The sequence below is a fragment of the Limnohabitans sp. Hippo3 genome (assembly GCF_003063665.1).
GTDB lineage: Bacteria > Pseudomonadota > Gammaproteobacteria > Burkholderiales > Burkholderiaceae_C > Limnohabitans_A.
The window spans coordinates 1-54605 of the sequence record NZ_NESF01000008.1 but is presented as its reverse complement, the minus strand read 5'-3'; the positions used below and the strand labels follow the sequence as shown (position 1 = coordinate 54605).

The window sequence follows — 54605 nt, the reverse complement described above, 5'->3', positions numbered from 1 at the left end:
ACTTTTGTGCAGGCCAGCATCCGTTCCGGTGGCAAGGTGGTGCCCTTGGCGCAGCGTGAAGAAGACACGCGTTTTCAGTCCGTGTTCATTGCCAAAACCGATTCGGGCATCAAGACCCTGGCCGACATGAAGGGCAAGCAAGTCTCTTTCGGTTCGCAAAGCAGCACTTCGGGCCACCTGATGCCGCGCAGCTTTTTGCTGCAAGCCAAGATCGAACCTGAAAAAGACTTCAAGCGCATTGCCTACAGCGGCGCACACGACGCCACCATCGCCTCGGTGGTCAGCGGCAAGGTCGATGCCGCTGCGCTCGACATCACCGTCTGGAAAAAGTTCGTGGCCGACAACAAGGTCGACACCCAGGCGGTGAACGTGTTCTACACCACGCCGCCTTACTTCAACTACAACTGGTCGGTGCACGCCGATATGCCTGCCGACCTGCGCGAAAAAATCAAGGCCGCCTTGTTGGCCCTGAACCCCGCCAACCCCGAGCACGCCGAGATCCTGAAGCTCAACCGCGCCACCCGCTATGTGCCCACCACGCCCGACAACTACAAAGGCCTGGAGTCGGCTGCACGCAGCGCGGGCTTGCTGTAAAGCCTGGACGCCGTCACAGTGAACATTGACCTTCAGGCCCTTGAAGCGCGGCATCCGGCGGCGACGCCGGGTGTGCCAGCGGCCTTGCGTGCATTGAATTTGCAGCTGGCTGCGGGCCAGCAGGTGGCCATCATTGGCCCCTCGGGCGCGGGCAAGACGACGCTGTTGCAGGTGCTGGCCTGTGCCCAGCCGCCCACGCAAGGCACGCTGCAATTGGCGGGGGTGAACCCCTGGGCCCAGTCTGCAGGCGCTTTGCGCGCATTGCGTTGTCGGTTGTTTCTGGCCCCGCAGGTGCCGCCTCTGCCGCCGCGCCAACGTGTGGTGACTTCGGTGCTGGCCGGGCGTTTGCCCGCCATGGGTTTGTGGGCCAGTTTGCGTTCGCTGTTTTACCCGGCCGACATCCCGGCCGCTTACGAGGCGCTGGCGCACTTTGACCTGGGCGACAAATTGTTTGAGCGCGTGGACCGCCTGTCGGGTGGTGAGCGCCAGCGTGTGGGCCTGGCCCGCGCCCTGCTGGCTCCGGCCAGCCTGTGGCTGATCGACGAACCGCTGTCGGCGCTGGACCCGGTGCGCGCCCGCATGGCCATGACCGCACTGGTGGGCCTGGCCCGTGAACGCCAGGTCACGCTGGTGGCCACGCTGCACCAGGTGGACATGGCACTGGCGCACTTTCCGCGCATCATCGGCTTGCGCGATGGCCAGCAGGTGTTTGACCTGCCCCCGGATCAGGTCAGCCCCGAGCGCCTGGCGCATTTGTACGACCAGCACGAGCACGAGTTGCGCGGTGAGGCGTTGCCTGCGGCGCTGCAAGAGCTTGCACCGGCAGCGCCCGCCCCCGTGGTGATGCACTGCCGCTGAGGCGTTCGGGTTCCAGACGTTTCGCTCACCTCATGACCGCTTCCGTGTCCCATTTGCCTGTGGCCCAACCTCCCGGTTCACCACCCGAGCGGCCGTTTGCACCAGCACCCACGCGCGACCCGGCGTTTGCCGCACGCGTGTTCTGGTTGAGCCTGGCGCTGGTGCTCTTGTGGCCGCTGGGTGTGGCCACCGAGTTCCGACCCTGGGTGCTGTGGGAGCCCGAGAACCGCAAGGTCACCGCCGACTTTGTGCGCAGTTTTTGGCCGCTGGTGCACCACCCCGAATTTCTGCAGATGGTGCTGCGCGAGACCTGGCGCACCGTGGCCATGGCCACCGCGGGCGTCACGCTGGCGCTGGTGCTGGCTGTGCCGATGAGTTTGCTGGCCACGCGGGTTTTGTCGCTGTCGGCCTTGTCCGGCCGCATGGACCGCTGGCCAGCCGTGCTGCGTTGGTGCGTGCGTGCTGCCCTGATCGTGCTGCGTAGCATTCCCGAACTGATCTGGGCGCTGGTGTTTGTGCGCGTGGTGGGCCTGGGGCCCACGGCGGGTGTGCTGGCCATTGCGCTGACTTATGGCGGCATGCTGGGCAAGGTGTACGCCGAGATTCTGGAAAGCGGCGAAGCCCACGCCACCCAGACCCTGATGCGCAACGGCAGCGGCCGGCTGCAGGCCTTTGTGTACGCGCTGCTGCCCAGCCATGCTGCTGAGTTGGCGTCTTACACCGTATACCGCTGGGAATGCGCCATCCGCTCCTCGGTGGTGCTGGGCTTTGTGGGTGCGGGGGGCCTGGGTCAGCAACTGGACAACTCGATGAAGATGTTCAACGGCGGTGAAGTGGCCACCTTGCTGCTGGTCTTCATCGCGTTAGTGGCGCTGGCCGACCGCGTGAGCGCCTGGCTGAGAAAGGCGCTGGCATGAAGTCCTTTTCGCGTGAAGCGGCCAACCCGCCCTACAAATTGCCGCCGCCAATTTTTGATGCCCGCTGCAAGGCGTGTTGGTTCACCGTGGCTTTGGGGGCCTTGGTGATGGCCAGCTTTGTGTCGCTCGACTTGGATTGGGCGGCTTTTGCATCGATGGAGGCGGCGCGCAGCATGGGCCGCTTTGTGGCGGAGTTTTTTCCGCCCGACTTGTCGCCCGTGTTTGTGAACAAGGTGGCCTGGGCCGCTTGGGAAACTTTAGCCATGTCGGCGCTGGGCACCGCCATGGCGGCGGTTTTGGGCCTGGCGCTGGCGGTGCCGGCCAGCCGCTTGAGCACCCAAGACCCGGCTTGGCTGCGCAGCCCCACACGCTGGTTGCTCAATGCGTTGCGCGCCATTCCCGAACTGGTGTGGGCGGCTTTGCTCTTGATCTCGGCAGGTCTCGGGCCCATGGCGGGGACATTGGCGCTGGCCCTGCACACCAGTGGCGTGCTAGGCCGCCTGTTTGCCGAGGCCATGGAAAACGTGCCCACCGGGCCGGGTGATGCCTTGCGCACCCAAGGCGTGGGGCCGCTGCGCGTGTTCTTGTATGCCACCTTGCCGCATGTGCTGCCGCAGCTCATGAGCTACACGCTGTACCGCTGGGAAAACAACATCCGCGCCGCGGCCGTGCTGGGCGTGGTGGGTGCGGGCGGCCTGGGGCAGTTGCTGTCTTTCCACATGGGCCTGTTCCACATGAACAAGACCGCCACCATTTTGGCGGCCATGCTGCTGATGGTGGCTTGCGTGGACGCGCTGAGCTTTGCGGCGCGGCGCTGGTTGACGCGCTAAAGAGAGCAGTAGATGTGTAAAGGAGCAAGTACATGATTGATTTTTATTACTGGATTACGCCTAACGGTCACAAGGTCACCTTGTTTCTGGAAGAGTCAGGCATTCCCTACAACATCAAGCCGATCAACATCAGCAAGGGTGAGCAATTTGGGCCTGATTTTTTGCGCATTGCCCCGAACAATCGAATCCCCGCCATTGTTGATACGTTGCCTGCAGACGGCGGCGAGCCGATCAGCATTTTTGAGTCGGGCGCGATTCTTTTGTATTTGGCTGACAAAACAAAAAAATTCATTCCTCAGGACCTGCGTGGAAGAAATGAATGTCTGAAATGGTTGTTCTGGCAAATGGGTGGCCTGGGTCCGATGGCGGGTCAAAATCACCATTTTGTGCAGTACGCCCCTGAACAGATTCCCTACGCCATTGACCGCTACGTCAAGGAAACATCTCGCTTGTATGGCGTTTTGAACAAGCATTTGTCCGATGGACGGGATTACATCTGTGGCGACTACTCCATCGCAGACATGGCGGCCTATCCTTGGGTGGTACCGCATGAGCGTCAACGCCAGGACTTGACTCAATTTCCGGCACTCGCTCAATGGTTGGCGCGGATACAAAATCGCCCAGCGACGAAAAGATCGTATGAGCTGGCCAAGACCATCAACGTCGCACCCACCGTAGATGAAAAAGCGAAATCCATTCTGTTTGGACAGGATGCGAAAACTGTTTCTTGAAGATCGATCAGGAGTAGGCGGTGATGATCAAAGCGGTTGTTTTTTGATGCCTACGGCACGCTGTTTGATGTTTACTCGATCCGGGCATGGATGCAGACATTGCCGTGAAATGGCGCGACAAACAAATTGAATAGGCCCTGACCTTCGTTCAGTTTTGGTGTCACTCTCGACGGAAAGCTGTCATGGCCGTTGATTTGGTACTCAAGGTTTTTTGGCTGAACCTGCGGAAGTTGTCACAGCAACGATCAAACCTGTCATGACCAACAACAGCCCCATGGTTTCCATGGGTGCTGGCACATGTCCAAGGACTGGCCAAGCCATCAATGCGGCCAAGCCAGGCGCCAAAGCTGGAAACACAGCTGCGCGGGAGGGGCCGAGCAAGGACACCATTTTGGAATAGGAGTAAAGCGTGCCTGCCCCTGCAATCACGCCTTGTACCAGCACCTCTGTCCAAAAAACAAAGGGAGCGGCTAAAACCAGACTTTGTCCTCCGGTGAACCAAAAATAAGCAGGCACATAAGTGAACAATGCGCTGATCGAGATCACCGCGGTGGCGAGTAAGGGGTCGAGTCGGTGCTTGCGCAGCACGATGCCAAAGCCTGCCCATAAGGTCCCGGCCGCAAGGAACATGGCGTCACCGATCGATGCACGCAGTGTGAGGCTCGAAGCCTCAACCCCAGACACGAGGACCAAGCCTGTCAGCACCACAGCAATGCCCATGACTCGGCGCAGTGTCATGCGGTCACCCAGCAGCATCGCGCCTAAGACCATCCCCATCACGCTCATGGCGGTGAACGGGAACACAGCGGCATGACTGGGGGGCGCGAACTGCAAAGCACCGAACATCAGTAACCCAAATGGCGTGCCCGCCAACAATGCCACCAGCAGCCATACCCGCCAGCGGGTCGTGAACTGGGCCACATCACGTCGGCAGGCGACGACGATGACTGGCAGCATGAGGATGCCCGCTACGCCAAATCGCAGCACCGTGAGATCAGGTGAGGACAGCCCGTGAGCCATGCCCCAGCGAGCAAACACGGTGTAGAGCGCACCAATGCTGGCGGCGATCAGCCCCACCGCGATGCCTTTGGCGAATTGCTTGCGCTCTTGGTGACTTGTCTGTGCAGGCGTTATCGAGCTGGTGGTCATGCAAAAGGCCTCACGCATCTGTATATCAATGGAGTGGATGCAGTGTTGATGCTTTTGATCGATTGCACTAGGCGTGATATCGGACTAACATTCATTCCAAGTCGGAATGAATAAGGGCGTTTCATGGATAAATTGAGTGCAATGCATGCATTTGTTCGGGTGGTGGAAGCGGGCAGTTTCTCTGCAGTGGCGAGAGAGACCCAAACCACACAGAGCCGTGTGAGCAAACAAGTGGCTGCGCTTGAGCGCGAGCTGGGGGCACAGTTGCTCAGTCGCACCACACGGTCATTGGCTTTGACCGAGGCAGGCGAACGCTACTTTTCCCAGGCCAGGCGCTTGGTTGCTGAAATCGCAGAAGCCGAATCAGAAGTATTTCAAAGCGAACAAGAATTGAGTGGCTGGCTGCGGGTGGCCGCTTCAGTTGGCTATGGACGACTCAAACTGTTGCCATTGGTGAAGCGTTTTTTGGCGGCTCACCCCAAAGTCAAAATCGACCTGCGGTTGAGCGATGGGTTCATCGATCTGGTTGAAGAAGGCATTGACGTCGCTGTCAGAATTGGCGAACTGTCCGACAGCTCTTTGGTGGCCATCCGCATTGGCACCACCCAACGCATGGTGATCGCGAGTCGCCCATATTTGCATGCGTTAGCGGATGGCCTGAAGGTGCCACAGGTGCCGCAAGACCTTTTACAGCACAACTGCATTGTCTATTCGGAGCTTGCCACTCAGAACGCCTGGACGTTCACTGCAGGCCCAGGCGCACTCGCAGAAGAAGGCACCCAGGTCACCATCCGTGCCCAAGGCAATCTGCAAACCAATAGCAGCGAAGTGATACGAGCCTCCGTGCTGTCAGGCATGGGCATTGGCTATTCGCCGACTTGGCTGTTCGAGGACGAGGTGGCCAGTGGGGAGTTGCAGGTGCTGCTGCCGGACTGGCCCGCACCCTCTTTGCCGATTCACTTGGTCAGCCCACCGCAAAGACGCCAATCCGCGAAGGTACGGGCCTTTGCCATGCACATGGCATCTCAATAAAAAATATGCCTCTCAAGCCTCACGCGAAAGTGATGGCTTCACCCGATACATCTTCACTGAAATGGGTTACAAGTTGTTGCTGCTGTGTCAGCGCTGAATCGTCTCACTTCGCCATCGAACAATGCCCACCACTCGTGGCCTGGCCTGAGCCGGCCGCAATCAGCGGCGGCTCGTTGCGCAGGTCGACGGGATTGGACGACTTGAAGTCCCAGGCCAGAAAGGCGGCCAGGCTGAGCCAGAAGACCGCTTGCAGTTGCTGTGTTTTGTTCATGCGGCCTCCTTCAAAATTGGTAGTGGCGGCGCACGCGCACACCGATCAGCGTGCCCGCGAAGGCCAATGGCGCCCAGATCCAGCCGTGCAGGCTGCCGGTGGAGATGCCGCTGAGCATGGCGCCGATGTTGCAGCCAAAGGCCAGGCGCGAGCTGTAGCCCATCACAAAGCCGGCCACCAGGCCGATCACCCATTGCTGCGTTGTGAGGGGTTTGCTGTCGCCAGGCGCCTTGGCCGAGACCCACAGCGCGCCGCCCAGGATGCCGATGTTGGTGATGGTGGTCACGTCCATCAGCACGGTTTGCGTCAGGCGCTCTGCGTTACCCGCTTGGCCCCAGAAGGCGTTGACCGCCGGGTCGAACAGGCCCAGCGCCACCGCACCTTTGGCGGTCCACAGGCCAAAGCCATAGACCACGCCCCAGGGTTGGCCGGCCAGCAGCAGGTTGATGGTGGCCAGGATGGCCAGTGCCACGGCACCCCAGAGCCAGCGTTTGTTGAACCAGGTTTGGCCCGCGCCCACCCACAGGCGGGTGACCACCAGCACGGCGGCCAGCAGCGCCAGGGTCAGGCCCAAGGCCCCGGAGGTGCCCAGTTGCTCACTCAGGCTCACAGGTTCCATCTGGCCCAGTGACAACCAGCTGTCCAGGTGCACCGAGCCCAGAAAGCTGCCCAGGGCAAACAGAGGCAGGATGCCCATGTTGAGCGGCACACCCAGGCCCGCTTTGTAGAGCGTGCCCGAGCCGCAGCCGTCGGCAATTTGCATGGTCAGCCCAAACACGAAAGCGCCCACCAGCAGGCTCACGCTGGGTGGCCCGAGGGCGGCGTGCAGTTCAGAAAACTGGCCCAGCAGCGGCAGCGCTGCCAAGCTGGCCAAGGCCAGCAGCAGCACCTGGCCAGCCACGCCTTGCGGGTTGCGTTGTTCGATGAGCTGACGCCAGCCGGTGGTGAACCCAAAGCGTGCCCCGGCCAAAGCCGCGCCCATGCCCACGCCCACCAGCAGCAAGACCGACTGGCGCACCGAGACTTCGAGGATCAGGAAGATGAAAAAAGCGGCCAGGATGGCCGCTAAAGGGAGTCGTTTCATAAGCCTTATTGGACCATCATTTGCTGAAGGTTTTGGCGCCCCAGGCCTTGGCGTCTTGCAGCAGCTGGGTGGTGCGGCTGGGCACGTTGGCCATGGGCAGACCGTTCGGGTCTTGCGACCACTCGACCATGGAGCCCGCGTAGAGTTTCACGTTTTTCTGGCCCAACACTTCGGACATGGCAAACCAGTTGGTCGCTGCCCAGTGGCCGGTGTTGCAGAAAGACACGGTTTCTTTGGCGGGGTCGATCGGGCTGGCGGCGGCGATTTTCTTGGCCTGGTCAGCGGGCACAAAGGTCGAGCTGCCGGGGGCGAACCACTTGTCGTGTTGCAGGTTCACAGCGCCGTCCAGGGTGCCAGCCACTTTGGCGGCAGGGGCTTTGGTTTCGCCGTTGAAGAAGGCGGCAGGGCGGGCGTCGATCAGGGTGGCGTCACCGGCCTTCACGCGCTGGATCAGCTCTTCTTTGGTGGCGATCTGGCTTGGGTCCAGTTTAGGCTGGAAGTTGCTGGCGGCGACTTTGACGGCGTCGGTGTTTTGCGTCAGACCGGCTTCGCTCCAGGCTTTCAGGCCGCCGTTGAGCACGGACAGTTCTTTGAGGCCCAGCACCTTGAGCGTCCAGTACACGCGGGCGGAGGCACCGAAGTCGGTGGCGTCAGCGCCGCTCGACACCACCACCGCGTGGGTGGCGGGCGTCAGGCCCAGGCTTTGCACCAGCGCCGTCAGCTTGGGCAACTCGGGCAGTTCGCCGGGGTTGTGCGCGGGGCCGCGCCAGCTGCCGTAAGGCGCGTTCACCGCGCCGGCAATGTGCCCGGCGGCATAAGACTTGGCGTCGCGGATGTCGATCACGCGCACTTGGGGGTTGTTCAGTTTGGCCTGCAGCTCGGCGGGGCTGAGCAGGGGTTGGGCGGCCGAGGCGGCGGCCGACAGGGCCAGGCCCAGAACCAGGGTGGTGAGGTGTTTCATTTGGACAATCCCTTGAGGGTGGTTGAAAACAATGGTGCGATTGTGGCCAGCCGCCAAAGACATGGGAACGATTTTTTAGTTGGTTATATATGCCGTTGTGGATATAAGCAGGGACGCAGCTTCGGCTGTGGCGGTTTGCACACCCCTCAAGGTTGGGTATTCAGGGCATGTCTTTGAGCCACCCACATGGCGGCGGTGGCCAACAGGCTGGCCACCAGCAGCCACAGCAGGGCCAACTGGTAACCGCTTGCGGGTGACCACAGCAGGCCCACCGTCAAAGGGGCAGCGGCTCTGGCCACCGCGATCGGCAGGCCCAGCAAGCCATTGAGTTGGCCTACGTGGTCGCGGCTCACGTACTGGGCCAGCGCCGTCCCCTTGACGATGGTGATCATGCCGTTGCCCAGGCCGAACAACAGCACAAACAGCAGTGCCCCTGCCGGGTGAAAACCCCCGAGCAACAGCGCCAGCACCCCCATGGGAATAAAGCCAGGAATCCAGCGGTTGGCAGTGTGCACGTCCCAGCGGCGTTCAAAGAGAAACAACACCACGCGCCCCACCACCTGGATCACGCCAATGGCCGCCGGCACGGCAATCACCCATGTGGGCGACAAACCTGCCTCTTGCAGCAAAGCGATCATGTGGGCGGGCAGTGCAGAGGTCACCGACATCATGAACACCATGAACAGGGCCAGCAGCCAAAAGGGGGTGTGCCGCAGGTGTTCACGCACCGACACCGTGGACGGCAGTGTCGTTGGCCTGTTGTTTCCATTTTTTGACGGTGCATGGCGGGAGGAGCGCGGTGCGCCTTGCAGCAGCCAGCCGTGCAAAGGCATGCACACCAAAAATTGCAGCGCCGCCAGCGCCCACAGGGCTTGTCGCCAACCCCAAAGGTCCATCCACCAGGAAAACAAAGGGATGAACACGGTGCTGGCCAAGCCGCCTAGAAACGTGAGGGTGATGATGGCGCGGCGAAAGTCCTGCCCATAGCGCCTTGTGACCACCGCAAATGCCGGGGTGTAGAGGGTGGCGGCCATGCCCAGGCCCAGCCAGATCCAGGCGGCATAAAACCCGGTCACCGATGTCACTGCGCTGTGCCCCAGCAAACCCAGCCCCACCCATACCGACCCCAGCGTCATCACCACACGTTCGTGTCCGGCGTCGATCCAGCGGCCGACCGCATAAGCCATCAAGCCTTCGGCCAACAGCGCCAGGCTGAAGGCCAGCGAAGACTCGGCACGCCCCATGCCCAGCTCGGCCTCTAGGGGCGTCATGAGCAAGGAAAAGGTGTAGAAAACACTGCCCCAGGTGATGAGCTGGGGCAAAGACAGCCAGAAGCTGAAGGGAATCAGGCGCGGTGGGTGCACGGCAGAAAGTGCTTCAGGCCGCCACGCTGCGGTACAGAGGGTGCATGGGTCAGAGCATACCCTTGGCCCAGCCGGTGGCCGCCATGGCGCACTTCAGGATTCCTTGAGCACCCGGCGGTATTGCACCGCTTCGGCCACGTGTGCGGCAGCAATGGTGTCGCTGCCCGCCAGATCGGCGATGGTGCGGGCGACTTTCAGGCTGCGGTGGGTGCTGCGCCCGCTCCAGCCGAGCTTGGCGGCAGCCTTTTGCAGCAAGCTGGTGGCGCTCTCATCCAGACGTGAATGGGTGTCGATGGCCTGGCCTTGCAACGCCGCGTTGGCGCAGCCTTGCCGGGCCAGCGCTCGTTCACGGGCGGCTAAGCTGCGGGCCGCAATGGCCTTGGTGCTTTCGCCGGGCGGGGCGTTCAGCAGGTCTTGTGCACTCAGGCTGGGCACTTCGATGTGCAAATCGATCCGGTCGAGCAGTGGCCCGCTGAGCTTGCCCTGGTAGCGGCTGACCTGGTCGGGCGAGCAGCGGCAGGCCCGTGTGCTGCTGCCCAGGTAGCCGCAGGGGCAGGGGTTCATGGCTGCGACCAGCTGAAAACGTGCAGGAAACTCGGCCCGCCGCGCTGCCCGGGCGATGGTGATGGTGCCGCTCTCCAGTGGCTCGCGCAGGGCTTCCAAAGCGGCTCTTGGAAATTCCGGGAGTTCGTCCAGGAAGAGCACCCCATGGTGCGCCAGTGAAATTTCTCCAGGTCGGGGCGGCGAGCCGCCACCGACCAAAGCCACGGCACTGGCCGAATGGTGCGGCTGGCCGGTGGGGCGTTGCGCCCAGCGGGCCAAATCGAAGCGCCCGACCAAGCTGGCCACCGCCGCCGACTCCAGCGCATCTTCGATCGACATGGGCGGCAGCAAACCCGCAAAGCGCTGGGCCAGCATGGATTTGCCCGAGCCCGGTGGGCCGACCATGAGCAGCGAGTGGCCTCCTGCGGCGGCGATTTCCAGCACCCGTTTCACGCCGGCTTGGCCTTTCACATCGGCCAGGTCAGCGTAGCGTGGTGGTGCATGGGGCACAGAGGCCGCCATGCGCACCCAGCCCTCGCCCGGCTCCGGCGGGGGCTCGTTGGAGGGTGGCAGGAACTGTTGCACCACGTCGAGCAGATGCCGCGCCCGGAAGACTTCGGCGTCCGGTGCGAGGGCGGCCTCTTCGGCGCTGCCTGGGGGCAACACGAGCCGGGTGCGCACGTGTTGCTGGCGCAGCACCAGGCTCATGGCCAGGGCGCCGCGCACCGGGCGCAGTTCGCCCGACAGCGACAACTCGCCCGCGAATTCGTAGCCGTTCAGCTTGCTGGCGTCGATCTGCCCGCTGGCGGCCAATATGCCCAGCGCAATCGGCAAGTCCAGCCGCCCGGAGTCTTTGGGCAAGTCCGCCGGGGCCAGGTTGACGGTGATGCGTTTGTTGTGCGGAAAGTCCAGTCCGCTGTTTTGCAAGGCCGAGCGCACGCGCTCGCGCGCTTCTTTCACTTCCACATCGGCCAGCCCGACCAGCGTGAAGCTGGGCAGACCGTTGGCCAGATGCACCTCGACGGTGACGGCGGGCGCTTGCAGGCCGACCAATGCGCGGCTGTGCACCAAACTGAGACTCATATCCTCTCCCTGCCCCATGCTGGTGCATGGTGTGTGTCCGTGCACGCAGATCATGTGCACGGATCTTGTTGGAATGCCATTCAAGCACGCACAGAGCGGGCATGCACTGGTAAATGCCCTTGGTGATGGGGTCTGAAGTGAGTTGGCACGCTATCTGCATGAGGTGCTTGTCCTTTCTTCACTTTTTTGGAGTTCACCATGAAAAAAATCTTCGTTCCTTCCCTGATGGCTCTGGCTTTGGGTTCTGTGAGCGGTTTGGCACAAGCCCAGACGGCGACTCCCGAGAGCAGCCTGTCCTTCAATGTGGGCGTGACCAGCGACTACCGTTACCGTGGCATTTCCCAGTCCCGTCTGCAGCCCGCTTTGCAAGGTGGTGTGGATTACGCCGACAAGAGTGGTTTTTATGTGGGCGCTTGGGGTTCCAGCATCAAGTGGATCAAAGATGCAGGCGGTGATGCCTCTGCAGAGCTGGACTTGTACGCAGGCTACAAAGGTGCGGTGGGTGATGTGTCGTATGACCTGGGCTTCCTCCGTTACGAATACCCCAGCAACAAATTGGCGGTCAGCGCCAACACCAATGAAATCTACGGGGCGGCCACCTTCGGCCCTGCGACCCTGAAATATTCGCATGCTATTTCTAACCTGTTCGGTTTTGCAAACAGCAAAAACAGCTATTACGTGGACCTGAGCGGCACGTTTGACCTGGGCGGCGGCTTCAGCCTGGTCCCGCATGTGGGTTATCAGTCCGTGAAAAACAACGGGGCTTATTCCTACACCGATTACGCGCTGACTTTGGGCAAGGACCTGGGCAACGGTCTGTCGGCCACGGCCGCTTTGGTGGGCACCGACGCTGACAAGGCCCTGTATGTCACGCCCGCAGGCAAATTCACGGGCAAGACCGGCCTGGTCGTCGGCCTGAAATACGCCTTCTGATCCCCGCACACACACAAGGAGCCAACATGAAACTGGTGACCGCCATCATCAAACCCTTCAAGCTGGACGAGGTGCGTGAAGCACTTTCGGGCATCGGCGTGCAGGGCATCACCGTGACCGAAGTCAAAGGCTTTGGTCGTCAAAAAGGCCACACCGAGCTGTACCGCGGCGCGGAATACGTGGTCGACTTTTTGCCCAAAGTGAAGATCGAAGCCGCTGTCTCGGACGAACTGGTCGAGCGCGTGATCGAAGCCATCGAGTCCGGTGCCCGCACCGGCAAGATCGGCGACGGCAAGATCTTCGTGTACGACCTCGAGCAAGTGGTTCGCATCCGCACCGGTGAAACCGGCGCAGAAGCCCTTTGATGCATCAGAAAGAGAGTCGATAAATGAAAAAACTACTCGCTACCCTGGCCTTGGGCCTGAGTCTGGGTCTCGGTGTGTTCGGCACGGCGTCTGTCGCCACCGCACAAACCGCTGCCCCTGCTGCCGTGACGGCACCAGCGGCTGAAGCCAAACCGGACGCTGCACCCGCCCCTGCAGCACCTGCTGCTGCGGCCCCCGCTGCAGCCGAAACGGCACCCGCACCCGTGCCCAACAAGGGCGACATCGCCTGGATGATGGTCTCCACCATCCTCGTGATCCTGATGGTCATTCCGGGCCTGGCCCTGTTCTACGGTGGCCTGGTGCGCAGCAAGAACATGCTGTCGGTGCTGATGCAGGTGGTGGTCACCTTCTCGATGATCACCGTGCTGTGGTTCATCTATGGCTACAGCCTGGCCTTCACCGAGGGCAATGCCTTCATTGGCGGTTTTGACCGCCTGTTCATGAAGGGCATTTGGGACAACGTGGGTGGCACCTTCGCCAACGCGGCCACCTTCAGCAAGGGCGTGGTCATTCCCGAGATCTCGTTTGCCGCTTTCCAGGCCACGTTCGCGGGCATCACCTGTGCGCTGATCGTCGGCGCATTCGCCGAGCGCATCAAGTTCTCTGCCGTGCTCGCTTTCATGGTGCTGTGGTTCACCTTCAGCTACCTGCCTGTGGCGCACATGGTCTGGTTCTGGATGGGCCCTGACGCCTACACCGCCAAGGAAGTGGCCGACGAAATGACCAGCAAGGCCGGCTTGATCTGGCAGTGGGGCGCACTGGACTTTGCAGGCGGCACGGTGGTGCACATCAACGCCGCTGTCGCGGGTCTGGTGGGTGCCTTCATGGTCGGCAAGCGCATCGGTTATGGCCGTGAAGCCATGGCTCCGCACAGCCTGACTTTGACCATGGTGGGCGCGTCCTTGCTGTGGGTGGGCTGGTTCGGTTTCAACGCCGGCTCGGCGCTGGAAGCCAACGGTTTCGCAGCCCTGGCCTTCATCAACACCTTGGTCGCCACAGCCGGTGCCGTGCTGGCCTGGTGCGTGGGTGAAGCCCTGATGCGCGGCAAAGCCTCCATGCTGGGTGCCGCTTCGGGTGCGGTGGCCGGCCTGGTCGCCATCACGCCCGCTGCAGGCAACGTCGGCCTCGTCGGTGGTCTGGTGATCGGCATCGTGGCAGGTTTTGCTTGCCTGTGGGGTGTGAACGGCCTCAAGAAGATGCTGGGCGCAGACGACTCGCTGGACGTGTTCGGTGTGCACGGTGTGGGCGGTATCGTCGGTGCCTTGCTGACCGGTGTGTTCAACTCGCCCGCCTTGGGTGGCCCGAGCGCCGTGGGTGACTGGGTCACCGTGGCCATGGTCACGCCAGACGCTTACTCCATCGCCGCGCAGGTCTGGACCCAGGCCAAGGCTGTGCTGCTGACCATTGTCTGGTCGGGTGTGGTGTCGGTGGTCGCCTTCAAGATCGTGGACCTGACCATCGGTCTGCGTGTCACGGAAGAAGAAGAGCGCGAAGGTCTGGACATCTCTTCGCACGGTGAGTCGGCCTACCACGGCTAAAGCCCGTCAAGGCAAACCTCATGGCAAAGGGTGGCGCAAGCCACCCTTTGTTCATCTTGTCTTCAGCCCGCAGTGCTTCGGCCCTGCGGGCTGCTTCTTTGGAGCTGCGCTATTTGACCTTGGGCAGCATCTGCCGGAAGGCTTGCAAAACGGGGGACTGGTCGGATGACCGCCAGACGGCTTCGGTGGCCACCTGGGGTTTGTCACCACGCAGGGGTCGGTAGACCACACCTTGGCGTTGCAGCGCCTGCACACAGGCTGGCACCAGCGCCACGCCCAAGCCGCCGCTGACCATGCTGACGATGGTGTGCATCTGGCGGGCGCTGAAAATTTGCGGGCTGAAACCGTGCTTCATGCAGGTGGCCACGATGGCGTCGAACATCATCGGGCCGTTGTGCCGCTCAAAGCCCAAAAATTGCTCTTGCGCCAGCTTGCCCAAGGACACCGTGGCCTGTGCAGCGGCCGGGTGGTGTTCGGGCAAAGCCACCACCAGGGGCTCGAGCAGCACCAGTTGCGCATCCAGCGTGGGCGGCAGGTCCGAGGTCTGGAACACCAGGCCCAGGTCGATGCGCCCACTTTCCACGTCGTGGATCAGCTGGTCGGTGGTGCCTTCGAGCAAAGACACCTTGACCCGGGGGTAGTCCTGCGTGAAGCGCCGCAGCAGCGTCGGCAAAAACGAATAAGCGGGCAGGCTGATGAAGCCGATGGTCAGCGAGCCCATCAGGCCTTGGGCCGCTTCCTGGGCGCGGCGGCGCATCAGGTCGGCCGAGGCCAGCACCGCATAGGCGTCTTGCAGGGCCTCTGCTCCGGCCGGGGTCAGGGCGATGCGGCGCGAGGTGCGTTCGAGCAGGCGCACGCCCAATTCGTCTTCGAGCTCCTTGATGGCGAGGCTGACCGGGGGCTGGGTGAGGTGCAGGCGTTGGGCGGCACGGCCGAAGTGGAGTTCTTCGGCCACAGCGACAAAACACCGCAGGTGGCGCATGTCCATTGATATATTTTGCAAATAGATTAATCTGTAAAGTAAATTTAACAGAAACAAAGAGAGGCCCTGAATTGGTCTCAAAATACAAACCCAAAGCGACCCCACGAGGTCGAGCCAAGAACAGATGGCCAGCACAGGCCAGGAGACATGACATGGCAGCTCCCGCACCGGGACACCTCCCGGAGCCCGCCTCCGGGCGGCCACGCACATTGGTCCATCCCGGGCCACGCGCAGACCTGCGCCTGTCACACGTGGCGGCCCATGGCGGGCGGCAAATCCGTTTGTCCTTGACGGCGGGCACTTGTTTGCACGAGGGCTTGACGCGTGCGCTGGGCGCTGCAGGTGTCCAGGCCGCCGCCATGGCGCTCATGGGCGGTGACCTGGCCGAGGTGGCGTATTGCCTGCCTGTCCCTGATCCTGCAGGCCAGCTCATGGCCACCTATGGCCAACCCATCGTCTTGCAGGGCGCCAGCTTGCTGCGCGGCAGCGCCACCCTTGGCCAGGACGCGCAAGGTGCGCCTGTGATCCATTGCCACGCCAGTTTTGCCGATGCCCAAGGTCGTGTGCGCGGTGGGCATGTGCTGACCCCCCGCACCGTGGTGGGCCAGCGGCCCGTCACGGTGTTGGTGTCGGTGTTGGATGGCGTGGCGCTGCGCCTGGGTTTTGACGACGAAACCCGCCTGCACATGCTCAAACCCCATGCCATCCAGCCCCCGGCTGTGGCCACCGTTGCAGGCGCACACCATGGTTGAAGCTGTTCACACCACGCAGACCGAAGAGGGCCGTCTGGGCCGCATGGTGTACGGCCGCATGGCCCCCAACGAAGACTTGGTCCAGGGCCTGCAGGCCATTTGCCGTGCCCAGGGCCTGCGCCATGCGCTGGTGCGTGTGGGGCTGGGCAGTCTGGTCGATGCCTGTCTGCAGGTCCCTTCGGGCCAACAGATCTTTGTCGAAGGCCCCGCCGTGGAGGTGCTCAGCCTGTTTGGCGAGCTGCGCACCGACGCCCACGGCCAGACCACCGCCGACCTGAGCGGTGTGGTCGTCGATGCCGCAGGCCAGGTGGTCAGCGGTCGTTTTGTGCCTGGCCACAACCTGGTGTTTGCCACTTTGGAAGTCACTCTGGAAGAGTGGCTGCCCTCAGCCGAGTCCGGCGCTGTTTGATTTTTTTCACCCACCCCACCATTGACCCATCCACATGACCGCTTCCTCAACTTCCATGCCTGTCACCACGCCCGTTGCTGTGGTGACCGGCGGTGCCCGCGGCATTGGCCTGGCCATCGGCCAGTGGTTCCTGAACCACGGCTACAAGGTCGCCTTGCTCGACGTTGACCAGGCCACGCTGGCCGCCACCGAGCGCACACTGGCCCGCCCGGGCGATATGCTGGCGCTGCACTGTGACGTGTCGCAACCCGATCAGGTCGATGCCGCAGCGGCCGCCGTGGTGGCCCGCTTTGGCCGGGTCGATGCGCTGGTGAACAACGCGGGTGTGGCGGTGTTCAAGCCGGTGCTGGAGACCACGTTTGCCGAATGGCGGCAGGTGCTCAGCACCAACCTGGACGGCGCGTTTTTGTGCTCGCATGCCTTTGGCGCGATCATGACCGCCCAGCGCAGCGGCGCGATCGTCAACATCGCGTCCATCTCGGGCCTGCGTGCCAGCACGCTGCGCGTGGCCTACGGCACCAGCAAGGCCGCGCTGATCCACCTGACCAAGCAATTCGCGGTCGAGCTGGGCAACTATGGTGTGCGCACCAACGTGATTTGCCCCGGCCCGGTCGAGACCGAGATGGCCAAGCTGGTGCACAGCGTGGCGATCCGCTCCGACTATTACGACACCATCCCGCTGGGCCGCTACGGCAGCACCGAAGAGATGGCCAACACCGTGGGCTTTTTGTGCAGCAAAGAGGCCAGCTTCATCAATGGCCAGTTTCTGGCGGTGGATGGCGGTTTTGACGCCTCGGGTGTGGGTTTGCCCACCTTGCGTCGCACCACCCCCGAGCTGCAGAACGTGGGAGCCGCATCATGAGCAGCAGCTGCATCATTGGCTGGGGCCACACCCCGTTTGGCAAGCTCGACGCGGTCGATGCCGAGCAACTGATCCGCGATGCGGTGCAACCCGCGCTGGACAGCGCAGGCTTGCAGGCGCAAGACATCGATGGTGTGTTTGTGGGCCACTACAACGGCGGCTTCATGCCGCAGGACTTCACTGGGGCGCTGGTGGCCATGGCGGTGCCGGGCCTGCGCCATGTGCCCGCAGTGCGTCTTGAGAACGCCTGTGCCACCGGTTCGGCGGCCATCTGGGCGGCCATGGACGCGGTCGAATCCGGCCGTCTGCGCCACGCGCTGGTGGTGGGCTTCGAGATCATGAACGCCGTGCCCGGTGCCAAGATCGCCGAGACCTTGCTGCGCTGCTCTTATGTGAAAGAAGAAGCGGCCAACCCGGCCGGTTTTGCGGGCGTGTTTGGCACCATCGCGGCCACGTATTTCGAGCGCTTTGGCGACCAGAGCGACGCACTGGCCGCCATCGCCGCCAAGAACCACGCCAACGGGGTAAAGAACCCGTTCGCCCACATGCGCCGCGATCTGGGTTTTGACTTTTGCCGCTACCCGTCCGACAAAAACCCTTTTGTGGCCGGGCCGCTCAAGCGTTCGGACTGCTCTTTGGTGTCCGACGGCGCCGCTGCGCTGGTGATCTCCAAAGCGCCCGTGGCCGGTGCCCGTGTGCCCGCCGTGCGCTGGAAGTCGCGCACGCAGGTGAATGAATATTTACCCCTGTCGCGCCGCGACCCGACCCGTTTTGAAGGCGCGGCCATGGCCTGGCACAAGGGGCTCGATGCCGCCGGGGTGTCGCTGGGTGATCTGTCGTTTGTCGAAACGCACGACTGCTTCACCGTGGCCGAGCTGCTCGAATACGAAGCCATGGGGCTGGCCCCGCACGGACAGGGCGCACGCGTCATTCTGGATGGCGTGACCCGCATCGACGGGGCGCTGCCGGTCAACCCCTCGGGCGGTCTCAAGTCACGCGGGCACCCGATCGGGGCCACCGGGGTGTCGCAGCACGTCATGGCCGCCATGCAACTGACGGGCGAGGCGGGTGACATGCAGCTGCCCGATGCCCGGCTGGGCGCGGTGTTCAACATGGGCGGCGCGGCGGTGGCCAATTACCTGAGCGTGCTGGAGCGTGCGGCATGAGTGATGCACAGGTCATGAACCTGTCGGCCCTGCTGGCGCAGACAGCCGCGCTGTTTCCTGACCGGCCGGGGCTGATTCAGGGTGAACGCCAGTGGACCTGGCGCGAGATCAACGCGCGGGTGGACGCTTTGGTGCAGGGCCTGCGCGAGATGGGCATGCAGCCGGGCGACAAGCTGCTGGTGCAGTCGCGCAACAGCCTGGCCATGTTCGAGAGTTGCTGGGCTGCCTTTCGGCTGGGCGCGGTTTGGGTGCCGACCAATTTCCGGTTGACGCCGCCCGAAGTGGCGTATCTGGGCAGCTCCAGCGAAGCCACCTTCATGCTGGCCGAGGATGTGTTTGCCGCGCATGTGGACGCGGTGCGCGAAGCCAGCCCCCGCCTGCAACACGTCATCACCATCGGCGCGCCGCGTGCGGGCGAAACGGCTTACGAGGACCTGCTGGCCCGCCATGCGGGTGCGCCCACTGCCATGGCAACCGTCACGCCCGACCAGGTGCTGTGGTACTTCTACACCTCGGGCACCACCGGCCGCCCCAAGGCGGGCATGCTGACGCATGGACAGCTGGCGTTTGTGGTGACCAACCACCTGGCCGATCTGATCCCCGGGACGTGTGAGACCGATTGCTCGATCGCGGTGGCGCCCCTGTCGCACGGCGCGGGCATCCATGCCTTGCTGAATGTGGCGCGGGGCGCGGCTACGGTGCTGCTGCCGTCCGAGCGCATGGAACCGGCCGAAGTCTGGCGTCTGGTCGAAAAGCACCGCGTGACCAACCTGTTCACCGTGCCCACCATCGTCAAGCTGTTGGTGGAAGACCCGGCGGTGGACCAGTTCGACCACAGCAGCCTGCGCTATGTGATCTACGCGGGTGCTCCGATGTACCGGGCCGACCAGAAATTGGCTTTGCAAAAACTCGGCCCGGTGCTGGTGCAGTACTTCGGTCTGGGTGAGGTGACCGGCTGCATCACCGTGCTGCCGCCTTCCATGCACGCCATCGACGATGCCGACCCGAATGCGAACATCGGCTCTTGCGGGCGGCCACGCACGGGCATGGAAGTGGCGATTCTGGACGCGCAGATGAACCCGGTGCCCACCGGCACGGTGGGCGAAATCTGCTGCCGGGGCCCGGCCGTGTTCGCGGGTTACTTCAACAACGAAGACGCCACCGCCAAGGCGCTGCGCGGGGGCTGGTTCCACACCGGCGACCTGGGGCGGCTCGACGCGCGGGGTTTGCTCTACATTACAGGGCGCGAATCCGACATGTACATTTCGGGGGGCTCCAACGTCTACCCGCTTGAAGTGGAAGAAATTTTGCTGACGCACCCTGCCGTGGCCGAAGTGGCCGTGCTGGGCGTGCCCGATGCCAAATGGGGTGAGGTGGGCGTGGCCGTGGTGGTCAGCCGTGACCCGGCCCTGACGGCGCAGGCACTGTTGGCGCATCTGGAGGGGCGTTGTGCCAAGTACCGCTGGCCGCGCCATGTCTTTTTCTGGGATGCCTTGCCCAAGTCAGGTTACGGGAAAATCACCAAGAAAGACATCCGCCAGATGCTGGAAGAACGAGGCGACCTGCAGCTGCAGGCCGTGACTTGAGAAGAGAGAGAAGTGAAGTGGGGCCACCTGGCCCCGAGTTTGATCGATGACCCACCTTTAGGAGACTGAGATGACCCTTTCCCGCCGTTCCGTTTTGCGCACCGCCGCCGCCGCGTCCGTGGCCGCCTTGCCCATGAGCCAGGTGCTGGCGCAGCCCAAGGCCGAGTTCACCTACAAATATGCCAACAACTTGCCGGTGACCCACCCGATGAACCTGCGCGCCAAGGAAATGGCCGCCGCCATCCTGGCCGAGACCAAGGGCCGCGTGGACATCCAGATTTTCCCGGCCAGCCAGCTGGGCAACGACACCGACATGCTCAGCCAGCTGCGCGCTGGTGGCATCGAGTTCTTCACCCTGTCGGGCCTGATCCTGTCCACCCTGGTGCCGGGTGCAGCCATCACCGGCCTGGGCTTTGCCTTCCCCGACTACGACACCGTCTGGAAAGCGCTGGACGGCGATCTGGGCGCCCATGTGCGCAAGGAAATCAGCAAGGCCAACCTGGTGGCCATGGACAACATCTGGGACAACGGCTTCCGCCAGATCACCTCTTCCACCAAGCCGATCCAGACGGCCGACGACCTCAAGGGCTTCAAGATCCGCGTGCCCGTGTCGCCCATGTGGACGTCCATGTTCAAGGCCTTTGACTCGGCCCCGGCCTCGATCAACTTTGCCGAGGTGTATTCGGCCCTGCAAACCAAGGTGGTGGACGGTCAGGAAAACCCGCTGGCCATCATCGACACCGCCAAGCTCAACGAAGTGCAGAAATACTGCTCGGTGACCAACCACATGTGGGACGGCTTCTGGTTCCTGGCCAACCGCCGCGCCTGGGACCGTCTGCCCGCCGACCTGCGCACCATCGTGGCCAAGCACATCAACGCAGCCGGCCTCAAGCAACGCGCCGATGTGGCCGCCATGAACGCCACCTTGCAAAAGTCGCTGACCGAGAAAGGCATGGTGTTCAACAACGCCAAGGCCGACACTTTCCGCAACCGCCTGCGCCAAGCCGGTTTCTATACCGAGTGGAAAGCCAAGTTCGGTGACGAGGCCTGGGCCTTGCTGGAACGCTACAGCGGCAAATTGGGCTGATCGGCCACGGCGCAGACAAGACAAAAACGAGAAACAGCACACTTATGACGGACGTTCAGACCCAGCCGCTTTTGGGCGGCGAGCACTATTCCGCACCAGAGGCTGCCGGCCCGGGCGGTGGTCGAAAAGCGTCACGCTGGATGTTCCCCCTGGAGGCGGTTTCGGCCGCCCTGATGGTGGGCATTGTGGTGTTGCTTCTGGCGGCTGTCTTGTCGCGTTACGTGTTTGCCAATTCGATTGTCTGGATTGACGAGGTCGTGTCGACCTCGTTCATCTGGCTGACCATGATCGGTGCCGGGCTGGCCATGCACCGCAACGAGCATTTGCGCTTGTCGCTGGTGGTCGACAAGCTGCCAACGCGCGTGCAGCCGTATGTGCATGCCTTTGCACTCACGGTGGTGGTCGCGTTTCTGGTGGGCTTGCTGCCTTCGGCGGTGGAGTACGCCCAGGAAGAATGGTTCATCAAATCGCCCGCGCTGGACCTGCCCAACACCTACCGCGTGGCGTCTATCCCTTTTGGCTTGGGCGTGATGCTGCTGATCGTGCTGGCCTACGCTGCGCGCACCGTACCTGTGCGGGCGTTGCTCAGCGCGGCTGTGGCGGTTGGGGCTGTGGCCGCTGTTTGCCATGCATACAGCGCCACGCTGCCCAACTTGGGCAGCTGGAACATGCTCATCTTTTTGGTGGGCGTGGTGGCGGTGTGCCTGATGGCGGGCGTGCCGATCGCGTTTTGTTTTGGTTTGGGGGCGCTCAGCTATCTGGCGTTCACCACCCAGGTGCCGCTCTTGATCGTGGTGGGGCGCATGGACGAGGGCATGTCCAGCCTGATTCTGGTGTCGGTGCCGATTTTTGTGCTGCTCGGCTGCGTGCTCGACGCCACCGGCATGGGCAAAGCGATTGTGGATTTTCTGGCCTCGCTGATCGGCCACGTCAAGGCCGGCATGTCCTATGTGCTGCTGGGCTCGCTTTTCATTGTTTCGGGCATCTCGGGCTCCAAGGTGTCGGACATGGCCACCGTGGCCCCGGCGCTGTTTCCTGAGATGAAGCGACGCGGCAACAAGCCCAAGGAAATGGTGGCCTTGCTGGCCACGGGCGCGGCCATGGCCGACACGGTGCCGCCCAGCATTGTGCTGATCGTGCTGGGTTCGGTGGCCGGTGTGTCGATCGCCGGGCTGTTCCAGAGCGGCTTTGTGGTGGCGATGGTGCTGCTGCTGTCCTTGTTGGTGCTGGCCCGCTGGAAGGCGCGGCATGAGCAGGTCGAGGGTGTCAAGCGCCCACCGATTTCGGTCATCGGCCGCTTTTTGCTGGTGGCTGCACCCGCGCTGGTGCTGCCCTTCTTGATCCGCAGCGCCGTGGGCGGCGGCGTGGCCACGGCCACCGAGGTGTCCACCATCGCGGTGCTGTATGCGCTGGTGATTGGCCAGGTGATGTACGGCGGCATTGGCCTGCGCAAGTTCTACGACATGCTGGTCGAGACGGCCGCCTTGTCGGGTGCGATCTTGTTGATCCTGGGCGCGGCCTCGGCCATGGCCTGGACCATCACCCAAAGCGGCGTGGTGCAGCAATTGTCGAGTTTCCTGACCACTTTGCCGGGCGGCCCGATCGCTTTTCTGGCGGTCACCATCGTGGTGTTTCTGGTGCTGGGGTGCTTGCTGGAAGGTTTGCCTGCCGTGCTGCTGCTGGCCCCCATCATGTTCCCGATTGCCAAGAAGCTGGGCATCCACGACATCCACTACGCCATGGTGGTGGTGTGTGCCATGAACGTGGGCCTGATGATGCCGCCTATTGGGGTGGGCTTTTATGTGGCCTGCCGCATCGGTGACGCCAAGCCCGACGAGGTGATGGGTGCCATCTGGCCCTATTTGGTGGCTTTGCTGCTCGGGGTGGTGGTGGTGGCTGCTGTGCCCGCGATTTCCACCTTCGCCTTGTAGCGCCATGACTTTGGGGGATGCAAGCCGTTGGCAAGCCCTGACCGCCGAACCCGATGGCTTGAGCGAGTCGCCTTTCTGGCACCCGACTGAACAACGCCTGTACTGGGTGGACATTCCGGGCCGTCGCATCGCCCGCGTGGCGGTGCAGGGTCTGCAGGCCCAGGGCCCAGTCGACTACTGGCCCCTGACGCAAGAGCCCGGCTGCATCGCACCTGTGCAAGGCGGTGGCTTGGTCATGGCCTTGCGCGATGGCATTTACCTCGGGCGCGAATGGGGCGGTGACTTGCAGCTTTTGGCCGCTGCACCCTACGACACCACGCGCCTGCGCTTCAACGACGGCAAGTGCGACGCCCAAGGGCGCTTTTGGGCGGGCAGCCTGTACGAGCCCAAAGACCAGGCGCTCGGCGTGCTTTACATGCTGGACGGCCAAGGCCTTCACGCCATGATGGACGGTGTGGTGACGGCTAACGGCCTGGCCTGGTCACCCGATGGCCGCACGGCTTATTGGGCCGACACGGCTGCGCACCAGGTGCGGGCTTTTGACTCGGAGCCAGCCACGGGTCAACTGTCAGCCCCTCGTGTATTCCATCAAATGACACCCAAACCCGCAGGCTGGAGCTGGGGAGATCACAGCCCCTATGGCGGCCGTCCCGATGGCGCCACAGTGGACAGCGAAGGCTGCTATTGGTCTGCCCAATACGAAGGCCAGCGCCTGCTGCGCGTGTCGCCTGCGGGTGAGGTGCTGGCCGAAGTGAAAACCCCTGTGCCTTGCCCCACCATGCCCTGCTTTGGCGGGCCAGATCTGAAAACCTTGTTCATCACCACATCGCGCCAAGGCCGCAGCCCGCAAGAGCTGGCGCAGTATCCCGCTGCCGGGTGTGTGTTTGCCATGCGGGTGGCGGTGGCGGGCTTGCCGGTCAATGGGTTCGAGGCGTTTTGAAGCCCATGGAGGATGCCCCCTGTTGAAACAGGTGCACCAGGCATGATGGATGTTTGATGTGATAGCATCAAACATCAAGACATCAGGAGCTGAGATGCGAACCACCCTAGACATTGCGGACGACGTGCTTTTTGCGGCCAAAGAAATTGCCCAAAGAGAGAAAAAGTCGATTGGACAAGTCATGAGTGATTTGGCGCGAAAGGCATTTGCAGTGGGGGACTATCAGCCGCAAACGGCTCAAGCCGTGCCCCAGGTGTCTGAACGCTTGGCCCAATACGGCATTCAGCCCTTGCCTTCACGGGGTGCGGTCATCAGCAATGAGCTGATCGAACGATTGCGCGATGCCGAGGGTGTTTGATGCGTGCACTGTTCGATGTCAATGTGCTGATTGCCTTGCACGATCGCGATCATGTCCACCATGTCCGTGCCGCGCAATGGTTTGAAGGCCACATCCAACATGGCTGGGCCACCTGTGCATTGACCCAAAATGGGTGCCTTCGCATCATGGGTCAGCCTGGTTACAGCAGCCCTCAACCCATCCCCATGCTGGTCAGCATGTTGCAAAACTCCACAAGAACGGCGCACCATGCTTTTTGGTCCGATGAGATCAGCCTCTTGGATCCGCAGCAGTTTCAACATGGGCACATTCACAGCGCGAGGCAGTTGACGGATTTGTACCTCTTGGCCTTGGCCGTCAAGAACCAAGGCAGACTGGTGACGCTGGATCAACGAATTCCGATCAGTGCAGTGCGCGGCGCAACCCCAGCGCACTTGGTGGTACTTTGATACGCCCAATTTCCCACAATCCGTTCGTTCAAAAAATTCACGCGGTTCCCTGAGGCCGGGGGTTACCATCTTGGCCCATGGAAACTCAACTCAATATCCTCATCGACGCTGTGCGCCAGGCGGGTGCGGACGGCCGCGTGCTGCGTTTGCGCGGCAGCGGCAGCAAAGACTTTTGGGGCCAGAGCCTCACGGGCGATGTGCTCGACACCCGGGGCTACCGGGGCATTGTGAGTTACGAACCCAGCGAGCTGGTGGTCACGGTGCGCTGCGGCACGCCCTTAGCTGAGCTGGAAGCCGCCTTGGCCGAAAAAGGCCAATGCCTGGCGTTCGAGCCACCGCATTTTGGTGAGGGTGCCACCGTGGGCGGCATGGTCGCTGCTGGCCTAAGCGGCCCGGCCCGCGCCACCGCTGGGGCTGTGCGCGACTACGTGCTGGGCGCGCGCTTCATCAACGGTCTGGGCGAACACCTGACCTTTGGTGGCCAGGTCATGAAAAACGTGGCCGGCTACGACGTGAGCCGCCTGATGGCGGGCAGTTGGGGCACGCTGGGCCTGATCACCGAGGTCAGCCTGAAGGTCTTGCCCGTGGCCCCGGCCGAGGCCACCTTGATGATGGCGAGTCTGGCGCAAGGCCCAGCGCTGGATTTGCTGCACCGCTGGGGTGGCCAGCCCCTGCCCCTGAATGCCAGCGCCTGGGTGCGCGACCCCACGGCCCAGCCCGTGGCCGACTATTTGTTTGTGCGTCTGCGGGGCGCGGTGGCGGCCGTGCAGTCGGCCACGGCCAAAATGAGTGCCGATGCCGTCGCCCTGGGTGCGCAGGTGCAGGCCATGGACAACGCCGAAGCCGCGCAGGACTGGCGCGCCAGTGGTGAGCAGACCCTGCCGTTCTTTGACCCACCCAGCCCCGATGCCTGCCTGTGGCGCCTGTCGGTGCCGCAAACGGCGCCTTTGCTGGATTTGCCTTATGCCCAGTACATCGAATGGCAAGGTGCACAGCGCTGGCTGTGGGCACCCGCCTCGGCGGCGGTGGCTTTGCGTGAATTGGCGCAATCGGTCGGTGGCCACGCCACCCTGTTCCGCGCCAGCGTCGCCCATGCCGAAGTGGACAAGGTCGCCGGGGTGAATACCCCGCTCGAAGCCGTGCAGCAACGCATCCAGCAGCAATTGCAAAAGCAGTTCGATCCGAAAGGCGTGTTCGCCACCGGTCGCTTGCACCCCCTCTGAGGCGAATCGCCATGCAAACCCACCTCGCCCCCGAATACCAAAACACCCCCGAAGGCCTGGAGGCCGAAGCCATTTTGCGCAAGTGTGTGCACTGCGGTTTTTGTACCGCCACCTGCCCCACTTACCAGCTGCTGGGCGACGAGCTGGACGGCCCGCGTGGCCGCATCTACCTGATGAAGCAGGTGCTGGAGGGCGAAACGCCCACCCGCAAAACCCAGCTGCACCTGGACCGGTGCCTCACCTGCCGCAACTGCGAAAGCACTTGCCCGAGTGGCGTGCAATACGGCCACCTGGTGGACATCGGCCGCAAGTTGGTGGACGCCAAAGTCGAACGCCCCGCCAGCGAAAAGCTGGTGCGCTGGGCGCTCAAAGAAGGCCTGCCTTCACCCCTGTTTGCGCCGGCCATGAAGATGGGCCAGATGGTGCGCGGCCTGCTGCCCGAGAGCCTCAAAGCCAAAGTGCCCGCGCCGCAAAACGCGGGCGCCTGGCCCACCGCACAGCATGCCCGCAAAGTGCTGATGCTGGCCGGTTGCGTGCAGCCGAGCATGAGCCCCAACATCAACACCGCCACCGCCCGTGTGCTCGATACCGCAGGCATCCAGACCGTGACCGCACCCAAGGCCGGTTGCTGCGGCGCGCTCAAGTTTCACCTGAACGATCACGACGGCGGCAAAGACCACATGCGCGCCAACATCGACGCCTGGTGGCCACTGGTGGAGAGCGGCGAGGTCGAAGCCATCGTGATGAACGCATCGGGCTGCGGCGTCATGGTCAAGGACTACGGCCATGTGCTGAAAGACGACCCCGTGTACGCCGACAAAGCCGCCCGCATCGATGCCTTGACCCGTGACCTGAGCGAGCTGCTGCCCGAGCTGGTGCCGCTGCTCAAACCCAAGTTGAAGCCCGAAGCGCTGCAAGCCGCAGGCCTGCAGGCCTACCACCCGCCCTGCACGCTGCAACACGGCCAACAACTCAAAGGCGGCGTGGAAAAGCATCTGGGCGATCTGGGCTTTCAGATCAAGGTCACGGCCAATGAATCGCACCTGTGCTGCGGCTCGGCAGGCACCTACAGCGTGCTCAACCCCGAGCTGTCCAAGCAACTGCGCGACCGCAAGCTGGGTCACCTGAACGCGCTGCAACCGCAAGGCGTGATCAGCGCCAACATCGGCTGCATCACCCACCTGCAAAGCGGCAGTGGCCTGCCGGTCCGGCATTGGGTGGAGTTGTTGGACGAGGCGATCAGCGGCTGAGCATCAAAGAACACAAAGAAGCACAAAATTTAATTTCTGTTAAAGTTTGTGTTATGCCAAAGCCCTCTCTTGCTGCCGACCACCTGCCCGCTTCAGCCGCCAAAGCGCTGCGGGATTTGGGCGAAAACTTGGCGCTGGCCCGTCAGCGCCGCAAGGGAAGCCTGCGCGTTTGGGCCAGCCGCATGGCCGTGTCGGTGCCCACGCTCATCCGCATGGAAAAGGGCGATCCTTCGGTGGGTATGGGTGTCTATGCCACTGCGCTATGGCTCATGGGGCGTCATGCTGCATTGCCCGAAGTGGCGGCACCTGCACAAGACCTGAATGCGCTGGAGCAAGACATTGAAGCCGTGCGCCAGCGTGCGCGGCGTCTGTCGCGAAAGTCAGTGGACGTGACTTGAGTTAAGGGGGCGACACTTTGATTAGCTGTTCATGGATGGCGTGTTGATCGACACCCACCGCTGCCACACCCTTCTGAAATCTCGCGCCGAGCCAAAGCCGCAGGCCTCGGCCAATTGTTCCTGGGTCAGCGCCGGTTGTTGTGTCAGCAGTTCGCGTGCCCGCGTCATACGCAGTTGCTGTTGGTAGTCCACTACGCTGATGCCGGTGTGCAGCATGAACAAGCGCGACAGATGCCGTGGGCTCACGCAGGCCATATCTGCCAGCTCGGGCAGCGACCAGCGGTGGGCGGGGTCTTGGCTCAGGCTTTGCGCGATGGCATCTTGCGCCCTGTGTACCGCCGGGTGCATGTGATTGCGGTGCGCCAGCCAGGGCGACAGCTGCGGGTCATTCGGGCCACGGCGGGTGTACATGACCAAGCGTCGCGCCACTTGCGCCGCCAACGCGGCACCGGCCACTTGTTCAACGATATAAAGCGCCAGATCGATGCCGGTGGTGATGCCTGCGCTGGTCAGCACTCGCCCGGCGTCCACAAAAATCCGGTCGGCTTGCACTTGTGCCGTGGGGGCCAAGGCTTGCAAATCATCAAGGAGCATGTGGTGTGTGGTGCAGCGCAGGCCGTTGAGTTGGCCCGCCATAGCCAGCAGCAACGCGCCCGAGCAGATGCTGCCCAATCGCGTGTCCGGCCGCATGGCGGTTTGCAGCCAGCGCACCACTTGCTGGGCTGCGGGCGTTGCATAGTCTTCGCGCTCGTGGCTGTTGCCGGTGATCAGCACCAGGCTGTTGGGCGACAGCGGCTGGGGCAAGGGGTCAAGCCCGGTCAGCTGAGTGCCCAGCGAAGTGTTCACGTCAGGGCGTGGCCCACAGGTGTGCAGCACCAGCGATGCACCCAGGTCGTGCGCCATGCGCAGCGCTTCGGCAGGGCCCGCGTAGTCGAGCAACAACACGCCGGGGGTGACAACGAGGTAAATGGTGAGCGGGGTGGTCATTGCCTTGATCAAGCCAGTGGTGGACAGCCTTGTGGTTTGACCACCCGTTCTGTGGATGCGGGGTTGTTCAGCAGTTTGGCTGCAGGCCGCACCGGGCGGCGCACCAGCTCGCCACCGCAATTGGGGCAGATGCCTTGCAAGCGCGAGTCGGCGCAATCGGCGCAAAAGGTGCATTCAAACGAACAGATCCGCGCTTCCAGCGCCTGAGGCGGCAGGTCGCGGTTACAGCATTCGCAGTTGGAGCGCAGTTGGAGCATGGGGTTTCCTGGTGGGCGGTTCAAAGGCTGGACAGGCAAGTATCCACGTTCACGATGCGTGCAAAGCGATCAGCCAAGACCAGCTCGGTGCGGGTGGTGATGTCCTGTGCACTGAAGGTCTGGCCGGTGCCTTTATGCGTCATCGGAAAAGTCAGTGTCGCTTCGGACACAAAGTCCACCGTATAACCCAGGTCCGAGCCCACGCGGGCCGTGGTCTCACAGCACTGCTCGGTGCGGATGCCACTGATGATGAGGCGCTGCACGCCGCGCCTGCGCAGCCACACATCGAGACCCGTGTCGGTGAAGGCGTTGTGCACATGCTTGTCAAAGCTTGCAGCGGGATGGCCCGGCAGCCAGTCCATGGGCTGGATCAGGCCCGAGTCGGCGCGAAAAGGGCCATCGTTGTCAATGTGAAAAATATGCACTACCGGTATATCGGCCTGACGGCAACTCGCTTCCAGTTTCAGGAGCGCTTGCTGAAATGGCGAGGGATGACCCGAAGGCCAATACGGCATGTGCTCAAAGGATTGCTGCACATCGATGATGAGCAGTGCGGATTTTTGGGATGTAGCTTGGCAGGTCATGGTGCGCTGGTGCAGGTGTTGAACATGTGGCCATTGTGCGAATCAGACCTGGCGTTGCACAGGGCTAGGCGAGACCAGAAGGGGACAAAAAAGGACAGATTGAAATAACCCCACTCCGATCGGATCTGGCGCGCAGGTCGGCAGAAATTTCGTTAGAGCAAGGCTTGATGAAGCCTGTAAGCAATGGGAAGCCCCATGAAATCCCGCGCAGAAGCGATACCGCACGCTAGGGCCAATGGTGTGGGTAGAAACAAGCTCATTGCCAGTGCTTGGTGTTGGCGTTCAGACAATCAGGAATGCTGTGGATGATCTCTCATCCTTGAAATTGAACGTGTGACGTTCAGATTTCAAGGATGAATCGAAAAATCCTGGCTCCTTGAGCGTATTCAACCGAAGTTCAAAATCCTTGTCCCCGATCCGGCAAGGCCCTCGCCCGAGCACGCCCAAATGCCCAGCCGGGTAGGATCAGCACTGGACGGCAGATCGCGCTTGCAAAGCGCAAACAAAGGACAAGACGATGGCGATACCTTGGTTAATGGCGCTCAAAGTGATTCCTTGGGGTGATGTGATCGAACACGCCCCCACGGTGCTCAAAGCCGCACGCAGGCTGATGGACCGCCAACCGCCTCAGCCACCCGGCCAGGCAGGCACCCCTGCCACGACAACCCCCGTGAGTGATGTGCCCAGCCTGGGAGAACTCAAAAACGCCTTGATCGCTGCGCAAGGCCAGATTGACGGGCAAGCCCAAACCCAACGCGAGCTGACCGAAACCCTGGCCGAGTTGGCCGAACAAAATGCGCGACTGGTCAGCGCCGTGGAAATGCTGCGCCTGCGCACGCGGGTGTTGGTGTGGGGGGGCTCGGCGGTGTTGGTGTGGTTGGCTGTGCTGACTTGGTGGGCTTGAACTCAGGAACCTGAGCAGGCTGGAGGCCCATCAGGCAGAGCCATCGGTCAAGCCTTGCAGGTCAACGCGCCGGGTACGGAACCCTATGACTTGACATCAATTCACCATCGATTTGATATCAAAACAACATCAAAACAACATCAAGCCGCCAGCGCCGCCTCAATGTCTTTGGCGATCTTCTCCGGCGAGTCCTGCGGCGCATAGCGCTTGATCACCCGACCATCGCGCCCCACCAAAAACTTGGTGAAGTTCCATTTGATGGCCTTGCTGCCCAGAATGCCGGGCGCTTCGGCGGTCAGCCATTGGTACAGCGGGTGCGCCTCGTCGCCGTTCACTTTGACCTTGCTCATCATCTGAAAGCTCACGCCATAGTTCTTCTTGCAGAAGTTGGCGATTTGTGCATCGTCGCCCGGGTCCTGGCTGGCGAACTGGTTGCAGGGAAAGCCGAGCACGGCGAGGCCTTGTGCGCTGTACTTCTGGTGCAGCTTTTCAAGCCCGGTGAACTGGGGCGTGAAGCCGCAGGCGCTGGCGGTGTTGACGATCAGCATCACCTGGCCTTTGTAGCGCGACAGCGGCACAGTTTGGTGGTCGATGCTTTGGGCTTCAAAGTCATGAATGCTCATGGGGTACTTTCCGTGTGAGGTCGCGGCAGGCTCAAATCGAGCCAGGCCGTCTGTTGGTTTAAAAGGGCCATGTGCAAGCTTGCCTGCAAGCGAATGTCCACAGAAAGGTCGGGGCTGATGGTCGGCGTGGGTGGCGCTTATTCAGAAAAGTCACTTCCGGGCTTTGCCGGGGGCCACCGCCAGCATCGCCGCCAACAAGATCAAAGCCCCGCCGATCAGGGTGCGGCTGTCCCAGGAAGAGGCCCCGAGCAAGACCGAAGACACGCTGGCAAACAGCACTTCGGACAACATGACCAGCGCCGTGGTGTGGGCGGCCAGGCGGGCCGCGCCGTATTGCAGGGCCAAGTTGCCAAAAAGGAAGGAAACGCCGAGCAGTGCCACCAGCGGCAACCAACTCCAGGCAGGGGCCGTGCCCAGCGCCACAACGCCCGTGGCCAAACCCACCCAGGCGGCCAGCGTGGCCATGACCGCGCCGCCACCAAACATGGCCAGGGTGCGCGATGAGCTGGGCGTGTCTTTGAGCTTGAGCAGCAAGGCGTTGGTGATGGCAAAAGTCAGGCCGCCCATCAGCGCCAGCCCATCGGCCAGGCTCTCGGGCACAGGCCAGGGCGTCTCGGGAGTTTTGAGCACGATGAATAAACCGGCCAGCGCCAGCAGCAAGCGCAGCAAGGCCATGGGGGTGGGCTTTTCACCCAGCAGCCACCAGGCCACCAGCACCGACCAGGCGGGCATCAAATAAAACAGCAGTACCACGCGCACCACGTCGCCGACCGTGACGGCCCAGTTGAAGCCCACATTGGTGAGGCCCGAGGCCAGCAACAAAAGCCACAGCCCGGTGTGCTTTCGCCAGCTCAACAGCTGCCCGCTGCGCCACAGCCACAGAGCGATGGACACGAACACAAAGGCGTAGACCAGCGCGGTGGCCCACAGCGGGTGAAGGCCCTGGGCTTCGAGTTGTTTGAAGGGCCACCAGCACACGCCCCAGACAAATGCGTTGAGCAGGAGCCCGGCCACGGCCAGGCTTTTGGGAGCGGCTGGGCCCATGTCCGGGCTTGTCAAGACGGGTCGTTGGGGGTGTCGGCGGCTGCAGTGGTCTGGCGTTTGCGCCACCAGCGCCAGCCCAGCCACACCACACCGATACCCAGCAGGGCAAAAATGCCATGCTGGAACTGGCGCAGCACACCAAACATCCAATCCCAGTTCTGTGCGCCAAAGTAACCCAGATAAACCCAGATTGGCACGCTGATCAGAGCGGCAAAGCCGTCCATCAGGAACCAGGTGGCGAAGCTCACACGGTGGCTCATGCCTGCCGAGAAGAACACCGGGGTGCGCAGACCGGGCAGAAAGCGGGCCACGAACATGACCCATTTGCCGTATTTGTGGAAAGCGTCTTGCGCGCTGGCAAAGCGCTCGGGGGTCAGGATCTTGCGAAACCCGGGCAAACGGGAAATGCGCTGGCCATACAGACGTCCCAGCGTGAACATCAGCCCGTCGCCAATCATCACGCCCGCCATGCCCACGGCAAACATGGTGTGCACGTCGGCATGGCCCAAGCCTGCAATGACACCACCCGTCACCAAGGTCACGTCTTCAGGAACGGGAACGCCGAAACCGCAGATCAACAGCATCACAAACACAGCCAAATAGCCGTATTCGGTGAAGATGGGCATCAGAAACTGAAAAACTTCCATGGATTACAAGGGTCAGCCAGCGCCTGAACAGCTCAGGCGGAATGCGCGGGCTTAACAGGCAGCGGGCCAGTGTAAATCATTTGTAAGCCCCTTCCCGCGCGGGGAAAGGGTGTGTTTACCCGATGATTTGAGGTCGATTGGGCGCTCGCTCAAGCTGGCATACTTGACCCGCACTTTTCGCCCTCAGACCCCATGCCCCGCCCGATACAAGCCACCATCCACACCGCTGCGCTGCGCCACAACCTGGACGTGGCCCGTCAGGCCGCGCCCGACGCCCAGGCCTGGGCCGTGGTCAAGGCCAATGCCTACGGGCATGGCATCGAGCGGGTGTTTGACGGTTTGCGCGGGGCCGATGGTTTTGCGCTCTTGGACCTGGCTGAGGCCGAACGGGTGCGGGCTTTGGGCTGGCGCGGCCCGATTTTGCTGCTCGAAGGTGCTTTCGAGGCGCGAGACCTGGAGCTGTGCTCTCGCCTGCACCTGTGGCACACGGTGCATTGCGACGAGCAGATCGACATGCTGGCGCTGCACAAGACCCACGAACCGCACCGGGTCTTCCTGAAGATGAACTCGGGCATGAACCGCTTGGGTTTTAGCCCACAGCGCTTTCGCTCGGCCTGGACACGGCTGAACGCCTTGCCTCAGGTGGACGAAATCTCGCTCATGACCCATTTCAGCGATGCCGATGGCCCCAAAGGCATTGCCGAACAAATGGCCCGCTTTGAAGAGGCCACCCGCGACCTGCCGGGCGAGCGCAGTGTGAGCAACAGCGCCGCCACCTTGCGCCATGCGCAAGATGCCGCTGTCAAGGCCGACTGGATTCGCCCGGGCATCGCCGTGTATGGCAGCGCGCCCGATTTCCCGGAACACAGCGCCGCGCATTGGGGATTGCGGCCCGCCATGAGCTTGAATGCCCGCATCATCGCCGTGCAGGATTTGCAGGCTGGCGACAGCGTGGGTTATGGCTCCAGCTTTGTGGCCGATGGCCCCATGCGTATTGGCGTGGTGGCCTGCGGTTATGCCGATGGTTACCCGCGCATTTGCCCCACGGGCACACCTGTGCTGGTGGACGGCGCACGCGGCCGCACCGTGGGCCGCGTGAGCATGGACATGCTGACGGTGGACCTGAGCAGTTTCCCCCAAGCCGGGGTGGGCAGCACCGTCACGCTGTGGGGGCAGTCGGCCCAGGGCACGGTGCTCGGCATCGACGAGGTGGCCCAAGCGGCTGGCACGGTGGGTTATGAGTTGATGTGCGCCCTGGCGCCGCGTGTGCCGGTGGTGCTGGAGGATTGACAGCTTGGCGGTCTGCCAGAGGTGTGGCGGCAGCTTGCTGCCAGCGTGACAAGCCGGGCTGACTGTTGGGCCCACAATCGCGGCATGCCCCACCGCACCCCTGTCCACCGCCACGACCAACGCGCTTTGCTCGTGGCCTTGGTGCTGATCGTCATCTGGGGCGGCAATTTCACACTCCAGAAATACCTGTTTGGGCTGATTTCTCCGGGTGGTTTCCTGTGGGCGCGTTACCTGATCATGCCCCTGTGTGCCCTGGTCCTGATGCGCTGGCGTTTTGGGGTCTGGCTGCCGCCTTTGCCCCGCAAGGACTGGCAACACATGGCCTGGCTGGGCTTCATTGGGCACTCCCTGCATGTGGGCCTGGTGACTTATGGCATCCACTGGTCCACGGCGTTTTCCAGCTCGGTCATTCTGGCCTGTGGGCCGATTTTCACCCTGTTGATCCTGCGCATGCAGGGCCTGGAGCGCTTGAGCCTGCCCCAGATGGCCGGGGTGTCCTTGGCTTTTGGTGGGGTCTTGATGTTCCTGTCCGACAAACTGTTGGGCGGCAACTGGCGGGCTGGAGGGGGTGACCTGGTGCTGCTGGTGGCCGCGGGCCTCTTTTCTTATTACACCGTGGCGGTCAAGCCCGTGATGCAACGCCACGGTCCGGTGCTGACCATGGGTTACGCCACCTTGCTCGGCGGTCTGCCGGTGATGCTGCTGTCGGTTCCGGCAGGCGTGGATGCGCCTTGGTCTGTGCTGGATTTTTGGGCTTGGGTCGGCCTGCTCTGGTCGATCATGGTGTCGGCCTTTGCCGGTTGGCTGGCCTGGGGTTGGATCAACAATGTGCGCGGCGTGGCGCGCACGGCCCCTCTGATGTACCTGATGCCCCCGATGGCGGGCCTGTTTGCCTGGGCGTTGTCGGGTGAGAATTACACCTGGATCAAGATCGCCGGGGCGGGCGTGACCTTGCTGGGTGTGGCACTGGCGCAGTACACCGGACAGATCAAGTGGCGTTTGCGCTGACGCCGTCGATTCAGGCTTTGAGCCAGGTGTCGTAGGCGGTTTTGCAGATCAGGGCCAGCACCACAAAAATGAACACATGGCGCACAAAGCCCGCGCCGTGCTTGAGGGCCAGCCGGGTGCCAATGAGGCTGCCCACCATGTTGGCCGCACCCATGGCCAGGGCCAGATGCCACCACACATGGCCTTTGAATGTGAACAGCGTGAGTGCCGACAAATTGGTCGCCACGTTGATCATCTTGGCTGCAGCCGAGGCGTTCAGAAAATCGTAGCCCAGCACCCGCACATAGGCAAACACCAGAAAGCTGCCAGTGCCCGGCCCAAAAAAACCGTCATAAAACCCGATCACCAGGCCGATGCCTGCTGCGATCCAGGCCTCTTGTGCCCCGGCAAAGCGTGGCGCATGGCTGCGGCCCAGGTCTTTCTTGATCAGGGTGTACAGCAACAGCGCCGCCAGCAGTACGGGCAATATTTTGCGAAACAGGCTCGGGTCCACCTGGGTGACCACCCAGGCCCCGGCCAAAGAGCCCAGCAGGCCCGCAGCCGCAGCAGGCAGCAGGGACCGCCAGGGCATGACCACCTTGCGGCTGTATTGCACGGTGGCGAAGGCAGTGCCCCAAATGGAGGCGCTTTTGTTGGTGCCAAACAAGGTGGCGGGCGCTGCTCCGGGGAAGGTGGCAAACAGGGCGGGCAGCAAGATCAGCCCGCCGCCGCCCACAATGGCGTCGACCAGGCCAGCCAGCAAAGAGGCCAGCGAAACAATCAGTAATTCCATGGCCTTGATTGTGGCATTGCGTTGCCAGTGGGCAGTGTCAGGCTAGGTGGGGTGTTTTGTTGTGGGCCTCCCACAAAGGGGAAGATGAGCAGCCCAACGAACAGGCAAAAAAAAGCGCCGCTTGCGCGACGCTTGGAAAGTACACCTCGTTGGGATGTTGGTTCATGTTCGAGTTCTTGGGCTTGTTTGTCTCCTCGGCCCTCGGGATGCAAGTACAGCTTTGCATCGAGTGGGTGAAATGTAAGTGACCCAGAGCGCCTCTGAACTCAGGGATTTCCCCATTTTGGGGAAATCCCTGCCTAGAACTGACCTTGAACTGACGAAAAAGAGTCGTTTGGCATGCTTTTAAGGCTCAGGCAGCGGCCTGGCGGGCGGCGTCTTCGGCGATCCATTGCGCCGCTTTTTCGGCAATCATGAGCGTCGGGCTGTTGGTGTTGCCGCTGGTGATGGTGGGCATCACGCCCGCATCGACCACGCGCAAGCCCGCCACACCGCGCACCTGCAGGCGTGGGTTGACTACGGCCATCGGGTCGTCTTCGCGGCCCATGCGGGTGGTGCCCACCGGGTGGAAGATGGTGCTGGCGATGTCACCGGCCAGCTTGGCCAGTTCTTCGTCGGTTTGGTATTCCACGCCGGGTTTGAACTCTTCGGGTGCGAAAGGTGCCATGGCGGGCTGGGCCATGATGCGCCGCGTCACCCGCAGGCTGTCGGCGGCCACCTTCCGGTCCTCCTCGGTGGCCAGGTAATTGGGGGCGATGGCGGGTGCGTCGTCAAATTGGTTGCTCTTGATCTGCACTGTGCCACGGCTGGTCGGGTTGAGGTTGCACACGCTGGCGGTGATCGCCGGGAAGCTGTGCAGGGGCTCGCCAAACGCGTCCAGACTCAGCGGCTGCACGTGGTACTGGATGTTGGCGTGCGGCTGCGACGGGTCGCTTTTGGTGAACGCACCCAGCTGGCTGGGCGCCATGCTCATGGGGCCGGTGCGTTTGAAGGCGTATTCCAGCCCAATCATGGCCTTGCCCACCAGGCTGTTGGCCAAGGTGTTGAGGGTTTTGGCGTTCTTGACCTTGTACACCGAGCGGATCTGCAAATGGTCTTGCAGGTTGGCGCCCACGCCGGGCAGCTCGTGCTTGACCTCGACGCCTTTGTCTTGAAGCAAAGCGCCGGGGCCGATGCCCGACAGCTGCAGGATCTGCGCCGAGCCGATGCTGCCCGCGCTCAGGATCACCTCGCGGGTGGCTTTGACCTCGACCATCTCCACACCCGACCACACCTGCACCCCGGTGCAACGCTGGCTGCCGTCGGGCTGGGTTTGCAGGATCAGCTTGGCCACTTGCGCCTTGTTCCACAACTCGAAGTTAGAACGTGCATAGCAAGTGGGGCGCAAAAAAGCCTTGGCCGTGTTCCAGCGCCAGCCGGACTTCTGGTTCACCTCGAAATAGCTCACGCCCTCGTTGTTGCCCCGGTTGAAGTCGTCCGTGGCGGGAATGCCCGCTTGCTGGGCCGCTTGCGCAAACGCGTCGAGCACGTCCCAGCGCAGGCGCTGCTTTTCGATGCGCCATTCGCCGCCCGTGTTGCGCCCGCGCAGGGTGTGCAGGTAACTGCCCTTGGGCAAATCGGCAGGGGCCAGCAACTCGGACTTGGCCCCTTTGGCGCCGTGAAATTCGTTGGCCCCGTTATAGTGGTCTTCGTGCAGCTTGAAGTAGGGCAGGGCCTGGTCCCAGCGCCATTCGTCGTTGCCGGTGATCTGCGCCCATTGATCGTAATCACGCGACTGGCCGCGCATGTAAATCATGCCGTTGATGCTCGAGCACCCGCCCAGTACCTTGCCACGCGGGTAACGCAGGCTGCGACCATTGAGACCCTGAGCCGGCTCGGTCTGGTACAGCCAGTCGGTGCGGGGGTTGCCAATGCAATACAGGTAGCCGACCGGGATGTGAATCCAGTGGTAATCGTCTTTCTTGCCCGCCTCGATCAGCAGCACGCGCTTGCTGGCGTCGGCGCTCAAGCGGTTGGCCAGCAGGCAGCCTGCCGTGCCGCCGCCCACGATGATGTAGTCGAAGGTGTTGTCGTTCATGTTGTACCTGGTCTCCTCAGCAGGCGATTGTGCACGGCAATCGACCGTTTAAAGCCAGCCAAAGCAGCGAGGGTGACTGGCCGGGGCCGCTGGGCCGATTTGCTGGCGCGAAGCAACGGATGAGGCTCGGTGGCCCCGGCCAGTCGCGTTCGCGGAAAACACCAGAAAGCCGATGGAGTTTTGGCTTATTTGGCCGTCGGCATCACAAACTCAGCCCCCTTGCCAATCGACTCAGGCCAGCGCTGCATGATGGACTTTTGCTTGGTGTAGAAACGCACACCCTCTTCGCCGTAAGCGTGCATGTCGCCAAACAGCGAGCGCTTCCAGCCGCCAAAGCCGTGCCAGGCCATGGGCACCGGGATTGGCACGTTGATGCCGACCATGCCCACCTGGATGCGACGCGAGAACTCGCGGGCCACATTGCCGTCGCGGGTGAAGCAGCTCACGCCGTTGCCGAACTCGTGGTCGTTGATGATTTGCACGGCGGTGGCGAAGTCGGGCACGCGCACGCAGCTCAAGACCGGGCCAAAAATCTCTTCCTTGTAGATCTTCATGTCGGTGGTGACGTGGTCAAACAGCGTACCGCCGAGCCAGAAGCCCTTGTCGCAACCGGCACCGGCCTTCGCGCCGTCAAATTCGCGGCCATCGACCAAGAGCTTGGCGCCTTCGGCCACGCCCGCGTCGATGTAACCCTTGATGCGCTGACGGGCCGCGTCGGTCACGATGGGGCCCATTTCGGCGGCCAGATTTTCGCCGTTGAGCACTTGCAGCGCTTTGGTGCGCTCGACCAGCTTGGGGATGATTTTGTCGGCCACATCGCCCACCAGCACGGCCACCGAAATCGCCATGCAGCGCTCGCCTGCCGAGCCGTAGCCTGCGCCGATCAGCGCGTCCACGGTCTGGTCGATGTCGGCGTCGGGCATGACCACCAGGTGGTTCTTTGCGCCGCCCAGGGCCTGCACGCGCTTGCCGTGGTGGGCGCCGGTCTCGTAGATGTAGTTGGCGATCGGTGTGGAGCCGACGAAGCTGATGGCTTTCACGTCGGGGTTCTCCAGCAGCGCGTCCACGGCTTCCTTGTCGCCTTGCACCACGTTGAACACGCCGTCGGGCAGACCGGCTTTTTTCAGCAGCTCGGCGATGAACAGCGAAGGCGTTGGGTCGGTGGGGCTGGGTTTCAAGATGAAGGTGTTGCCCGCCGCAATCGCGACCGGGAACATCCACATGGGCACCATGACGGGGAAGTTGAAGGGCGTGATGCCCGCGACCACGCCCAGCGGCTGGCGCATTGTCCAGTTGTCGATACCGGTCGACACTTGCTCGGTGAAGTCGCCCTTGAGCAGCTGCGGAATGCCGCTGGCGAATTCGACGATGTCGATGCCGCGGCTGACTTCGCCTTGTGCGTCGGTGAACACCTTGCCGTGCTCGGCGGTGATCATGTGGGCCAGTTCGTCCTTGTGGGTGTTCAGCAGTTCGAGGAACTTGAACATCACGCGGGCGCGGCGCAGCGGCGGTGTGTCGGCCCAGGCCGGGAAAGCGGCTTGCGCTGCGGCCACCGCTTTGGCGACTTCAGCGTTGTTGGCCAGGGCCACGTTGCCGGTCACGGCACCTGTAGCGGGGTTGGTCACAGGTTGGCTGCGGCCCGAAGTGCCTGCGGCGACCTGACCGTTGATGTAATGGCCGATGGGGGAAATGCTCATGTGGAACTTTCGTTGGGAATGTGGGAGCGCGCCACTGGGCGTGCATGATTGTGTGCAACGGGTCCAGTTTAGGCACCCCCGCCACCCGCCGCAATGCCGTAAAGTTGAATTGATTGTTCAAAATAGTGAACAATACAACGATGGAAAACCAAAAAATCACCACCCTCTGGACGCACCTGCACTGGCTGAGCGTGTTGGCCCAGCAAGGCAGTTACACCGCCGCTGCGGTTCGGTTGGGGGTGAGCAAGGCGGCCATGAGCCAGCGCATCGCCGAATTGGAGCGCGCCGCCAAAGTCACCCTGGTGCAGCGCACCACCCGCAGCTTGCGCCTGACCGAGGCGGGCCAAAGGCTGGTGGATGACACCCGCGCCGCGTTCGAGCAAATCGAGCAAAGCTTTGCCCAGGTGCGTGACCTGGCCGAGCAGCCTGGCGGCCTGGTTCGGGTCACCGCCCCGGTGGCGCTGGCGCGCCAACAGCTGGTGCCGCTGCTGGCCGAATTTCTCAAAGACTTTCCGGATGTGCGGATTGAGCTGGACCTGTCCGACCGCCTGAGCACCTTGGCCACCGAAGGCTACGACCTGGCCATCCGCCACACCGCCCGCCCGCCCGACACCCATGTGGCCTGGGCGCTGTGCGCCACCGAATCGGTGCTGGTGGCCACCCGCGCCTACTTGCGCAAACACGGCGAGCCGCAGACTCCTGCCGAGCTGCAGGCCCACAACTGCCTGCACTACCCCCGCTCGCAAGACACCCCGGCCTGGACGTTTGAACCACGCCAGCCGTCCATCGCTGGCGAGCGCATCACCGTGCCCGTGTCGGGCAACTTCGCCGCCAACAACAGCGAAGCCCTGCGCGAAGCCGCCCTGACTGGCGCAGGCATCGCCCTCATGCCCGATTTCAGCGCGCAGACTGCCCTGCGCCAGGGCAAGCTGGTGCGGGTGCTGCCCGGCTGGAAACCTGTGGGGGCCTTTGCCGAAACCATTTACGCCATTCGCCCGTATGCACCGCATGTGCCTCGGGCGGTGGCGGCGTTGGTGGCGCATTTGCGCCAAGGGCTGGCGCAGGGCTTTGCAGAGGTTTGACATGCCATCACTGAAGAACACCTTCTCCGCTGTCCGGACCTGGGCACGCCGCATCCAGCGCGATGGCCTGATGCTGTGGTTTGCCTGCCGTGACCCGCGCACGCCGTGGTGGCTCAAAGGCCTGGCTTTTTTCGTGGTGGCTTATGCGCTCAGCCCGATCGATCTGGTGCCCGATTTCATCCCGGTGCTGGGTTATCTGGACGATGTGATTTTGTTGCCCGTACTGATCTGGCTGGTGGTGCGGTATTTGCCGGAGCACATTGCGCAGGATTGTCGTCAGCAGGCCGACGACTGGATGGCCGAGCGCCAAGCCAAGCCCGTCAGCTGGGCAGGCCTGGTGCTGGTCTTGTCGGTATGGTCTGCGGTGGCTTGGGCTGTGTGGCGCTATGTCACGCTGCCTTGACCGGTCAAAGGCCGCGCGCCAGTACCGGAAACAGCTTGTGCAGCCCGTCGGCCATCACCTCCACCGCCAGGGCGGCCAGGATCAGACCCATGAGGCGGGTCATGACGTTGATGCCGGTTTTGCCCAGGATGCGGGCAATCGGGGTGGCCAGTGAAAAGCACAGCGCCGTGGCCAGAGCAATGACCACGCCATAGCCGACCAGGGTGCCCAACTGGGCGAAGTTTTTGGCTTTTTCGGCGTAAATCACGACGGTGGACATGGTGGCCGGGCCCGTCAGTAGCGGGATGGTCAGGGGCACCACGGCAATGCTGGCGCCCACAGCGGCTTTGGCTTCGGCGTCGTGCACTTCGTCGGCATTGGCGCGGGATTCGGCCGGTTGCGCGTTCAGCATCGACAAGGCCGCAGTGAGCAGCAACATGCCGCCGCCGACCTGGAAGCTGGCCAGCGAAATGCCGAAGAACTCCAAAATCTGCAGACCCAGCAAGGCGCTGGCGGCGATCACCACAAAGGCAGAAAAGGACGACACCCAAATCGTTCTTTTGCGTTGGGCGCGGCTGAAGCCCTGGGTGTAGTGGATGAAAAACGGGACGATGGCCAAGGGGTTGACGATGGCCAGCAGGGTGATGAGCGGTTTGAAATCCATCGCCCCATTGTGCCTTGGCGCAACTGGCTAAACCATGGAGGTTGCGGTGGCACGTTTCTGTGGGAGGTCGCCCCTGCGGCCGAATGCGCGTCGTGCCATTGCACACATTCGCGAGCAGGGGCTCGCTCCCAAAGGGGTCGTGACCGCTTCAGTCGGCAGCAGCTGGCGAGCGGCGGCGGAACATGCCCCAGCCTTCCATGTGCAGCACCTTGTCTCCGTTCTGGTTGAACATTTCCCAGAGGTTGCGCGTCATGCCCACGTCCGGGCGTTTGCCCATGGGCTTGGTCTCCAGCACGGTGCTTTGCAGGCGCAGGCTGTCGCCCGGGTAGACCGGTTTGAGCCACTTGATGCCTTCGAGACCTGGCGAGCCGAGGCTGGAGGTTTCGTGCAAAAAGTTGGTCACCATGAGCCGCATGGCCATGGCGCAGGTGTGCCAGCCGCTGGCCGAGAGGGCACCGAACACCGAGGCCTTGGCCGCTTCGTCGTCCAGGTGAAAGGGCTGCGGGTCAAACTGGGTGGCGAAGGCGATGATCTCTTCGCGGGTGGGCGTGATGGTGCCCAGATCGCGCACCTGGCCCACGGCCATGTCTTCCCAGAAGTATTTGATCTGCGCCATCAACGGCCTCCCGAGATGTCCAGAAAGCTCATGGTGGTGTAACTGGCCTTGTCCGACAGCAGCCAGACAATGCCCTCGGCCACTTCTTCGGCAGTGCCGCCGCGCTGGGCGGGCACCAGGTGCTGCAGGTCTTTCACGCGGTTGGGCAGACCGCCCGAGGCGTGGATTTCGGTCTCGATCAGGCCCGGGCGCACCGCGTTGACGCGGATGCCCTCGGCGGCCACTTCCTTGGACAACCCGATGGTGAAAGCGTCGATCGCACCTTTGGCGGCGGCGTAGTCCACGTACTGGCCGGGAGCGCCCAAGCGGGCGGCGGCGCTCGACACGTTGACGATGCTGCCGCCTTCGCCGCCGTGCTTGGTGCTCATGCGGCGCACGGCTTCGCGGGCGCAGATCAGGCTGCCGATCACGTTGATGTCGAACATGCGCTTCCAACGGGCCACGCTCATCTGGTCCACACGGGCGGCCAAATCGACCACACCTGCGTTGTTGACCAGGCCGTGCAGGCGGCCGAGTTTGGCGTCAATGTGCTCGAACATGCGCAGCACTTGCGCTTCGTCGGCCACGTCGGCCTGGACCGCCATGGCTTGCCCCCCCGAGGCGCGGATTTGGCGCACCACTTCGTCCGCCGCCAGCGAGTTGGCGGTGTAATTCACAGCCACCGACCAGCCGTTTTGGGCCGCCAACAGGGCCGTGGCCGCCCCGATACCGCGGCTGCCGCCCGTCACCAACAAGACCTTGTTCATCGCGTATCTCCTGCAAAAATTCATGGATGCGGTTAAAACCGCTGCTTCGCTTGACGATTACACAACACACAAGGAGACCATATGGGTCGCACAGTGGACTATTACTTCGCCCCGCAAAGCCCCTGGGCTTATTTGGGCCACCAGCGCCTGGCCGAGATCGTGCAGCGTACCGGGGCCTCCGTGCGGGTGATGCCGATCGACCTGGGCGGCAAGGTCTTCCCGATCTCGGGCGGTTTGCCGCTGGGCCAGCGTGCACCGCAAAGGCAGGCTTACCGCCTGGTGGAGTTGCAGCGCTTCAGCCAGCACCTGAATGTGCCTCTCAATCCGAAGCCCCGGTATTTCCCGGTCGGTGGGGACGATGCTGCGCGCCTGATCATTGCGGCCGATGTGGCCCAAGGTCCGCAAGCCGCCATGAAGATCGCGGGCGCGATTTTGGCCGCTTGCTGGGCGCAAGAGCGCAACATGGCCGACGACAAAGTGTTGGCCGAGCTGCTGGCTGAGCAGGGCTTGCCGGGCCAGCTGATGGACGCCTCCCGCAGCCAGGCGGTGCAGGAGCGCTATGAAAGCTACACCCAGGCGGCCATCGATGCAGGGGTGTTTGGTGCGCCCAGTTATGTGGTGGATGGCGAGATTTTCTGGGGCCAGGACCGGCTCGATTTTGTCGAGCGTGCGCTGGCCCGTTGAACTGACCTCTGTCTTGAAAGGAAAACACATGGGATCGATGATCGAACTGAAGTCGGCTGACGGTACCGCCGTGCCCGCGTATGAGGCCCGACCCGCAGGCACACCCAAGGGTGCCGTGGTCGTGATTCAGGAAATTTTTGGCGTCAACAGCCACATCCGCGCTGTGGCCGATGGCTATGCCGCCGAGGGTTATCTGGCGGTGGCTCCGGCGGCCTTTCACCGCGTCAAGCCGGGGGTGGAATTGGGTTACACCGAAGCCGATATGGGCGAAGGCTTTGGCTACAAAACGGCGGCCGAGGCCTTGCCTGCGCCCGGCGTGATGCAGGACATCCAGGTGGCGATTGACCATGCCGTGCAGGCGTCGGGTGGCAAGGTGGGCATCGTGGGTTACTGCTGGGGCGGCTTGTTGACCTGGCGTGCGGCCTGCACCTTGTCAGGCCTGAGCGCAGCGGTGCCGTATTACGGCGGTGGGGTGACCACTGAAGCCGAAACCGCCCGCCAACCCAAGGTGCCGGTGCTGGCGCATTTTGCCGAAGAAGACCATTGGATTCCGATGGACACCGTGGCGGCTTTCCGCAAGGCGCACCCCGAAGTGACGGTCCACACCTATGCAGCCCACCACGGCTTCAACTGCGACCAGCGCGCTTCCTGGCACGCCCCTTCGGCCCAATTGGCCCGGGAACGCACGCTGGCGTTTTTCAAGCAGCATCTGGGTTGAACGACTGGAGATGCCCGCGCATGCGGGTATCCAAGGTGGACGAAGGCATGGACCCCCGATCAAGTCGGGGGTGACGAACTCGGGTTGTCATGCCCGCGCACGCGGGTATCCAGGGTAGGCGAAGTCATGGACCCCCGATCAAGTCGGAGGTGACGAACTCGGGGTGTCATACCCGCGCCTGCGGGTATCCAGGGTGGGCGAAGGCATGGGCCCCCGATTGAGTCGAGGGTGACGAGAAGGACTGGTGGTGTTTGGCGCTTATTCGCCCGTGCGCGCCAGATACCGTTTGCGCCAGAACACCAAGCCCATGGTGGTGGCAATCGCCCCCATTCCGCCCAGCGTCCACCAAAAAGCGCTGGCGGTGTGCAGCCAGGGCATGAACTCGAAGTTCATGCCGAACACCGCTGCGATCAGGTTCAGTGGCAAGAAGATCGCGGTCAGTGCCGTCAAGGTCCGCATGATGTCGTTGGTGCGGTTGCCCTGGGCATTGAAGTGCATTTGCACCGCGGTTTCGGTGTTGTGCTCCAGACGGCGCACATGATGGACCACCCGGTCAATGTGCTCCAGCACATCCCGGCAGCGCACCTTCAGCAATTCGTGTTCGCGCAGGGCGGCCGGGTCTTCGTTGACCACCCAGTCGTCCAGGGTTTCGTTCCAATTGAGCATGGCCGTGTGCTGGTCATCGCATAGGTCTTCGAGCTGGTGCAGGGCCAGCCGTGCTTGCAGCAAGGCGTCCCAGCGGCGAAAACGCGCACCGGGGTGGAGCAGTTCGGCCTGCCAGTGGTCCAGCTGGCGGCTCAGTTCGCGTCTTAAATCCAGGTACGCGTCCACCATCTGGCTGACGATGCGCAGCATCATGTCGGCTGGGCTCATTGGGATGCCTCGAGCGCCTGCAGACCGGGGGTCGTGCGCCAGGGCCTTGTCGCTTGTCGCATTCAAAAGACGGCTGGCGTAGGCTTCGCGCACGGCGCAGTCGTCGGGGTGCACGCTCAGCAGCACCTTGTCGAACACCGCAAAGCCCACCGGGCTGGTGTCGATGCGCTGCAGGATGGGTGGACCGGGCCGCTTGATTGGTGAATGTTTGGCCTGGGCTTCGCTGTGCCGGGGAGCGGTGCCCGATTGCTGTGCCAGTCGGCGAAACACCAGCAGGTCGTAATGCGAAGTGAAGTCGTAGCGCGAGGGCAGTTGGCCGTTGAGCAAGTCCGACACATGCAGGTCCACCAGGCTTTGCCCCGTCAACTGCTGCAGGCAGGTCTGGATGGCGGGCACATGGCGCTCGAAGTGTTCGCGTGAAAAGGCCAGCCAGAGAAAGCCTTGTTCGGGCAAAGCCTCGGGCAGCGGGGTGTCAGGGCTGTGCGAAGGCCAGGCCTGCACCCGATTGCCAGCGATGCTGAACACCCGCAAACCGGGTGCGCCAGCGTGGAGGGGGGTCTCTTTCAATGGGCGGCGATCCAGCGTGCGGCGTCGCGGGCAAAGTAGGTCAACACGCCGTCTGCGCCCGCGCGCTTGAAGGCCAGCAGGCTCTCCATCATGACCAGGTCGTGGTCCAGCCAGCCGTTTTGCGCAGCGGCCTTGAGCATGGCGTATTCGCCCGACACCTGGTAGGCGAAGGTGGGCACCTTGAACTCGTCTTTGACGCGGCGCACGATGTCCAGGTACGGCATGCCGGGCTTGACCATCACCATGTCGGCTCCTTCGGCCAGGTCCATGGCGACTTCGCGCAGGGCTTCGTCGGTGTTGCCGGGGTCCATCTGGTAGACCTTCTTGTTGCTTTTGCCCAGGTTGCCGGCCGAACCCACCGCGTCGCGGAAGGGGCCATAGAAGGCGCTGGCGTATTTGGCGCTGTAGGCCATGATGCGGGTGTGGATCAGGCCGCGGGCTTCGAGCGCCTGGCGGATCGCGCCGATGCGTCCGTCCATCATGTCGCTGGGCGCGACCATGTCCACGCCCGCTTCGGCTTGCGTCAGGGCTTGCTGCACCAGCACGGCGGTGGTTTCGTCGTTCAGGATGTAGCCAGTCTCATCGAGCAAGCCGTCCTGGCCATGGCTGGTGAAGGGGTCGAGCGCCACATCGGTCATCACGCCCAGCTCGGGGAAGCGTTTTTTGAGTTCGCGCACCACACGGGGCACCAGGCCGTCTGGATTCTTGGCTTCGCTGCCCGTGGGGTCCTTCAGGCTGGCGTCGATGACCGGGAACAGCGCCATGACCGGGATGCCGAGCTTGACGCAGTCTTCGGCCACGGGCAGCAGCAGGTCGAGCGACAAGCGTTCCACGCCGGGCATGGAGCCCACGGCCTGGCGCTGGTTTTGGCCGTCCAGCACAAACACCGGGTAGATCAGGTCGTGCGCTGTGACCCGGTGCTCACGCACCAGATTGCGGGTGAATTCATCACGGCGCAAGCGGCGTGGGCGGTTGGCGGGGAAGGGAGCGACAGGGTTCATGTCGAAAATTGTGCCTGAAGTCGCGCTCAAGCCAAAGCGGCCTTGGCCCCCAGGGGTCTGGTCATGGCGCGCAGGCGACAACCAACAAAACCACCATAAAAACCAAAATTCAACTTGTTAATGGTTTTGTTATTTGATAAATTCGCCCTGGGCAGCTTGCTGCCTCCCGCTTTTCCTCCCTGAGCGGGGCCCTGACGCGGTAACGCCAAAGGGCTTCCCACCCTCGGCCCCTGGCCGGGGGTTTTTTTTGCCTGCGCGAGCCCCCAGGTCGTGATGGGCCATCACTGACTACACTTGAGCCATGCTCTGGATCAAAGCCCTTCACATCGTTTTCATCGCCAGCTGGTTTGCCGGCCTGTTCTACCTGCCGAGGATTTTTGTCAATCTGGCCATGGTGGAGCCAGGCTCCGTGGCAGAGCGCGCGCGTTTGCTGTTGATGTCGCGCAAGCTCTACCGCTTCATGACCATTTTGGCCATCCCCGCCTTGGCGCTGGGCTTGTGGCTTTGGCTGTATTACGGCATTGGCCTGGGTTCGGGGCAGGGCTGGATGCATGCCAAGCTGCTGATCGTGTTGGCCTTGCTCGGTTACCACCACAGTTGCGGCGTCTTGCTGCGCAAGTTCGAGAGCGGCCAGATGCAGCGCAGCCATGTCTGGTTTCGCTGGTTCAATGAGGCGCCAGTTCTGATGATGCTGGCGGCCGTCATTTTGGTGGTGGTCAAGCCGTTTTAAGAGCCGGGCATGCGCACCACGCCTTCGCGCAGAACGGCCGCCTGGCCCCTGGTCTGGATCTATGCGGTCCTGATCGTTTATGCCAGTCTTTATCCTTTTGACGGCTGGCGCATCCAGGGCATCGCCCCCTGGGCCTTTTTGACGGCCCCTTTGCCGCGCTATTGGACAGGCTTTGATGTCTTGTCCAATGTGGCCGGCTATGCGCCTTTCGGGTTTTTGATGGCGCTGGCGGTGCACCGAACCCGCGACCGCTGGCCCGCCATTGCCATGAGCACGCTCGCGGCAGCGCTGCTGTCCTTGACGATGGAGTCCATGCAGATGTTCTTGCCTGTGCGGGTCCCGTCCAATGTGGACGCTGCCTTGAACATCTCCGGTGCATTTCTGGGGGCCGCCATGGCCAGCGCTTTGGAGCGGGTGGGCTTGCTGGACCGCTGGAGCCGCTTTCGTGACCGTTGGTTTGTCTCCGACGCCAGTGGTGCCATGGCTTTGTTGGCCGTGTGGCCTGTGGCCTTGTTGTTCCCGGCACCTGTGACTTTTGGTTTGGGGCAGGTGCTCGAGCGTGTGGAGACCGCACTGGCCCATGTGCTGCAAGACACCCCTTGGCTGGAGTGGCTGCCCCTGCGCGAGGTGGAGCTGCAGCCCTTGTTGCCCGTGAGCGAAATCCTGTGCGTGGCCATTGGCTTGCTGCTGCCCTGCCTGTTGGCTTTCGGGGTGTTGCGCCTTTGGGGGCAGCGCATGATGGTGGCGGCGTTGTTGGTGGGTGTGGGCTTTGGGGCCAGTGCTTTGTCTGCGGCGCTCACCTATGGCCCTGCCCACGCGTGGGGCTGGGTCAGCACCGAGGTGCTGGCAGGCCTGGTGCTGGCGATTGTCGCCATGGTGGCGCTGTCGTTTTGTGCGGTGCGGGTGTGTTGGGTGCTGGCGCTGGCGGCCTTGGTGTGGCAGTTGAGCCTGCTCAACAACGCCTCGGCCGACGCCTACTTTGCCTTGACCTTGCAAACCTGGGAGCAGGGCCAGTTCATCCGTTTTCATGGCCTGAGCCAGTGGCTGGGTTGGTTGTGGCCTTATGCCCTGCTGGTGTACCTGATTCAGCGCTTGTCGTCGCCCGGCCTTACGAGAGATACGTGATCAGGTCCGGACCTAGAATTCGGACATGACCATTGAAAATTCCAGTCCTTATTTCAAGCGCCACATCTTTTTTTGCCTCAACGAGCGCAAAAACAACGAGGCCTGCTGTGCCCAGCAGGGCGCGCAAGCCGCTTTTGACCATTGCAAACAACGCGTCAAGGCGCTGGGCTTGGCGGGGCCCGGGCAGGTGCGGGTCAACAAGGCCGGTTGCATGGACCGCTGCGCTGGCGGCCCGGTCGCTGTGGTCTATCCCGAAGGCGTCTGGTACTCCTATGTGGACCAGGCCGACATCGACGAAATCGTCGAGTCGCATCTGCAGAACGGCCAGGTCGTGACGCGGTTGGTCACGCCCGAGCACCTGGGGCGCTGATGAATTCGGCCACCCAATCCCTGACGCTGCAAGGGCCTGCCGGCGCCATCGAGGCGTTGCGTGACGCCCCTGCGCCAGACGCGATCCGGGGGACTGCCGTCATCGCACACCCGCACCCCTTGTTTGGCGGCACCATGCAAAACAAGGTGGTGCAGACGCTGGCCCGTGCGTTTGTGCAGTGTGGCTGGCAGGCGGTGCGCTTCAACTTCCGGGGGGTGGGGACCAGTGCGGGCACTTACGACGAGGGGCGCGGCGAAGCCGCAGACATGCTCGCGGTGATCGAACAGGTGGCACCCTCGGGGCCTTTGGCACTGGCGGGTTTTTCCTTTGGGGCCTTTGTGACCAGCCATGTGGCCCGGACACTGAGCCCCGCACGCAGTCCGGGCAAGCTGGTGCTGGTGGGCACAGCCGCTTCGCGTTTTGAGGTGGCACCGGTCGCGCCCGAGTTGCACGAGGCGACCCTGGTGCTCCATGGCGAACAAGACGATACGGTGCCTCTGGCCAGTGTGATGGACTGGGCCAGGCCGCAGTCCTTGCCGGTCACAGTCATTCCCGGGGTGGCGCATTTCTTTCATGGACAGCTGCCCCTGCTCAAAAATTTGGTGGCCAGGCACCTTCGCGCCTGATGCCCGGTGTACCGCAACAGGGTGCGCCCAGACGATCAAGATCCGCATGACAACTTCATTGAAAACCCTGGCCCTGGCTTTCCTGGCAGCCCTGACTTGGAGCGTTCAGGCGCAAATGCCCCAGCCTCCCGAGGTGGCGGCCAAAGCTTATTTGCTGATCGATGTCACCGCCAACCAGGTGCTGGCGGCCAAAGACCCGGACATGGCGGTGGAGCCCGCCTCGCTGACCAAATTGATGACGGCTTACCTGGTGTTCGATGCCCTGAAGTCACGCAAGATCGACCTCAAGCAAACCCTGCCCGTGTCGGAGCGGGCCTGGAAGATGCCGGGTTCGCGCATGTTCATTGACCCCAAGATGCGGGTGCCCGTCGAAGACCTGATCAAGGGCATGGTGGTCCAGTCGGGCAACGATGCCACCGTGGCCCTGGCCGAAGGGGTGGGCGGCAGCGTGGAGCGTTTTGTGCAACTGATGAACGACCAGGCCAAAGTGCTGGGCATGAAGAACACCCGTTACCGCAATCCGGAGGGGCTGACGGAGGCGGGCCACACCACCACGGCGCGTGACCTGGGCCTTCTGGCCAGCCGCTTGATGCGGGATTTTCCCGAATTCGTGCCTTATTACGCCATCAAGAAGTACCGCTACGAAGGCACCCCCGCAGCCAACGACAGCAACCGTAATTTGCTGCTGTTCCGTGACCCCACCGTGGACGGCCTGAAAACAGGGCACACCAACGCAGCCGGTTATGGCTTGGTGGCCTCGGCCAAGCGGGAGTTCGCCAACATTGGACAACGGCGCCTGTTGTCGGTCGTTTTGGGGGCTGACAGTGAGAACGCACGGGCCAACGAAAGCCAGAAGCTCCTCAACTGGGGTTACACCGCCTTCGATGCGGTCAAACTCTTCGAGGCCGGTCAGGCCATCGTCAGCCCGACTTTGTGGAAAGGCAAGTCGCCGGTCTTGAAACTGGGGTCTTTGCAGCCGCTGGTGGTGGCCGTGCCCGCAGGTTCTGCCGCCCAGATCAAAACCCAGGTGTCCCGCCCGGACCCGCTGGTGGCACCTTTCAGCAAGGGCCAGACCGTGGGCGGATTGAAGGTGTTGCGCGGGGACCAGGCCTTGTTGGAGGTTCCCTTGGTGGCGCTGGAGGCGGTCGAGGAAGCTGGCGTTCTGGGCCGCGCCTGGGACGCGGTGCGTCTGTGGATCAAGTGAGCGCTGGCCGTCTCTTTGGGTCAAATTGTGGATAACTTGCCACCCGAGCGCCAGGCGGTTATACTGGCGGGCTTTTCCGCTTTTGGGGCGGAGAAGTTTCTTTTGTCCAATTCCAACGTTTAGGGACGTTACAAACAATGCCAACCATCAATCAATTGGTGCGTCAGGGGCGCGAGGTCGAAACGATCAAGTCCAAAAGCCCTGCGATGCAAAACTCTCCACAGCGTCGTGGTGTCTGCACCCGTGTGTACACCACAACGCCTAAAAAGCCTAACTCCGCTTTGCGTAAAGTGGCTAAAGTGCGCTTGACCAACGGTTTTGAGGTCATCTCCTACATCGGCGGTGAAGGCCACAACCTGCAGGAACACTCGGTGGTTCTGGTGCGCGGTGGTCGTGTCAAGGACTTGCCAGGTGTGCGTTACCACATCGTGCGCGGTTCGCTCGACTTGCAAGGCGTGAAAGACCGCAAGCAGTCGCGCTCCAAGTACGGTGCGAAGAAGCCAAAGGCCAAGTAAGCCCTTTGGGGTTGAAATTTTTCGGTGCTGTTTCCCGCGTGGCGCGGTGATACAGCGAAGTGACCCGAAGCCCGGAATCGTCCAGGTGGGTCGAGTAAGTGAGCTGTTTTGAATAACGCTCGCGGTGTCTGAAAAGATGCCAACTGAAGCAATATGAGGTGAAATATGCCACGTCGTCGCGAAGTCCCTAAACGTGAAATCCTGCCGGATCCCAAGTTCGGCAATGTCGAGCTCTCCAAGTTCATGAACGTGATCATGGAAGGCGGCAAGAAAGCTGTCGCAGAACGCATCATTTATGGTGCTCTGGACACCATGGAAAAGAAAACAGGAAAAGACCCTGTGGAACTCTTCTCCATCGCCATCAACAACGTCAAGCCCATGGTGGAAGTGAAATCCCGCCGCGTGGGTGGTGCGAACTACCAGGTGCCTGTTGAAGTGCGCCCTGTTCGTCGCCTGGCCCTGTCGATGCGCTGGATCAAGGAAGCCGCTCGCAAGCGCGGTGAAAAGTCGATGGCCCTGCGTTTGGCCAACGAATTGCTTGAGGCCAACGAAGGCCGTGGTGGCGCCATGAAAAAGCGTGACGAAGTTCACCGCATGGCCGAAGCCAACAAGGCGTTCTCGCACTTCCGCTTCTGATGCACAAGGGCTTCTCACAGAAGCCCGACACGTTCAGAAGCCAGCCCGCTGGCCCCATTTGGGGTGGCGGGCTTTGGTACTTAATCTTTGGAGAAATAAATGGCTCGCACTACCCCCATCGAGCGCTATCGCAACATTGGTATCTCGGCTCACATTGACGCCGGCAAGACCACGACGACTGAGCGTATCCTTTTTTATACCGGCGTGAACCACAAGATTGGTGAAGTGCACGACGGCGCTGCCACCATGGACTGGATGGAGCAAGAGCAAGAGCGTGGCATCACGATCACCTCGGCGGCCACCACCTGCTTCTGGAAGGGCATGGACAGCTCTTTCGACGAGCACCGCTTCAACATCATCGACACCCCCGGCCACGTGGACTTCACCATTGAAGTCGAGCGTTCTATGCGCGTGCTGGACGGCGCTTGCATGGTGTATTGCGCTGTGGGCGGCGTGCAGCCCCAGTCCGAAACCGTGTGGCGTCAGGCCAACAAGTACAAGGTGCCACGTCTGGCCTTTGTGAACAAGATGGACCGCACCGGTGCCAACTTCTTCAAAGTTGTCGAACAGATGAAGCTGCGCCTCAAAGCCAGCCCTGTGCCGATCGTGATCCCGATTGGCGCGGAAGACAACTTCACCGGCGTGGTCGACCTGATCAAGATGAAGGCCATCATCTGGGACGAAGCTTCCCAGGGCATGAAGTTCACCTTCGAAGACATCCCAGCCAACTTGCTCGAGACCGCCAAAGAGTGGCGCGAGAAAATGGTCGAAGCTGCGGCTGAGGCTTCCGAGGACATGATGAACAAGTACCTGGAAGAAGGTGACTTGACGGAAGAAGAAATCAAGCGCGGTATCCGTATCCGCACCTTGGCTTCCGAAATCCAGCCCATGTTCTGCGGTACCGCTTTCAAGAACAAAGGCGTGCAGCGCATGCTAGACGGCGTGATCGACTTCCTGCCGTCGCCCTTGGACGTGAAAGCCATCAAGGGTTTTGACGAAGAAGAAAAAGAAGTCACCCGCAAGGCCGACGACGAAGAGAAGTTCTCTGCGTTGGCGTTCAAGCTGATGACCGACCCGTTTGTGGGTCAGCTGACTTTCGTGCGCGTGTATTCCGGCGTCCTGAAAAAAGGCGATACCGTGTACAACGCGGTGCGCGGCAAGAAAGAGCGTATCGGCCGTATTGTGCAAATGCACGCCAACAACCGTGAAGAAGTCGACGAGATCCGTGCGGGCGACATCGCCGCTTGCGTAGGCTTGAAAGACGTCACCACCGGCGAAACCTTGTGCGATCCCAACTCTGTGATCACGCTCGAGCGCATGGTGTTCCCTGACTCCGTGATTCGCCAGGCGGTGGAGCCCAAGTCCAAAGCCGACCAGGAAAAGATGGGCATCGCCCTGTCGCGTCTGGCCGCTGAAGATCCATCTTTCCGCGTGCAAACCGACGAAGAATCCGGTCAGACCATCATTGGCGGCCAGGGCGAATTGCATCTGGAAATCATCGTGGACCGCATGAAGCGTGAATTCGGTGTTGAAGCCAACGTGGGCAAGCCTCAAGTGGCTTACCGCGAAACCATCCGCAAGACCGTCGAAGAAGCCGAAGGCAAGTTCGTGCGTCAGTCCGGTGGTAAGGGTCAATATGGCCACGTGGTTCTGAAGGTCGAGCCTCAGGAGCCAGGCAAGGGCTTTGAGTTCGTTGACGCCATCAAGGGCGGTGTGGTTCCTCGCGAATACATCCCTGCCGTGGAAAAAGGTGTGATCGAAGCTTTGGGTCAAGGCGTTTTGGCTGGCTACCCTGTGGTGGACGTCAAGGTCACCCTGCACTTCGGTTCGTACCACGACGTGGACTCGAACGAAATGGCCTTCAAGATGGCCGCCATCTTTGGTTTCAAAGAAGGTTGCCGCAAAGCCAACCCCGTGATTCTGGAGCCCATGATGGCTGTGGAAGTCGAGACCCCAGAAGACTACGCCGGTAACGTGATGGGCGACTTGTCCTCACGCCGCGGCATGGTCCAGGGCATGGACGACATGGTCGGTGGCGGCAAGGCCATCAAGGCCGAGGTGCCACTGTCCGAGATGTTCGGATACTCGACCACCCTGCGCTCCATGTCGCAAGGTCGCGCCACCTACACGATGGAATTCAAGCACTACGCTGAAGCACCACGCAACGTGGCGGAAGCCATTGTTGCCGCTCGCGCAAAGTAAAGACAAGCGTGCCGGATCAAATTCGCCCCAGCGAATTTGCTCGGGCACCTCTGATCAGAAATGGTCAGCTCTGAAAGTTCAGAAACTGTCTGCGATCAAGTGCCACTCTGTGCCCGTGCGGAGTGATCCAGCAACCTGATGCAAACATTAAACCAACACACGGGCATTGCTCTTTTTAAGGATTGAAAAATGGCTAAAGAAAAATTCGAACGGACCAAACCCCACGTGAACGTGGGCACCATCGGTCACGTTGACCACGGCAAAACCACACTGACTGCCGCCATCACCACCGTGCTGGCTGCCAAGTTCGGCGGTGCTGCCAAAGCGT

Annotated in this window: 59 protein-coding genes and 1 pseudogene (1 of these 60 running past the window's edge); 39 read left to right on the top strand and 21 right to left on the bottom strand. The window is 62.3% G+C overall.

The genetic code is table 11. From position 1 onward, the window contains the following. The 5 genes in view from B9Z34_RS09945 to B9Z34_RS09925 are tightly spaced (at most 32 nt apart) and all read left to right on the top strand, a layout consistent with a single transcriptional unit that may run on beyond the window. Window positions 1-594, top strand: the 3' portion of a protein-coding gene (locus B9Z34_RS09945) for a putative selenate ABC transporter substrate-binding protein (protein WP_199220103.1). The gene continues 276 nt to the left of window position 1, outside the view; only the last 594 of its 870 coding nucleotides appear in the window; the start codon falls outside the window, past its left edge; its stop codon occupies window positions 592-594. Between the two features lie 18 nt (window positions 595-612). Beyond that, window positions 613-1452 carry a phosphonate ABC transporter ATP-binding protein gene (locus tag B9Z34_RS09940; RefSeq protein WP_108427962.1) on the top strand — a complete coding sequence of 280 codons (840 nt, stop codon included), beginning with the start codon at window positions 613-615 and terminating at the stop codon, window positions 1450-1452. Window positions 1453-1484: 32 nt separating this feature from the next. Next, complete coding sequence (locus tag B9Z34_RS09935; RefSeq protein ID WP_369907631.1) at window positions 1485-2369, top strand: PhnE/PtxC family ABC transporter permease; 885 nt, start codon at window positions 1485-1487, stop codon at window positions 2367-2369. Further along, complete coding sequence (gene phnE, locus B9Z34_RS09930) at window positions 2366-3199, top strand: phosphonate ABC transporter, permease protein PhnE (RefSeq protein WP_108427961.1); 834 nt, start codon at window positions 2366-2368, stop codon at window positions 3197-3199. The genes B9Z34_RS09935 and phnE overlap by 4 nt, the downstream gene beginning before the upstream one ends. Before the next feature lie 32 nt (window positions 3200-3231). Further along, entirely contained in the window at window positions 3232-3930 is a 699-nt protein-coding gene (locus tag B9Z34_RS09925) for a glutathione S-transferase N-terminal domain-containing protein (protein ID WP_108427960.1), read from the top strand. A 201-nt stretch (window positions 3931-4131) separates the two neighbouring features. On the opposite strand, the gene B9Z34_RS09920 is transcribed toward B9Z34_RS09925, so the two are convergent. After that, window positions 4132-5079 carry a DMT family transporter gene (locus B9Z34_RS09920; RefSeq protein ID WP_158268712.1) on the bottom strand — a complete coding sequence of 316 codons (948 nt, stop codon included), beginning with the start codon at window positions 5077-5079 and terminating at the stop codon, window positions 4132-4134. A gap of 123 nt (window positions 5080-5202) precedes the next feature. On the opposite strand from B9Z34_RS09920, the pseudogene B9Z34_RS14740 reads away from it, so the two are divergent. Next, window positions 5203-5379, top strand: a pseudogene (locus B9Z34_RS14740) (LysR family transcriptional regulator); the annotation flags it as partial. A 36-nt stretch (window positions 5380-5415) separates the two neighbouring features. After that, window positions 5416-6111, top strand: a complete 696-nt coding sequence (locus B9Z34_RS09915) for a substrate binding domain-containing protein (RefSeq protein WP_233249540.1) — start codon at window positions 5416-5418, stop codon at window positions 6109-6111. Window positions 6112-6214: 103 nt separating this feature from the next. On the opposite strand, the gene B9Z34_RS14630 is transcribed toward B9Z34_RS09915, so the two are convergent. The 5 genes from B9Z34_RS14630 to B9Z34_RS09895 all read right to left on the bottom strand — a co-directional run bounded on the left by B9Z34_RS14630 (window position 6215) and on the right by B9Z34_RS09895 (window position 11417). Further along, window positions 6215-6382 (bottom strand): hypothetical protein, encoded by a 168-nt coding sequence (locus B9Z34_RS14630; RefSeq protein WP_199220102.1) that lies wholly within the window; start codon window positions 6380-6382, stop codon window positions 6215-6217. Window positions 6383-6392: 10 nt separating this feature from the next. Further along, window positions 6393-7466 carry a YeeE/YedE thiosulfate transporter family protein gene (locus tag B9Z34_RS09910; protein WP_108427957.1) on the bottom strand — a complete coding sequence of 358 codons (1074 nt, stop codon included), beginning with the start codon at window positions 7464-7466 and terminating at the stop codon, window positions 6393-6395. A gap of 16 nt (window positions 7467-7482) precedes the next feature. Continuing rightward, entirely contained in the window at window positions 7483-8427 is a 945-nt protein-coding gene (locus B9Z34_RS09905) for a sulfurtransferase (RefSeq protein ID WP_108427956.1), read from the bottom strand. A gap of 146 nt (window positions 8428-8573) precedes the next feature. Beyond that, window positions 8574-9791, bottom strand: coding sequence for an MFS transporter (locus B9Z34_RS09900; RefSeq protein ID WP_108427955.1), 1218 nt, complete (start codon window positions 9789-9791; stop codon window positions 8574-8576). 93 nt (window positions 9792-9884) lie between these two features. Further along, entirely contained in the window at window positions 9885-11417 is a 1533-nt protein-coding gene (locus B9Z34_RS09895; RefSeq protein ID WP_108427954.1) for a YifB family Mg chelatase-like AAA ATPase, read from the bottom strand. Between the two features lie 198 nt (window positions 11418-11615). Here B9Z34_RS09895 and B9Z34_RS09890 point away from each other — a divergent pair, with 198 nt between their 5' ends. The 3 genes from B9Z34_RS09890 to B9Z34_RS09880 are packed head-to-tail and all read left to right on the top strand — an operon-like array spanning window position 11616 to window position 14274. After that, entirely contained in the window at window positions 11616-12350 is a 735-nt protein-coding gene (locus B9Z34_RS09890; RefSeq protein ID WP_108427953.1) for a TorF family putative porin, read from the top strand. Window positions 12351-12376: 26 nt separating this feature from the next. Next, window positions 12377-12715: a P-II family nitrogen regulator gene (gene glnK / locus B9Z34_RS09885; protein ID WP_108427952.1), complete on the top strand. Its 339-nt coding sequence runs from the start codon at window positions 12377-12379 to the stop codon at window positions 12713-12715. Between the two features lie 23 nt (window positions 12716-12738). Next, complete coding sequence (locus B9Z34_RS09880; RefSeq protein WP_108427951.1) at window positions 12739-14274, top strand: ammonium transporter; 1536 nt, start codon at window positions 12739-12741, stop codon at window positions 14272-14274. A 109-nt stretch (window positions 14275-14383) separates the two neighbouring features. Here B9Z34_RS09880 and B9Z34_RS09875 read toward each other — a convergent pair whose 3' ends face one another. Continuing rightward, window positions 14384-15262 (bottom strand): LysR family transcriptional regulator, encoded by an 879-nt coding sequence (locus B9Z34_RS09875; protein WP_108427950.1) that lies wholly within the window; start codon window positions 15260-15262, stop codon window positions 14384-14386. Window positions 15263-15408: 146 nt separating this feature from the next. On the opposite strand from B9Z34_RS09875, the gene B9Z34_RS09870 reads away from it, so the two are divergent. The 13 genes from B9Z34_RS09870 (at window position 15409) to B9Z34_RS09810 (ending at window position 27646) form a co-directional block, all read left to right on the top strand. After that, window positions 15409-16008: a PCC domain-containing protein gene (locus B9Z34_RS09870; protein ID WP_108427949.1), complete on the top strand. Its 600-nt coding sequence runs from the start codon at window positions 15409-15411 to the stop codon at window positions 16006-16008. Then, window positions 16001-16417: a PPC domain-containing DNA-binding protein gene (locus tag B9Z34_RS09865; protein ID WP_108427948.1), complete on the top strand. Its 417-nt coding sequence runs from the start codon at window positions 16001-16003 to the stop codon at window positions 16415-16417. Before B9Z34_RS09870 ends, B9Z34_RS09865 begins: the two co-directional genes overlap by 8 nt. Before the next feature lie 34 nt (window positions 16418-16451). Further along, the gene (locus B9Z34_RS09860) at window positions 16452-17279 is read left to right on the top strand and encodes an SDR family NAD(P)-dependent oxidoreductase (RefSeq protein WP_108427947.1); all 828 of its coding nucleotides are present in this window, start codon (window positions 16452-16454) and stop codon (window positions 17277-17279) included. Further along, a complete protein-coding gene (locus B9Z34_RS09855; protein ID WP_108427946.1) occupies window positions 17276-18445 on the top strand; it encodes an acetyl-CoA acetyltransferase in 1170 nt (389 codons plus the stop codon). Before B9Z34_RS09860 ends, B9Z34_RS09855 begins: the two co-directional genes overlap by 4 nt. Then, on the top strand, window positions 18442-20031 hold the full coding sequence (locus B9Z34_RS09850) for an acyl-CoA synthetase (protein ID WP_108427945.1): 1590 nt from the start codon (window positions 18442-18444) through the stop codon (window positions 20029-20031). The genes B9Z34_RS09855 and B9Z34_RS09850 overlap by 4 nt, the downstream gene beginning before the upstream one ends. A gap of 70 nt (window positions 20032-20101) precedes the next feature. Further along, on the top strand, window positions 20102-21118 hold the full coding sequence (locus B9Z34_RS09845) for a TRAP transporter substrate-binding protein (RefSeq protein WP_108427944.1): 1017 nt from the start codon (window positions 20102-20104) through the stop codon (window positions 21116-21118). 44 nt (window positions 21119-21162) lie between these two features. Beyond that, entirely contained in the window at window positions 21163-23049 is a 1887-nt protein-coding gene (locus B9Z34_RS09840) for a TRAP transporter large permease subunit (RefSeq protein ID WP_108427943.1), read from the top strand. Between the two features lie 4 nt (window positions 23050-23053). Further along, entirely contained in the window at window positions 23054-23989 is a 936-nt protein-coding gene (locus tag B9Z34_RS09835; protein WP_108427942.1) for an SMP-30/gluconolactonase/LRE family protein, read from the top strand. Between the two features lie 49 nt (window positions 23990-24038). Then, the gene (locus B9Z34_RS09830) at window positions 24039-24347 is read left to right on the top strand and encodes an antitoxin (RefSeq protein WP_158268711.1); all 309 of its coding nucleotides are present in this window, start codon (window positions 24039-24041) and stop codon (window positions 24345-24347) included. Beyond that, complete coding sequence (locus tag B9Z34_RS09825; protein WP_108427941.1) at window positions 24347-24775, top strand: TA system VapC family ribonuclease toxin; 429 nt, start codon at window positions 24347-24349, stop codon at window positions 24773-24775. The genes B9Z34_RS09830 and B9Z34_RS09825 overlap by 1 nt, the downstream gene beginning before the upstream one ends. 77 nt (window positions 24776-24852) lie before the next feature. Next, window positions 24853-25998 (top strand): glycolate oxidase subunit GlcE, encoded by a 1146-nt coding sequence (gene glcE, locus B9Z34_RS09820; RefSeq protein ID WP_108427940.1) that lies wholly within the window; start codon window positions 24853-24855, stop codon window positions 25996-25998. Window positions 25999-26009: 11 nt separating this feature from the next. Beyond that, the gene (gene glcF, locus B9Z34_RS09815; protein ID WP_108427939.1) at window positions 26010-27248 is read left to right on the top strand and encodes a glycolate oxidase subunit GlcF; all 1239 of its coding nucleotides are present in this window, start codon (window positions 26010-26012) and stop codon (window positions 27246-27248) included. A 53-nt stretch (window positions 27249-27301) separates the two neighbouring features. Continuing rightward, entirely contained in the window at window positions 27302-27646 is a 345-nt protein-coding gene (locus B9Z34_RS09810) for an XRE family transcriptional regulator (protein WP_108427938.1), read from the top strand. 21 nt (window positions 27647-27667) lie between these two features. On the opposite strand, the gene B9Z34_RS09805 is transcribed toward B9Z34_RS09810, so the two are convergent. The 3 genes from B9Z34_RS09805 to B9Z34_RS09795 are packed head-to-tail and all read right to left on the bottom strand — an operon-like array spanning window position 27668 to window position 29474. Beyond that, window positions 27668-28633, bottom strand: a complete 966-nt coding sequence (locus B9Z34_RS09805) for a GlxA family transcriptional regulator (protein WP_108427937.1) — start codon at window positions 28631-28633, stop codon at window positions 27668-27670. An 8-nt stretch (window positions 28634-28641) separates the two neighbouring features. Continuing rightward, a complete protein-coding gene (locus B9Z34_RS09800; protein ID WP_108427936.1) occupies window positions 28642-28890 on the bottom strand; it encodes a DUF1272 domain-containing protein in 249 nt (82 codons plus the stop codon). 20 nt (window positions 28891-28910) lie between these two features. Continuing rightward, the gene (locus B9Z34_RS09795; RefSeq protein ID WP_108427935.1) at window positions 28911-29474 is read right to left on the bottom strand and encodes an isochorismatase family protein; all 564 of its coding nucleotides are present in this window, start codon (window positions 29472-29474) and stop codon (window positions 28911-28913) included. 517 nt (window positions 29475-29991) lie between these two features. On the opposite strand from B9Z34_RS09795, the gene B9Z34_RS09790 reads away from it, so the two are divergent. Beyond that, window positions 29992-30378 carry a hypothetical protein gene (locus B9Z34_RS09790; protein WP_108427934.1) on the top strand — a complete coding sequence of 129 codons (387 nt, stop codon included), beginning with the start codon at window positions 29992-29994 and terminating at the stop codon, window positions 30376-30378. Between the two features lie 140 nt (window positions 30379-30518). Here the strand turns inward: B9Z34_RS09790 and B9Z34_RS09785 are convergent, their stop codons facing one another. The 3 genes from B9Z34_RS09785 to B9Z34_RS09775 all read right to left on the bottom strand — a co-directional run bounded on the left by B9Z34_RS09785 (window position 30519) and on the right by B9Z34_RS09775 (window position 32692). Then, window positions 30519-31001: a glutathione peroxidase gene (locus B9Z34_RS09785; RefSeq protein WP_108427933.1), complete on the bottom strand. Its 483-nt coding sequence runs from the start codon at window positions 30999-31001 to the stop codon at window positions 30519-30521. A gap of 150 nt (window positions 31002-31151) precedes the next feature. Next, complete coding sequence (locus tag B9Z34_RS09780; RefSeq protein ID WP_108427932.1) at window positions 31152-32045, bottom strand: DMT family transporter; 894 nt, start codon at window positions 32043-32045, stop codon at window positions 31152-31154. An 11-nt stretch (window positions 32046-32056) separates the two neighbouring features. Next, complete coding sequence (locus B9Z34_RS09775; RefSeq protein ID WP_108427931.1) at window positions 32057-32692, bottom strand: DedA family protein; 636 nt, start codon at window positions 32690-32692, stop codon at window positions 32057-32059. 192 nt (window positions 32693-32884) lie between these two features. On the opposite strand from B9Z34_RS09775, the gene alr reads away from it, so the two are divergent. Beyond that, a complete protein-coding gene (gene alr / locus B9Z34_RS09770) occupies window positions 32885-33982 on the top strand; it encodes an alanine racemase (protein ID WP_108427930.1) in 1098 nt (365 codons plus the stop codon). A gap of 84 nt (window positions 33983-34066) precedes the next feature. Next, entirely contained in the window at window positions 34067-34990 is a 924-nt protein-coding gene (locus tag B9Z34_RS09765; RefSeq protein WP_108427929.1) for a DMT family transporter, read from the top strand. A 10-nt stretch (window positions 34991-35000) separates the two neighbouring features. Here B9Z34_RS09765 and B9Z34_RS09760 read toward each other — a convergent pair whose 3' ends face one another. From B9Z34_RS09760 to B9Z34_RS09745, 3 genes are all read right to left on the bottom strand, one after another. Further along, entirely contained in the window at window positions 35001-35762 is a 762-nt protein-coding gene (locus B9Z34_RS09760) for a TSUP family transporter (protein ID WP_108427928.1), read from the bottom strand. A gap of 352 nt (window positions 35763-36114) precedes the next feature. Then, a complete protein-coding gene (locus B9Z34_RS09750) occupies window positions 36115-37839 on the bottom strand; it encodes a GMC family oxidoreductase (protein WP_108427926.1) in 1725 nt (574 codons plus the stop codon). A gap of 185 nt (window positions 37840-38024) precedes the next feature. Further along, complete coding sequence (locus B9Z34_RS09745; RefSeq protein WP_108427925.1) at window positions 38025-39536, bottom strand: CoA-acylating methylmalonate-semialdehyde dehydrogenase; 1512 nt, start codon at window positions 39534-39536, stop codon at window positions 38025-38027. Window positions 39537-39676: 140 nt separating this feature from the next. On the opposite strand from B9Z34_RS09745, the gene B9Z34_RS09740 reads away from it, so the two are divergent. Both B9Z34_RS09740 and B9Z34_RS09735 read left to right on the top strand, forming a co-directional pair. Further along, a complete protein-coding gene (locus tag B9Z34_RS09740; protein WP_108427924.1) occupies window positions 39677-40618 on the top strand; it encodes a LysR family transcriptional regulator in 942 nt (313 codons plus the stop codon). Window position 40619: 1 nt separating this feature from the next. Further along, complete coding sequence (locus B9Z34_RS09735) at window positions 40620-41021, top strand: YkvA family protein (RefSeq protein ID WP_108427923.1); 402 nt, start codon at window positions 40620-40622, stop codon at window positions 41019-41021. A gap of 4 nt (window positions 41022-41025) precedes the next feature. Here the strand turns inward: B9Z34_RS09735 and B9Z34_RS09730 are convergent, their stop codons facing one another. The 3 genes from B9Z34_RS09730 to B9Z34_RS09720 form a co-directional block, all read right to left on the bottom strand. After that, window positions 41026-41664 (bottom strand): MarC family protein, encoded by a 639-nt coding sequence (locus B9Z34_RS09730; protein WP_108427922.1) that lies wholly within the window; start codon window positions 41662-41664, stop codon window positions 41026-41028. Between the two features lie 148 nt (window positions 41665-41812). Next, on the bottom strand, window positions 41813-42280 hold the full coding sequence (locus B9Z34_RS09725; protein ID WP_108427921.1) for a MaoC family dehydratase: 468 nt from the start codon (window positions 42278-42280) through the stop codon (window positions 41813-41815). Further along, the gene (locus tag B9Z34_RS09720; protein WP_108427920.1) at window positions 42280-43026 is read right to left on the bottom strand and encodes an SDR family oxidoreductase; all 747 of its coding nucleotides are present in this window, start codon (window positions 43024-43026) and stop codon (window positions 42280-42282) included. Before B9Z34_RS09720 ends, B9Z34_RS09725 begins: the two co-directional genes overlap by 1 nt. Before the next feature lie 81 nt (window positions 43027-43107). Here B9Z34_RS09720 and B9Z34_RS09715 point away from each other — a divergent pair, with 81 nt between their 5' ends. Both B9Z34_RS09715 and B9Z34_RS09710 read left to right on the top strand, forming a co-directional pair. Next, complete coding sequence (locus B9Z34_RS09715; RefSeq protein ID WP_108427919.1) at window positions 43108-43710, top strand: 2-hydroxychromene-2-carboxylate isomerase; 603 nt, start codon at window positions 43108-43110, stop codon at window positions 43708-43710. A gap of 28 nt (window positions 43711-43738) precedes the next feature. Then, on the top strand, window positions 43739-44428 hold the full coding sequence (locus B9Z34_RS09710) for a dienelactone hydrolase family protein (RefSeq protein WP_108428029.1): 690 nt from the start codon (window positions 43739-43741) through the stop codon (window positions 44426-44428). 258 nt (window positions 44429-44686) lie between these two features. On the opposite strand, the gene B9Z34_RS09705 is transcribed toward B9Z34_RS09710, so the two are convergent. Both B9Z34_RS09705 and hemB read right to left on the bottom strand, forming a co-directional pair. Beyond that, entirely contained in the window at window positions 44687-45832 is a 1146-nt protein-coding gene (locus tag B9Z34_RS09705; protein ID WP_108428028.1) for a magnesium transporter CorA family protein, read from the bottom strand. A gap of 32 nt (window positions 45833-45864) precedes the next feature. Then, window positions 45865-46869 (bottom strand): porphobilinogen synthase, encoded by a 1005-nt coding sequence (gene hemB / locus B9Z34_RS09700; RefSeq protein ID WP_108428027.1) that lies wholly within the window; start codon window positions 46867-46869, stop codon window positions 45865-45867. Between the two features lie 301 nt (window positions 46870-47170). On the opposite strand from hemB, the gene B9Z34_RS09695 reads away from it, so the two are divergent. The 9 genes from B9Z34_RS09695 to B9Z34_RS09655 form a co-directional block, all read left to right on the top strand. After that, entirely contained in the window at window positions 47171-47599 is a 429-nt protein-coding gene (locus B9Z34_RS09695) for a CopD family protein (RefSeq protein WP_108427918.1), read from the top strand. Window positions 47600-47608: 9 nt separating this feature from the next. Further along, window positions 47609-48724, top strand: coding sequence for a VanZ family protein (locus tag B9Z34_RS09690; protein ID WP_108427917.1), 1116 nt, complete (start codon window positions 47609-47611; stop codon window positions 48722-48724). 25 nt (window positions 48725-48749) lie between these two features. After that, on the top strand, window positions 48750-49094 hold the full coding sequence (locus tag B9Z34_RS09685) for a ferredoxin (protein ID WP_108427916.1): 345 nt from the start codon (window positions 48750-48752) through the stop codon (window positions 49092-49094). Continuing rightward, window positions 49094-49720 carry an alpha/beta hydrolase gene (locus B9Z34_RS09680; protein WP_108427915.1) on the top strand — a complete coding sequence of 209 codons (627 nt, stop codon included), beginning with the start codon at window positions 49094-49096 and terminating at the stop codon, window positions 49718-49720. The genes B9Z34_RS09685 and B9Z34_RS09680 overlap by 1 nt, the downstream gene beginning before the upstream one ends. 46 nt (window positions 49721-49766) lie before the next feature. Continuing rightward, window positions 49767-50924 carry a D-alanyl-D-alanine carboxypeptidase family protein gene (locus tag B9Z34_RS09675; protein WP_108427914.1) on the top strand — a complete coding sequence of 386 codons (1158 nt, stop codon included), beginning with the start codon at window positions 49767-49769 and terminating at the stop codon, window positions 50922-50924. Window positions 50925-51061: 137 nt separating this feature from the next. Then, the gene (gene rpsL, locus B9Z34_RS09670) at window positions 51062-51439 is read left to right on the top strand and encodes a 30S ribosomal protein S12 (protein ID WP_011466063.1); all 378 of its coding nucleotides are present in this window, start codon (window positions 51062-51064) and stop codon (window positions 51437-51439) included. 165 nt (window positions 51440-51604) lie between these two features. Continuing rightward, a complete protein-coding gene (rpsG, locus tag B9Z34_RS09665) occupies window positions 51605-52075 on the top strand; it encodes a 30S ribosomal protein S7 (protein WP_053172830.1) in 471 nt (156 codons plus the stop codon). Between the two features lie 99 nt (window positions 52076-52174). Further along, the gene (gene fusA / locus B9Z34_RS09660; protein ID WP_108427913.1) at window positions 52175-54277 is read left to right on the top strand and encodes an elongation factor G; all 2103 of its coding nucleotides are present in this window, start codon (window positions 52175-52177) and stop codon (window positions 54275-54277) included. A 189-nt stretch (window positions 54278-54466) separates the two neighbouring features. Then, window positions 54467-54605: GTP-binding protein (locus tag B9Z34_RS09655; RefSeq protein WP_233200730.1), on the top strand; the 139-nt coding region annotated here is incomplete at its 3' end.

Excerpts from the sequence above, each read along its gene's own strand:
- alr (WP_108427930.1), top strand. The coding sequence starts at position 32,885 with ATGCCCCGCCCGATACAAGCCACCATCCACACCGCTGCGCTGCGCCAC.
- B9Z34_RS09935 (WP_369907631.1), top strand. The coding sequence starts at position 1,485 with ATGACCGCTTCCGTGTCCCATTTGCCTGTGGCCCAACCTCCCGGTTCA.
- B9Z34_RS09845 (WP_108427944.1), top strand. The coding sequence starts at position 20,102 with ATGACCCTTTCCCGCCGTTCCGTTTTGCGCACCGCCGCCGCCGCGTCC.
- B9Z34_RS09880 (WP_108427951.1), top strand. The coding sequence starts at position 12,739 with ATGAAAAAACTACTCGCTACCCTGGCCTTGGGCCTGAGTCTGGGTCTC.
- B9Z34_RS09695 (WP_108427918.1), top strand. The coding sequence starts at position 47,171 with ATGCTCTGGATCAAAGCCCTTCACATCGTTTTCATCGCCAGCTGGTTT.
- B9Z34_RS09920 (WP_158268712.1), bottom strand. The coding sequence starts at position 5,079 with ATGACCACCAGCTCGATAACGCCTGCACAGACAAGTCACCAAGAGCGC.
- rpsG (WP_053172830.1), top strand. The coding sequence starts at position 51,605 with ATGCCACGTCGTCGCGAAGTCCCTAAACGTGAAATCCTGCCGGATCCC.
- B9Z34_RS09805 (WP_108427937.1), bottom strand. The coding sequence starts at position 28,633 with ATGACCACCCCGCTCACCATTTACCTCGTTGTCACCCCCGGCGTGTTG.
- fusA (WP_108427913.1), top strand. The coding sequence starts at position 52,175 with ATGGCTCGCACTACCCCCATCGAGCGCTATCGCAACATTGGTATCTCG.
- B9Z34_RS14630 (WP_199220102.1), bottom strand. The coding sequence starts at position 6,382 with ATGAACAAAACACAGCAACTGCAAGCGGTCTTCTGGCTCAGCCTGGCC.
- B9Z34_RS09735 (WP_108427923.1), top strand. The coding sequence starts at position 40,620 with ATGCCATCACTGAAGAACACCTTCTCCGCTGTCCGGACCTGGGCACGC.
- B9Z34_RS09760 (WP_108427928.1), bottom strand. The coding sequence starts at position 35,762 with ATGGAATTACTGATTGTTTCGCTGGCCTCTTTGCTGGCTGGCCTGGTC.
- B9Z34_RS09720 (WP_108427920.1), bottom strand. The coding sequence starts at position 43,026 with ATGAACAAGGTCTTGTTGGTGACGGGCGGCAGCCGCGGTATCGGGGCG.
- B9Z34_RS09745 (WP_108427925.1), bottom strand. The coding sequence starts at position 39,536 with ATGAGCATTTCCCCCATCGGCCATTACATCAACGGTCAGGTCGCCGCA.
- B9Z34_RS09865 (WP_108427948.1), top strand. The coding sequence starts at position 16,001 with ATGGTTGAAGCTGTTCACACCACGCAGACCGAAGAGGGCCGTCTGGGC.
- B9Z34_RS09825 (WP_108427941.1), top strand. The coding sequence starts at position 24,347 with ATGCGTGCACTGTTCGATGTCAATGTGCTGATTGCCTTGCACGATCGC.
- B9Z34_RS09725 (WP_108427921.1), bottom strand. The coding sequence starts at position 42,280 with ATGGCGCAGATCAAATACTTCTGGGAAGACATGGCCGTGGGCCAGGTG.
- B9Z34_RS09730 (WP_108427922.1), bottom strand. The coding sequence starts at position 41,664 with ATGGATTTCAAACCGCTCATCACCCTGCTGGCCATCGTCAACCCCTTG.
- B9Z34_RS09890 (WP_108427953.1), top strand. The coding sequence starts at position 11,616 with ATGAAAAAAATCTTCGTTCCTTCCCTGATGGCTCTGGCTTTGGGTTCT.
- B9Z34_RS09790 (WP_108427934.1), top strand. The coding sequence starts at position 29,992 with ATGGCGATACCTTGGTTAATGGCGCTCAAAGTGATTCCTTGGGGTGAT.
- B9Z34_RS09925 (WP_108427960.1), top strand. The coding sequence starts at position 3,232 with ATGATTGATTTTTATTACTGGATTACGCCTAACGGTCACAAGGTCACC.
- B9Z34_RS09840 (WP_108427943.1), top strand. The coding sequence starts at position 21,163 with ATGACGGACGTTCAGACCCAGCCGCTTTTGGGCGGCGAGCACTATTCC.
- B9Z34_RS09905 (WP_108427956.1), bottom strand. The coding sequence starts at position 8,427 with ATGAAACACCTCACCACCCTGGTTCTGGGCCTGGCCCTGTCGGCCGCC.
- B9Z34_RS09785 (WP_108427933.1), bottom strand. The coding sequence starts at position 31,001 with ATGAGCATTCATGACTTTGAAGCCCAAAGCATCGACCACCAAACTGTG.
- B9Z34_RS09775 (WP_108427931.1), bottom strand. The coding sequence starts at position 32,692 with ATGGAAGTTTTTCAGTTTCTGATGCCCATCTTCACCGAATACGGCTAT.
- B9Z34_RS09685 (WP_108427916.1), top strand. The coding sequence starts at position 48,750 with ATGACCATTGAAAATTCCAGTCCTTATTTCAAGCGCCACATCTTTTTT.
- rpsL (WP_011466063.1), top strand. The coding sequence starts at position 51,062 with ATGCCAACCATCAATCAATTGGTGCGTCAGGGGCGCGAGGTCGAAACG.
- B9Z34_RS09765 (WP_108427929.1), top strand. The coding sequence starts at position 34,067 with ATGCCCCACCGCACCCCTGTCCACCGCCACGACCAACGCGCTTTGCTC.
- B9Z34_RS09875 (WP_108427950.1), bottom strand. The coding sequence starts at position 15,262 with ATGGACATGCGCCACCTGCGGTGTTTTGTCGCTGTGGCCGAAGAACTC.
- hemB (WP_108428027.1), bottom strand. The coding sequence starts at position 46,869 with ATGAACCCTGTCGCTCCCTTCCCCGCCAACCGCCCACGCCGCTTGCGC.
- B9Z34_RS09830 (WP_158268711.1), top strand. The coding sequence starts at position 24,039 with ATGTTTGATGTGATAGCATCAAACATCAAGACATCAGGAGCTGAGATG.
- glcE (WP_108427940.1), top strand. The coding sequence starts at position 24,853 with ATGGAAACTCAACTCAATATCCTCATCGACGCTGTGCGCCAGGCGGGT.
- B9Z34_RS09780 (WP_108427932.1), bottom strand. The coding sequence starts at position 32,045 with ATGGGCCCAGCCGCTCCCAAAAGCCTGGCCGTGGCCGGGCTCCTGCTC.
- B9Z34_RS09835 (WP_108427942.1), top strand. The coding sequence starts at position 23,054 with ATGACTTTGGGGGATGCAAGCCGTTGGCAAGCCCTGACCGCCGAACCC.
- B9Z34_RS09690 (WP_108427917.1), top strand. The coding sequence starts at position 47,609 with ATGCGCACCACGCCTTCGCGCAGAACGGCCGCCTGGCCCCTGGTCTGG.
- B9Z34_RS09850 (WP_108427945.1), top strand. The coding sequence starts at position 18,442 with ATGAGTGATGCACAGGTCATGAACCTGTCGGCCCTGCTGGCGCAGACA.
- B9Z34_RS09860 (WP_108427947.1), top strand. The coding sequence starts at position 16,452 with ATGACCGCTTCCTCAACTTCCATGCCTGTCACCACGCCCGTTGCTGTG.
- B9Z34_RS09740 (WP_108427924.1), top strand. The coding sequence starts at position 39,677 with ATGGAAAACCAAAAAATCACCACCCTCTGGACGCACCTGCACTGGCTG.
- B9Z34_RS09675 (WP_108427914.1), top strand. The coding sequence starts at position 49,767 with ATGACAACTTCATTGAAAACCCTGGCCCTGGCTTTCCTGGCAGCCCTG.
- B9Z34_RS09855 (WP_108427946.1), top strand. The coding sequence starts at position 17,276 with ATGAGCAGCAGCTGCATCATTGGCTGGGGCCACACCCCGTTTGGCAAG.
- B9Z34_RS09800 (WP_108427936.1), bottom strand. The coding sequence starts at position 28,890 with ATGCTCCAACTGCGCTCCAACTGCGAATGCTGTAACCGCGACCTGCCG.
- B9Z34_RS09680 (WP_108427915.1), top strand. The coding sequence starts at position 49,094 with ATGAATTCGGCCACCCAATCCCTGACGCTGCAAGGGCCTGCCGGCGCC.
- B9Z34_RS09810 (WP_108427938.1), top strand. The coding sequence starts at position 27,302 with ATGCCAAAGCCCTCTCTTGCTGCCGACCACCTGCCCGCTTCAGCCGCC.
- B9Z34_RS09710 (WP_108428029.1), top strand. The coding sequence starts at position 43,739 with ATGGGATCGATGATCGAACTGAAGTCGGCTGACGGTACCGCCGTGCCC.
- B9Z34_RS09895 (WP_108427954.1), bottom strand. The coding sequence starts at position 11,417 with ATGAGTCTCAGTTTGGTGCACAGCCGCGCATTGGTCGGCCTGCAAGCG.
- B9Z34_RS09910 (WP_108427957.1), bottom strand. The coding sequence starts at position 7,466 with ATGAAACGACTCCCTTTAGCGGCCATCCTGGCCGCTTTTTTCATCTTC.
- glnK (WP_108427952.1), top strand. The coding sequence starts at position 12,377 with ATGAAACTGGTGACCGCCATCATCAAACCCTTCAAGCTGGACGAGGTG.
- B9Z34_RS09750 (WP_108427926.1), bottom strand. The coding sequence starts at position 37,839 with ATGAACGACAACACCTTCGACTACATCATCGTGGGCGGCGGCACGGCA.
- phnE (WP_108427961.1), top strand. The coding sequence starts at position 2,366 with ATGAAGTCCTTTTCGCGTGAAGCGGCCAACCCGCCCTACAAATTGCCG.
- B9Z34_RS09715 (WP_108427919.1), top strand. The coding sequence starts at position 43,108 with ATGGGTCGCACAGTGGACTATTACTTCGCCCCGCAAAGCCCCTGGGCT.
- B9Z34_RS09795 (WP_108427935.1), bottom strand. The coding sequence starts at position 29,474 with ATGACCTGCCAAGCTACATCCCAAAAATCCGCACTGCTCATCATCGAT.
- glcF (WP_108427939.1), top strand. The coding sequence starts at position 26,010 with ATGCAAACCCACCTCGCCCCCGAATACCAAAACACCCCCGAAGGCCTG.
- B9Z34_RS09870 (WP_108427949.1), top strand. The coding sequence starts at position 15,409 with ATGGCAGCTCCCGCACCGGGACACCTCCCGGAGCCCGCCTCCGGGCGG.